Origin of the sequence: Duganella sp. CF517, from assembly GCF_900110275.1 — a bacterium.
Lineage (GTDB): Bacteria > Pseudomonadota > Gammaproteobacteria > Burkholderiales > Burkholderiaceae_D > Rugamonas.
Genome location: NZ_FODC01000001.1, coordinates 458,503 through 516,173, shown reverse-complemented (window position 1 = coordinate 516,173; position 57,671 = coordinate 458,503). Strand labels below are relative to the sequence as shown.

Below are 57,671 nucleotides of genomic sequence, written 5' to 3'. Positions count from 1 at the left end.
GCGCGGACTGGGCGCCGCGACGGCGGCGGCGCTGGCGGACCTGGGCGCGGATGTCGCGATCAGCTATGTGTCCTCGGCCGGCAAGGCGGAGGCCGTGGTCGAGCAGCTCAAGGCCAAGGGCGTGCGCGCCATCGCCATCCAGAGCGACCAGGCCGACATGGCCGCCGCCAAGCCGCTGGTCGACCAGGTGGTGGCGCAGTTCGGCAAGCTCGACATCCTCGTCAACAACGCCGCGATCGCGGTACAGGGCAAGACGGTCGACGACCCCGAGCTCGACACGGTCAACCTCGACCGCCAGTGGCAGATCAACGTCATGGGCGCGGTGGCCACCACGCGCGCGGCGGCGCCGGTGCTGTCGAACGGCGGGCGCATCATCTTCATCGGCTCGCTGCTGGGCACCCGCGTGCCGTTCGCCGGCGCCGCCGACTACTCGGGCACCAAGGCGGCGATCGCCGGCTATGCGCGCGGCGTGGCGCGCGACCTGGGCGGGCGCGATATCACCGTCAATGTGGTGCAGCCGGGCGTGATGCCGACCGACATGTCGGCCGAGGTGCTGGGCGACGGCGTCCCGGAGGCGCTGATGAACCTGCACCCGATCCGCCGCATCGCCACCTTGGAAGAGGTCTCGGCGCTGGTCTGCTTCCTGGCGGGGCCGAACGGCGGCTACATGACCGGCGGCGTGCACGACGTGGCCGGCGGCCTGGGCGTCTGATCGATGCGCACTTTTACCCACAATACACAAGGACATGACATGAGCGGACAATTTGGAGCGCAGTCGACGGCGGACGAGGTGCTGGCCGGGGTGGATTTGACAGGCAAGCGGTTCCTGATCACCGGCGTGTCGTCCGGGATCGGTCTGGAGACGGCGCGCGCGCTGCTGGCGCGGGGCGCCGGCGTCGTCGGCGCGGTGCGCGACATCGACAAGGCGGAGCCGGCCACCGCGCCGCTGCGCGAGGCGGCGTCGCGCGCAGGCGGCAGCGTGGAGTTGATCGCGCTCGACCTCGCTTCGCTGCGCAGCGTGCGGGCCGCTGCGGACCAATTGCTGGCGGCGGGCAAGCGGTTCGACGCGATCATTGCCAACGCCGGCGTGATGGCGACGCCGTTCGGCCATACGGAAGACGGTGCCGAAACCCAGTTCGGCACCAATTATCTGGGCCACTTCGCGTTGATCGAGCGGATCGAACCGCTTATTGTCGACGATGGGCGCCTGGTGGTATTGTCGTCCCAGGCGCACCGGGTGGCCGACGTCGATCTGGACGATCCGAATTTCGAGCACCAGTCCTACCAGCCGTTCGTCGCCTATGGCCGGTCGAAGACGGCCACTTCGCTGTTGGCCGTGGAATTCGACCGGCGGCACCGCGCACGCGGCGTGCGCGCGACCTCGGTAATGCCGGGGAACAGTCTGACCGATCTGCCGCGCAATTTCAGCCAGCAAGAGTTGCAGGGGCTGTTCGCCACCGTGGGCAAGGCGCGCGCCGACGCCGGCTTGCCGCCGTCCGAACTGAAGGATATTTCGCAGGCCGCCGCGACGTCGGTGTGGGCGGCGGTGGTCGCCGACAAGGACGAGATCGGTGGACGCTATGTGGAGGATTGCGCCGTCGCGCCGGTCAACGACACGCCGAACCCGTTCGCCGATGGCGTCAGGTCGTATGCGTTGGATGCCGACAGCGCCGCGCGGCTATGGGCGAAGAGCGAGGCATTGATCGGCGTGGCGTCGGCCTGAGATAGCGCCACAGCAACGACGGTCGCTTAGGCGCTCAGGCGCTGAGCGCCTTCAGCCGGTCCAGCTCCGCCAGGAAGCGCTCGGCGGCCAGCGGCGGCGCCCACGGTTCCCACGCGGTGCCGCCGTAGACCGCGTGCAGCGGGTCGTCGTCGAGCGGCGGCACGGTGATCTTCAGCGTGTGCAGCACCTCCCCGGCCGACCAGCCGACCACATGGACCGCCTCGCTGGCGGCGGCCTGCCGGTCCGCCAGCTTGTGGGCGGCGTGTTCCTTGTCGGTCCAGTGCGGCAGGCCGTAGCGCAGGAACACGGCGTTTTCCAGCCGCACCGTCAGCGCGCGGAAACCCTCCCCGAGAAACGGCTTGAGCGGCGATACGCAGTCGAAGCCCAGCAGGCCTTCCTCGGCGTCGTGCAGCAGCTCGCGCAGCGCCGCCAGTGGAGCGAGCTCGACGCCAACGGCCTTGCAGGCGGCGGCCCGCAAGTGCATGACGGTGAGCGAGTGCTGCGCCACCGACAGCGGGCGCGGCCACGCCGAGTGGCCGCCCCAGCGGTAGGTGCGCGCCAGCCCCAGCGCCAGGTCGGAATCGTCCCAGTCGAACGGCGTGGGGTCGAGCAGATCGAGCCGCCGCTCCGACGGCATGCGCACCCAGGCGCGGTTCGGTTGATTCCGGTGATCGTCGCGGCCCATCAAGCTTCCTTTTTTGTGGCGTAGACGCCATCGTACACCCTGCAAGGCGAATTAATTTTAGGCAACATGATCGCGTTTGTCATACACTAAAAGGCTGTTCATCTTTTGATATTGATCAAGCTATGGCAACGCGTCCTCCATATATCTATCAGGGTGGTTCGGTGATGATGCATTCACCGCTGCAATTGAAAAACGCCGAGATGTATGGCTACTTCGTGCGCGGCGACCTGGCCAAGCTGCAGGCCACGCTCGACGGCACGCTCAACCAGGTGGCCGGCCGGCGCATGCGTTTCAAGGCCATCTCGCCGTACGTGCTGCTGACGTTCACGCGCGTCAACCACGCCGATTCGGCGGTGGCGGTCGACCAGAACAAGGGCTGGATCACCGAGATCGACATCGTCACCTGGATCATGGTGGGAGCGATGGACGAGGAGGGCGAGCTGGCCCACATTTACTACTATCCGGCGCACATCTTCGTCGACGACGCCATGGCGCTGATCAACGGCCGTGAGCTGTTCGGCTATCCGAAATACCTGTGCGAGTACGAGATTCCCGCCGCCGATGCCGAGCCGCTGCGCTGCGCCGTCGCGGCGAAAGGCTTCCATCCGTTCTCGCCCGAGACCAAAATCGCCATGCACCCGCTGCTGGAGGTGAACGCCACCCAAAAAACCGGCATCGACACCCCGGTCCACAGCCTGTTCGATCTGATCGAGGAGGCCATCAAGCTGTTTTTGTCGATCCCCGATTTCTTCAACCTCGACGCCGCCGGCTGGGACGACATCATCTCGCTGCTGCGCAATCCGCGCATCGATCAGATCTTCCTCAAGCAGTTCCCGGACAGCGCGGGGCTCAAGGCGGTGTACCAGGCGATCCTCGCCGCGCCTGCCACCATCGAGAAGATCCACGGCGGCGGCCTGCTCGGCTATGAATACGAATGCGTGCTGCACGCCTTCGACAGCTTCCCGCTGCACGAGACGCTCGGCCTGCGACTGGGACCGCAGCAGGCGATCCTGCCGTACCGGCTGAATTTCGACTTCACCGCGCAGCCGGGCGAGGAGTTGATCGACAACTCCAGCGTGGCGCCGAAGAAGATCGCGGTGCTCGGCGGCGGCGTCGGCTCGATGACGGCGGCCTACTATCTGAGCGACCAGCCGGGGTGGCAAAACAACTACGACATCACGGTCTATCAACAGGGCTGGCGGCTGGGCGGCAAGGGCGCCAGCGGCCGCAACGCGGAATACGGCCAGCGCATCGAGGAGCATGGCCTGCATATCTGGTTCGGCTTCTACACCAACGCCTTCAAGATGATCAAGGATGCCTACACCAGCCTCGATCGGCCCCCGGGCGCGCCGCTGGCGACGTGGCGCGACGCCTTCAAGCAGCACGATTACGTGGCCCTGTCGGAGCAGGTCGGCGACCGCTGGCACAACTGGTCGATCGTATTCCCGTCGCTGCCCGGGGAGCCGGGCGAGGGCGACCAGGAAATCTCGATGTGGCAGCTGGCGGTGGCGATGATGGGCTGGATCGAACAATGGATCAACTGTATCGACGAGCTGACGGCGACCTTGGACGTGGACGAGCAGCCGCACCACGGCGGCATGCTGCCGGACTGGCTGCACCGCCTAGCCGAGGGCGTGGCCAACACGGTCGACGAACTGGCCGACGATTTGACACTGGCGGCCAGCGCGCTGACCGGGATGGTGGCGAACATGTCGGCCGATACCGGCGTGCATACGGAGCTCGAACACCACGCGCTGGCCGGCGTGCTGGGTGGCGTGCGGGGCCGGCTGCGCGCGCGCTATCGCGGCCTGCTCGACCGCGCCCATGCCGATGGCGACATCCTCGACGACGTCCGCCGGCTGTTCATCTGCCTCGACCTGGGCATCACGGTGATGAAGGGCGTGTTCGACGACGGTGTGCTCAAACACGGCTTCGATGCCATCAACGATATCGATTTCCGCGACTGGCTGCGCAAGCATGGCGGCGACGAGGAGCTGTGCGTGAACTCGGCGCCGGTGCGCGGCTTCTACGATCTGGTGTTCGCCTACGAGGGCGGCGACTTCACCAAACCGAACGCGGAGGCGGGAACCTTGCTGCGCTCGATGGCGCGCATCGGCCTTTGCTACAAGGGCGGCATCATGTTCAAGATGCAGGCGGGGATGGGCGATACCGTGTTCACGCCGCTGTACGAGGCGCTTCTCAAGCGCGGCGTCAAGTTCAAGTTCTTCCACAAGGTCGAGGAGCTGATGCCGGACGGGCGCGAGATCGGCGCCATCCGCATGACGCGGCAGGTCGATCTGGCCGGCGGCGACTATCACCCGCTGGTCGACGTCAAGGACCTGGCGTGCTGGCCGAGCCAGCCCAATTACGACCAGATCGACCCGGAGCAGGCGGCGCTGCTGCGCGGGAACGGGATCAATCTGGAGTCGTATTGGAGCGACTGGCCGCGCGTGTATCAGGAACGCTTCGACAAGCCGCTACCGGTGCTGACGCTCAAGCGCGGCGTCGATTTCGACCAGGTGGTGTTCGGCATTTCGGTCGGATCGTTGCCGGCCCTGTGCCCGCAACTGCTGGCGAAAAGCCCGGCGCTGCTGGCCACCTCCGAGCACGTGAAGACGGTGGCGACGCAAGCCTACCAGGTCTGGCTGGACAAGGACCTGACGCAGATGGGATGGGCCATCCAGCCCAACGGCCAGCAACCGGTGCTGAGCGGCTTCGCCGAGCCGTACGACACGTGGGCGCCGATGGACCAGCTGCTGGCGCGCGAGGACTGGCCGGCCGGCCAGGAACCGCGCAACACGTCCTACTTCTGCAGCGCGCTGACGGTCGACAGCTATCCGCCCGCCACCGATACCGGCTTCCCCATGCGCATGGCGGAGGTGGCGAAGAAGGGCGCGGTCAATCAGCTTGGCCAGCAGATCGCGTCGTTGTGGTCGGCGGCCGGGCCTTCGGGGGCGTTTCCGTGGCAGTGGCTGACCGATGCGAGCGGGGGCAGCGGGGCGCGGCGCTTCAACGCGCAATACTGGCGCGCGAACGTCGATCCGTCCGAGCGTTACGTGATGTCGGTGGTGGGCAGCACCAAATACCGTCTGCAGACCGACCAATCGGGTTTCGACAACCTGTTCCTGACCGGCGACTGGATCAAGACCGGCTTGAACGCCGGTTGCGTCGAGGCGGCGGTGATGGCCGGCATGCAGACGTCGCGCGCGATGAGCGGCCATCCGGCGATGATCGACGGCGAGACGGATTTCATCTGACCGGTGTTGGAATCGGCGCCGGCGTGCGTCTCAATAAAAGTGTATGCCGGGCCTGAGCACAAGCTGGAAGATCAGCAGCAGGCCCAAGACCGCGAGCAGCGGGCGTGAGATCGAATCGACCGCCACGCCGTTGCCGGTTCCCTGCGCGCCGACATACCACGCGCCAGCTTGTATCCATGCGAGTCCGACCGCCGCCACCAGCGCCGGCACCAGCAGCACTTCTATCCATTCGCGCGGGACGCGAAACAGGACGATTATCGGCAGCGCCAGCATCGCCGGCAGCGTCGCGCTTCTGAACACGAAGCGCTTGCGGTCCACGGCATCACCAATCTGTTCCTGGTTTCCCACCCTGGTTAGCAACAGCCTGCCGATCCAAAACGCCGCCAGGGGGATCGCCGCCAGCGCGAGCAGCGCTGCGATGGTCTTGTCGGCGGCTCCGAGTTTGAAATATCCCATGGCCATGCCGATATCGCTTTGGTCGCTGAGCGCTCCGATAACGACTTGCGGAAGCGCCATGAACACACCGGTGTAGGCCATCCAGAACAGAAGCAGGCGGCTGGCGGTGGATTTGCCCGCGCCACGTCCCAACCACATCGCGCAAACGATGCCGGCCAGCAGCGTGGCAAGCGCGCCGGTCCCTTGAAACAAGGCCGCAAGCGCGTTGTCGCCGTCCCACCGATGATTGTTGTGGAACAGCGTGGGCCGCAGTCCCGGAGTAAAGGCCTTGGGCAGCACCAACGCCAGTTCCTGGATGAAGAACGTGAGGTTAAATGCCAGCACGAACAGCAGCGCCGATGCGAGGATCGATTTCCATTCCCAGGCGCTGGCCCGGCCGGAATGCGGCGACGTGCGGCGCGCCTTGAGCCATCCAGTCACGCCCAGCGCCGCCGGGCCCGCGACGACGATTGCTAACGCTGCGATACCGACAAGGCTTTCAGTTGTCATGACCGGTCCTGTGGAGGGAAGCGGGATTACGCCAGGTGTTTGTAGAAGAAGGTGGTGGCGCAGTAGGCGCCATCCGGCATCAATGCATATTTTGGCACAGTGCCGGCGCTGTGCCAGCCGGCGCGCTGGTACAGCCGTTCGGCGTCGCCGCCGGTGACGGTGTCGAGCACCAGCACGTTTTTGCCGGCATCGCGCGCGGCCTGGTCGACGGCCTTCATCAACAAGCCGGCGACGCCGCGCCGGCGCGCGTCCCGGTGCACCAGCATCTTGGCGACGTCGGCCCGGTGCGGCTGGTTGTCCGGCTGCGCCGTGATCAACTGCACCGTGCCGGCGACGCGCCCGGCGGTCGTCTCGGCCAGCAGCAGCACGCGCTCGCCGCGCGTGACCGCCGCCAGCACCCCGCGCCAAAATGCCAGCGCCTTCTCGCGCGGCAGCGGCAGCATGAAGCTGACCGAGGCGCCGCCTTCGACGCAATCGATCAGCACATCGGCCAGCGCGTGCGATAGCGCTGCGCCGCGCTCGCGCGCTTCATCGGCGTCGACGCGGCGCACGGTGATTGCATCGGACATCAGTTTCTCCTCGTGGCGGGTTGCGACGTCAGCGCGACCAGGTAGCGCGCGCGTTCAGCGGTGGGGTTGAAGTAAACGATGTGGCGTTCCAGCCGCATGACGAGCGTGTCGCCCGCGTGCAGGCGCCATTGCTGTTCGCCGACGCCGATATCCATCGTGCCTCCGATGATCCAGATTTGCTGGTGGATGTCGGCGCCATGCGGCGTGCTGTCGTAGGCGACGCGCTGCCCCGGCGGGAAAATCACGTCGACCAGCTGGATCGGGGAGGGGGCGGGGGGAGAGAGGCTGCGCCGGGTGTAGCCGGAGGCCGGATCGGTCCATACCGGCTGCTGGTCGACGCGTGCCACCGGCGATGGTTGTTGCGCCGGGGCGGACTTGTCCTCGAACAGGCTGGCGAGCGCCACGCCCAGCGCGCTGGCCAGTTTATCGAGGACGGCGGCGGTGGGGCTGCTCTCGCCGCGTTCGATCGACGAGATGGTCGAGCGGCTGACGGTGCTGCGCGCGGCCAGCGCGTCTAGCGACAGGCTGTGCGCATCGCGCAATTCCCGCACGCGGCGGGCGATCAATAAGTTGATATCCATGGATTTCCATTTTACAGGAAATCCATGTCCAGTAAACTGGAATCCATATCGTCGCCGGAATCGGCGGCTGGGGGTTACGGACTAGCGGTTGGTGTCGGTGCTGTTGTCGCCGCGGGCGCCGGCGGCGCGGTCACGGTGCGTGGTCTCGGCCGAGGCGGCCGCCGCATCCTGTTTGCTGTCCTGGTAACTCCGGCTCAGGTTGCCCTGGCGGACACTCTGCTCGGAACGTGCCGGCGCGCGGCCATGTTGCTCGTTCACGTGCGGCGTGTCGTTGCCAGGATGCCCGACGGCATGGTTGCCACTCTCCGACATGCCGTCCCGCTCGGGATCGTAACCGTCGTGAGGCATGTTGGCGCCGGGTTTGAAACCTTTTTCGCTGGGTTTGTTAGGTTGGCTCATGATGCTTCTCCTTTGAAAGGGGAGGCACCATTGTCCTTCCCCGAGTTCACATCGTAAGCTCCCCGGACTGTTCGGTGAGTAGGCGCACATCCCGCAGAAATGTAGGAGTGGACGGAGGGAAACTTTCGATATGCCACCGGGTGCGCGGGCGGGGCAAGCAAACGGCGCGAAAAGCTTATGTCGGCTACCATGAACCGGATGGCGCGCCCGGCGCGGCGACCGTTGGACACCGTATGACACCGTATGAAACGGTATGACATCCAAGCAGCACGGAACGGACGGCCGCGCAAGCGGTCTATATTTATCTACTTTGAAAGGATCTACCATGGGCATACTGAGCAACATCTTCCACAAGATTTTCCCCGGTTCCAAACCCGATGCGGCGCAGCCGGCTACGGCGCCAGCGCCAGCTCCAGCCGCCGCCGCTGCCCCTGCCGCGCCAGCCGCCGCGCCACAGCCGGCCGCCGCTAAGCCGGTGACGCCGCTGGTCGACGTCGAAGCGATCCTGACCACGATGCAGCAGCAGAATTCGCAGCCGCTGAACTGGCGCACCTCCATCGTCGACCTGCTCAAGCTGCTCAACCTGGACAGCAGCCTGGCGTCGCGCAAGGAGCTGGCCGACGAGCTGCACTACACCGGCGACAAAAACGATTCGGCGTCGATGAATATCTGGCTGCACAAGCAGGTGATGATCAAGCTGTCGGAAAACGGCGGCAAGGTGCCGGCCGAGTTGAAGGATTAAACGTTGCGGCAATGAAATCGCGCCTACGCGCTGCTGACGTCCGGCGCCCTGGCGTTGTCGACGGCGGTGCGCAGGTCGCTGCACGCCTTGTGCAGCGCCGCCTCGACGTCCGGCAACATGTCGGCCACCTCGAGCAGTTGGCCGGCGGTGGCCGCCGATTCCATTTCGCTGCACAGCGTGTGCAGGTGCGTCGAACTCAGATAGCCGGCGCTGCCCTTGAGGGCGTGGATGGCCGCCGCCGCCGCGCCGCTGTTGCCGGCGATGACGGCCGCGCGCGCCGTTTCCATGCGCCGTGGCGCTTCCTCCAGGAACGCTTGCGTGATGCGCTGCATATGCTTGTGCGACATGCCGGCCAGCGGCAGGATCTGCACCGCCGCCGGGTTCTCCAGCGGCCCGCCTTCCGGTCCCACCCCGAATTGCTGATCCAGCGCATCGGTGCGCGCCGCTGTCAGCCGCGCCGCGTCGGTGGCGCGCAGCGGCCGTCCCAGGCTCAGGTGCAGGGCGATGATTTTCTCGATCTGGTCGTACAGCAGGCGCTCATCGACCGGCTTGCTGAGGAAACCGTCCATGCCGACCGCGAGGTAGCGCGCGCGGTCGTGGTCGCTGGCGTTGGCCGTCAGCGCGATGATGGGGATGCACGGATCGAGCACGCGGTAGTCTTCGCTGCCGCCGCTGCGGATCAGGCGCGCGGCCTGTTCGCCGTCCATCATCGGCATGCGGCCGTCCATCAACACCAGGTCGTAGGCGGCGGTGCTGAGCGCGTGCAGCGCCTGTAGACCGTTCTCGACGATGCGGATGTCGTGGCCCATGTTCTCGAGCAAGGTGCTGACGATGATCTGGTTGGTGCGCACGTCCTCGGCGCACAGCACGCGCAGGCGGTAGGCGTGGTGCTCCTTGCGCGGCAGGCTGAACGGATCGATCGCCGGTTCCCTGCCCAACGCCAGCGGCAACGTCACGCTGAAGGTCGAGCCGACGCCGACCCGGCTTTCGGCGCCGATCGAGCCGCCCATCAGCTCCACCAATTCCTTGCAGATGGCCAGGCCGAGGCCGGTGCCGCCGTAGCGGCGCGTGGTCGAGTGGTCGGCCTGCTCGAACTTTTGGAACAGGCGCGGCAAGGTGTCGGCCGGGATGCCGGGGCCGGTGTCGGTGACGTCGAAGCAGACGGTGGCGTGGCCTTCGGCGGTCAGCATGGCCGAGGCGTCCAGCCGCACTTCGCCACGGTCGGTGAACTTGATGGCGTTGCCCAGCAAATTGAGCAGGATCTGCCGCAGCCGGGTCGGATCGCCGCTGACGTAGCGCGGCAGGTCGAGCGCCAGGTCGCTGCGCAGCAGCAGGCTCTTGGCGTCGGCCTGGCCCTGCAGGATGCCGATGGCGTCGTCGATCAGCGCGATCAGGTCGAAATCGACCGTCTCGATCGACAGCCGGCCGGCGTCGATCTTGGAAAAGTCGAGGATGTCGTTGAGGATGGCCAGCAGCGATTCGCTGTTTTGCAGGCCGATGCGCAGGTATTCCTCGGTCCGTCCGCGCACCGACTGGTCGCGCATGGCGAACTTGATCATGCCGATCACGCCGGCCAGCGGGGTGCGGATGTCGTGGCTCATCGCCGACAGGAAGTCGATGCGGTGGCGGCTGACCACCTCGGCGTGTTCCTTGGCCTCGGTCAACTGCGCGGTGCGCTCCTGCACGCGCTGTTCCAGCGTGTTGCGCAGCAGCCGGATCTGGTCGGCCAGCGCGAAGGCCAGCAGCACGCCGTCGAGCGTGCCGCCCAGCAAGGTGAACAACTGGGCGTTGGTGACCATCGCCGGGATCAGGCCGACGTTGGCCGGCAGGATCAGCAGGCCCGGCACCATCAGCGCGACGAAGCCGAGCACGAAGAAGCGCGCCGGCTGGTAGCCGCGGCGCCACACCACGATGCCGCTGGTGAGCGCCATCGTCATCCAGATCGTGATGACGATGGTGGCGATGGTGTGGGCGTAGCTGAGCGCCAGGAAGCAGCTGGGCAACGTGAGCAGCGGCAGCACGAGGTTGACGCGGCTCAGTTTATACAGGCGCGGCGCGTATTGCTTCAGGCGCAGGAAGGTGGTGTAGAACAGCGTGCTGAGCACCGGCAGCAGGAAGAACGGCACGTAATGCCAGTGCAGGTTGTGCCAGTTGAACAGGTCGGCCGACAGGTGGAACGTCATGCCCCAGGCGATCGCGTAGCACAGCACGTACAGCGAGTAATACAGCGAGGAGCGGTCGCGCGTGATCGAGTAGATGAAGAAGTTGAACACGGTCAGCGCCAGCAGGGCGCCGATCGAACCGATGATCAGCACGTTTTCGCGCGCGACCAGCTGCTGGTAGGCCGTGCGCGGCAGCACCGAGAACACCGGCGTGCGCGCGTAGTACGGGCTGGAGAAGCGGATCAGCACGTGGTAGCGCTGGCCCGGGTGCAGGTCGATGTCCTTGCCGTAGTGCAACAGATAGGAGTGCGGCTGGCGGTAGCCGGTCAACATCTGGCGCACGCTGCCGTCCTCGCCGTAGAGTTGGATGTCGACCATGTCGATCAGCGTGTCGTTGGGGTCGATGACCCAGGCCGACTGGCGGCTGTCGTTGCGCAGCTCGGCCACCAGCCAGTAGCCGCCGCCGAGCAGGTCGACCTGGCCGGCCGGCTTGAGGCCGGCCACCAGCGACGCCAGTCCGGCCGCCGTGGCCGGGTAGGGCTGGCCTTCGTCCACATAAAGTTTGCCGGCTTTGGCGAGGTCGACGCCGCTGCCTTCGGTGGCGGCGCTTAACGTGATGGGCGCCGGCGCTTCGGTGGCTGCGGCGGCGGCCCGCGTCGGGTGCCACAGGCAGAACAAGCTCAGCAGTACGAGCAACGCGTAGCGCCCGGCGTGGCGGGCCGGTGCGGTGAACGCGTGGTACGTCTTGCTTGCTTTGCTCATTAATGTTCCGAGGGGCGCTGAAGGATAGTTTTTTGCTCATTTTAAACGAGAACATGTCTGTCCCAGACAAAATTTGCCCGTAGCCGCAGGCAACTTTGTTGGCAATATTGCAGCGGAGATATCGAGGGGTTATGATCGTGCTTTTGCATTGGGACAATCCGCGTGTTAATTACTCCAGAACAATTCTTTGGCTTTCTCAGCGCCGCGCTGTTGATCACCGTCTCGCCGGGGCCGGACAATTTGATGGTGCTCAGCGTCGGCATGTCGCGCGGGCGCCGGCGGGGCATGGTTTTCGGGCTCGGCTGCGCGCTGGGCTGCCTGAGTCATACGCTGCTGGCGGCGCTGGGTGTCAGCGCGCTGATCAAGGCCTCGCCGCTGGCCTTCGGCGCGCTCAAGCTGGTGGGCGGCGCCTATCTGATCTGGCTCGGCATCGGCGCCCTGCGCAGCCGTGGCGGCGCGCGCGTGCCGGGCGCCGGCGGCGCCTCGCCCGATGAAAGCCTGGGCAAGCTGTTTGCCAAGGGTTTGTTCGCCAACGCCATCAATCCGAAGGTGGTGCTGTTTTTCCTGTCGTTCCTGCCGCAGTTCGTGGCGCCCGAGCGCGGCGACGCCAGCTGGCAGACCGCGCAACTGGGACTGCTGTTCACGGCCCAGGGCGTGCTGGTGTTTGGCTTGCTCGGTTATTTCTCAGGCACGGTGGGCGCGTGGATCAACCGTCATCCCGGCGCCGGCATGTGGATGGACCGCGTCGCGGGCGCGATTTTCGTCGGCCTCGGACTGCGGCTGATCGTCGCCCGCTGAAAAAGTTTGTTCATCGCGGGCGGTTGTCATCATGGCGTCATGCGGCGTTGACATACTGGCCTTGCTCTTTCAAGTCTCTCCCGATTTGAAACCTTCGGCCCGCGCTCCTTGCCGCGGGCCTTTTTTTTATTTCGCCACCAGCGAAAAGCGCAGCTCCATTTTGTCCTGTACCGCCATGGCGCCGCCCATCACGGAAAACGGTACCAGGCCGAAATCGGTCTGGTTCAAATCGACCGTGCCGCCGACCGTCATCACGCCGTTGTCGTCGCGCAGATCGACCGGAATGGCGTAGTTGCGCGTGACGCCGTGCAGCGTGATCGCCACGCGCAGCGGTTCGCCGGCCGCGCCACGCTCGGCGCGCACCGAGACCACCGGAAAGCGCTCGGCGTCGAGCACCTTGGTCAGCATATTGGTCCGGGTGCCGTCGATGGCGTCGGCCGACGGCTGCTTTTCCAGGCCGGCGACGCGCCGCAGTTCCGGTTCGTCCACCGTCAGTTGATCGAGGCGGAACTGGAAGTCGGCGCGGTTGAGCGCCGGCGCGACAGTGCCGCTGACCGTGCGGCTGGCGATCACGTGATCGTGCCCCAGCCGCGCCAGCAAGCCGCCGCGCCGCACGGTGACGGCGATCAGCGATGCGGCGCTGTCGATCCGCAGCACGTGTTCCGCGCTCGGGGCCGGCGCGGGTGCCGCCGCCGTTGTCGCGGGCGGGGGAGGCGGCGCTGCGGCGCCGGACGCGTCGCCGGGCGCGCGCGGCGGCGAGCAGGCCGCCAGCGTGGCCATCAGCGCGGCGCCGGCCAGGGCGCGCAGCGCGCTGGTCGACGGCGTGTTTGTTTTGCGAGGTGTGTGCGTGTGCGTCATTTGGGCGTCATATTGTAAGATTATTATGCGTTCGCTGGTCCCAGCGTGCTCCAGTTGGTCGCCGTACCCAAGCAGGTGCGGGATATCACAAAGCATGACTCAGCAGGCTCGCCGGTGGCCTGAAACACCGGCACCATCCTACCTAAGTTTCCCTTTCCGGTCGCGACTTAATGAAGTCCTAAGCCTGGCTTTGCCGATAGCTGGCAAAGTACCACCCATAGCGCGCGGTTAAGCCGAGCGCCCGGTTGCCGGACCCCTACAGCCCGGCACAGATTTCGTTCAGGCGGCACGATCGCCGCCGGACACCGTCCATCCCCACGCTCTCGAGCGTTTTACGACCAGTTTCATCTCACGATGACGCTGGTTTTTTTTGCGCCGCCGTCTCCCGATCGGGTTGTGTTTATTTTATCGTGACGGCGGCACCGCTTTTCGAATCGGGCTATTATCTCTTCACATAAACTACAACCAAAGGCAGAGACAATGATCGACCTGTACACCGCCGCCACGCCGAACGGCCACAAAATCTCCATCGCGCTCGAAGAGCTGGAACTGACCTACACGCTGCACGCGCTGGAGCTGTCGGCCAACGAGCAAAAGCAGCCGTGGTTCCTGGCGATTAATCCGAACGGCCGCATCCCGGCCATCATCGACCGGTCGGAAGACAATTTCGCGGTGTTCGAATCGGGCGCCATCCTGATCTACCTGGCCGAGAAGACCGGCGAGTTGATGCCCGCCGATTTCAAGGGCCGCTCCAAGGTGCTGCAATGGCTGATGTTCCAGATGGGCGGCGTCGGCCCGATGATGGGGCAGGCCAACGTCTTCTACCGCTACTTCCCGGAGAAGATCCAGCCGGCGATCGACCGCTATCAGGGCGAGAGCAAGCGCCTGTTCCGCGTGCTCGATGGCCATCTGGCCGATAACGAATACCTGGCCGGCGATTATTCGATCGCCGACATCGCCAATTTCGCGTGGGTCAATATTCACAACTGGACCGGCATTCCGGTCGACGATTTGCCCCACCTGCAGCGCTGGCTGGCGGCGATCCGCGAGCGGCCCGCCGTCAAGCGCGGCCTGATACTGCCGCCGCGCGTCGAGCGCACCACGCCGGAGGAGCTGGAGCAGATCGCGGTCGAGGCGCGCAAGATGCTGGAGACCGGCCAGTCGCGCACCGGGGGCGTGTGAGATGAAGTTCTACACGTCGAGCCGCACGCCCAACCCACGCCGGGTCGCCATGTTCATGGCCGAGAAAGGACTGGAGGACATCGAGCAGGTGCAGATCGACCTGTCCTCCGGCCAGAACCGCAGCGCCGAATTCCTCGAAAAGAATCCGTTCGGCCGCGTGCCGGTGCTGGAGCTGGACGACGGCCGCTTGCTGAGCGAGACGCGCGCCATTTGCAGCTGGCTGGAAGGCTACGCGCCGGAGCCGAATCTGATGGGTGAGGGCTATGACGAGCGCGCCTTCATCGAGATGACCGACCGCCGGGTGGAGCTGCATCTGTTCTTCGGCATCGCCAATTGCGTGCGGCATACGCATCCGGGACTGGCGGTGCTGGAGCAGCCGCAGTTTGCCGATTTCGGCGCCTCGCAGGGGGAGAAGATGCGCGAGACGGCGCGCTGGCTGGATCGAATCCTCTCCAGCCAGCCGTTCGTCGCCGGCCAGCGCTTCACGATCGCCGACATCACGGCATTCTGCGCGCTGGAGTTCGCGCGCGGGTTGATGAAGTTCCGTCCGTCCGCCGAAGGGATGCCGCACTTGCAGGCGTGGCGCGACCGCATCGCCGAGCGCCCCAGCGCGTCGACCAGGTTCTAAGCCACCCGCTTGTACCAGGGCTGGCGCGGGAACACCTGCTTGTACTGGCGTGCCAGCGGTTCGTCGTCGTCGAACGGGCGGTCCAGCACCAGCAAGCCCGATTGCGCCAGGCTGTCGTCGAACAGCCGCAGCACGCGCTCCCGCAGCGGCGCGCCGAAGTCCGGCAGCGCGCGGTCGGCCACGATCATCTGGAATTCGTTGAACGAGGCGTCCGTCACCAGGTTGTACTGGGCCCAGGTAATGCGGCTGCGAAGGTGCGGCAGCGGCACGGCGCGCGTGCCTTCCGCGTTCACTTCGAAATAGTCGATCAGGCGGCCGACGCCGCCGCTCTTTATATAGTTACCCTGCAGTTCACTCAGGCGCGCCATCGGCAGGCTCGCTTGCAGCGCCTCGGCCAGCAGCGCGTCGCTGGCGACGGTGGCGTAGATCTCCGTGCGCGGACCCAGCTGCTCCTGCTCCAGCAGGATGGCCAAGGTCCACGCCTGCTGGGCGCCGGCGCAATCGGCCAGCCAGACGCGCGGCAGCGCGGCGCCGTGCAGGCACACGCCCAGCGACATGCGCAGCAGCGCCGTTTCCGAGGCGTTGTCGAACATCAGCGCCGGCTCGACGTAGAGCGCTTTGACCAGCGCGTCGTAGGCGGCCGGCTCGTGCAGCACCTTCGCTTGCAGCGCCGAGATGGTCGGGGAGGAAAGCTCCGTCATGAGCCGCCGCACCTTGCGGCGCACCAGGTCGCGCCGATAGCCACGGTAGTCGTAGCCATGGCATTGGAACAGCGCTTCCAGGAGCAGCTCCAGTTCCAGCTCCTCGATCGAGGACGGGGAGTGGCGCCGCGCCGATGGCATCATGTCGCCCATCAGTGCAGCCACACCCGCATCAGCGACAGCAACTGCGCCACGTCCACCGGCTTGGTGATGTAGTCGGACGCGCCGGCGGCGATACATTTGTCGCGGTCGCCCTTCATCGCCTTGGCCGTCAACGTGATGATCGGCAGCGATTTGAACTTGGGGATGCGCCGGATCGCGCGCATGGTGTCGTAGCCGTCCATCTCCGGCATCATGATGTCCATCAGGACGATCTCGATGGTCGGATCTTTTTCGAGCACCTCGATACCGTCGCGGCCATTTTCGGCGAACGACACCTGCATCTGCTGGCGCTCCAGCAGCGACGACAGCGCGAAGATGTTGCGCAAGTCATCGTCGACGATCAGCACCTTGCGTCCGGCCAGGCCGCCATCGGCGGCGTGGATTTCCTCGAGCATGCGGCGTTGCGCCTCCGGCAGGCTGGCCTGGGAGCGGTGCAGGAACAGCGCCGTCTCGTCGAGCAGGCGTTCCGGCGAGCGCGCATCCTTGATGACGATGGTCTTGGCGTAGCGTTTGAGCTTGGCCACTTCCTTGCGGTTCAAGTCCTTGGCGGTGTTGATGACGATCGGCAGGTCGCGCAGCGATTCGTCCTTGCCGATGATGTCGAGCAGGTCGAAGCCCGAGATGTCGGGCAGGGTCAAATCGAGCACCATGCAGTCGAAGCGCTGTTCGCGCAGCGCCTCCAGCGCCGCCTTGCCGGTGTCGACGGCGACGATGTGCAGGTCGGCGTCGCCGATCAGCGCGACGATGGAGTCGCGCTGCGCCGGTTCGTCGTCGACCACCAGCAGGCTGCGTTTGCCGCCCAACAGGAATTTCTGGATCCGCGCGAATTCCTCCTGCAGCGCCGCCTTGCTGACCGGTTTGTTCAGGTAGGAGATCGCGCCCAGGCGCAGCGCGCGCTCGCGTTCGCGCAGGCTCGACATCACGTGCACCGGAATGTGGCGCGTGCTGGGGTCGCGTTTGAGGCGGTCGAGCACCGTGAAGCCGTCGATGTCCGGCAGGTCGAGGTCGAGCAGGATCGCCGACGGCAGGTAGTCGCGCGCCAGGCTCAGGGCGGAATCGCCCTGCATCGTGACGACGCCCTTGAAGTTCTTCTCGCGCGCGAAGCCCAGCACGATCTTGGCGAAGCGCTCGTCGTCCTCGATGATCAGCACCGACGGGTCGCCCGGCGCCACCAGGCCGCGGTCGTCGCTGGTGCCGTACTCGCTGATATCGGCATCGAGCTCGCTGGCCGCCGCCGCGGCGCCATCGTGCTCGGTCATCGACAGTTCGCTGTAATGCGGCGCGGAGTAGACGATGTTGGGCGCCGGCGCCACCGGCATCGGCAGGCGCACTTGCGGCTGGCGGCCCATGTCGTAGTTGATGAAGCCCGCGCGGTTGTAGGGCAGGAACAGCGTGAACGTCGAGCCGTTGCCGACCACCGATTCGACCCGGATTTCGCCGCCCAGCAGACGCGCCAGCTCGCGCGAGATCGACAGGCCCAGGCCCGTGCCGCCGTACTTGCGGGCGGTCGAGCCGTCGGCCTGCTGGAACGCCTCGAAGATCAGTTGCAGCTTGTCGGCGGCGATGCCGACGCCGGTGTCGCTGACGGCGAAGGCCAGCACCGCGTCGGCGTGGATCAGGTTCGGGTGGTCGTTGGAGAAGCCGCTGTTGACCAGGCTGATGACCAGCGAGACCTGGCCGTGCGTGGTGAACTTGAACGCGTTCGACAGCAGGTTTTTCAACACCTGCTGCAGGCGCGTGGTGTCGGTCATCATGGCAGTCGGCAGGTTTTCGCGCAGGTCGACCGAGAAGCCCAGGTGCTTGGCTTCGGCCATGTGGCGGAAGGTGCGGTCGACGTAGTTGCGCAGGTTCTGGAAGCGGTATTCGGAGACGTCCAGGGTGACCGTGCCCGATTCAATCTTCGACAGGTCCAGAATGTCGTTAATCAGCGTTAGCAGGTCGGAGCCGGAGCCGTGGATGGTCTTGGCGAATTCCACCTGCTTGCCTGAGAGGTTGCCGTCCGGGTTGTCGCCCAGCTGCTGCGCCAGGATCAGCAGCGAATTCAATGGCGTGCGCAGCTCGTGCGACATATTGGCCAGGAACTCGGATTTGTACTTGGACGACAGCGCCAGCTGGGTGGCCTTTTCCTCCAGCGCCAGCTTGGCCTGTTCCACTTCGCGGTTCTTGCGTTCCACCTCGATGTTCTGTTCCGACAGCAGGCGCGCTTTTTCGGCCAGTTCCTGGTTGGTCTGTTGCAGTTCCTGCGCCAGCGATTGCGATTGCGTCAGCAGCGATTCGGTGCGGCTGTTCGCCTCTATGGTGTTGAGCACCACGCCGATCGATTCCATCAGCTGGTCGAGGAAGGACAGGTGGGTTTCGGTGAAGCGGTCCAGCGAGGCGATCTCGATCACCGCCTTGACCTGCTGCTCGAACAGGATCGGCAGCACGACGATGTTGGTCGGCGGCGCCGCGCCCAGGCCCGACGAGACGACGATGTAATCGCGCGGCACGTCGGTCAGCCAGATGCGCACCTTCTCCAGCGCGCACTGGCCCACCAGGCCTTCGCCCGGCAGGAAGGAGGTCGGCAGCTTGCGGCTGGAGCGGTAGCCGTAGCTGGCGATCATGCGCAGGCGGGCGTCCGATTCCTGCGAGTCCATCATGTAGAACACGCCGTGGTGGGCGGACACCAGCGGCGCCAGCTCCGACAGAATCAGCTTGGTCACGGCCTGCAGGTCGCGCTGGCCCTGCAACAGGCGGGTGAAGCGCGCCAGGTTGGTCTTGAGCCAATCCTGCTGCGCGTTCTTGAGCGTGGTGTCCTTCAGGTTGCGGATCATCTCGTTGATGTTGTCCTTCAGGTAGGACACCTCGCCGCGCGCCTCCACCTGGATCGAGCGCGACAAGTCGCCGCGCGTCACCGCCGTCGCCACCTCGGCGATCGCGCGCACCTGGTTGGTCAGGTTCGCCGCCAGCTGGTTGACGTTCTCGGTCAAGTCCTTCCAGGTGCCGGCCACGCCGGACACGTTGGCCTGGCCGCCCAACTTGCCCTCGGTGCCGACCTCGCGCGCCACCCGCGTCACTTCCGACGCGAACGACGACAACTGGTCGACCATGACGTTGATGGTGTCCTTCAGCTCCAGGATTTCACCTTTCACGTCCACCGTGATCTTTTTCGACAGGTCGCCGCGCGCCACGGCGGTGGTCACCGCCGCGATGTTACGCACCTGGCCCGTCAGGTTCGACGCCATGAAGTTGACGTTGTCGGTCAAGTCCTTCCAGGTGCCGCCGACACCGGGCACGTACGCCTGGCCGCCCAGCTTACCCTCGGTGCCGACCTCGCGCGCCACCCGCGTCACCTCCGACGCGAACGACGACAATTGGTCGACCATCACGTTGATGGTGTTCTTCAGTTCCAGGATCTCGCCCTTGACGTCCACCGTGATCTTTTTCGACAGGTCGCCGTTGGCCACGGCGGTGGTCACGTCGGCGATGTTGCGCACCTGGCCCGTCAGGTTACCCGCCATCGAATTCACGCCGTCGGTCAAGTCCTTCCACGTGCCGGCGACGCCGGGCACGTTGGCCTGGCCGCCCAGCTTACCCTCGGTGCCGACCTCGCGCGCCACCCGGGTCACCTCCGAGGCGAAGGAGTTCAATTGGTCGACCATCACGTTGATGGTGTTTTTCAGTTCCAGGATCTCGCCCTTGACGTCCACCGTGATCTTTTTCGACAAGTCGCCGTTGGCCACGGCGGTGGTCACGTCGGCGATGTTGCGCACCTGGCCCGTCAAGTTACCCGCCATCGAGTTGACCGAGTCGGTCAAGTCCTTCCAGGTGCCGGCCACGCCCTTCACCTGCGCCTGGCCGCCCAGCTTGCCCTCGGTGCCGACCTCGCGCGCCACCCGCGTGACCTCCGACGCGAAGGAGGACAATTGGTCCACCATCACGTTGATGGTGTTTTTCAGTTCGAGAATCTCGCCCTTGACGTCCACCGTGATCTTTTTCGATAGGTCGCCGTTGGCCACCGCCGTCGTCACCGCCGCGATGTTACGCACCTGGCCCGTCAGGTTGGACGCCATGAAGTTGACGTTGTCGGTCAAGTCCTTCCAGGTGCCGCCGACACCGGGCACGTAGGCCTGGCCGCCCAGCTTACCCTCGGTGCCGACCTCGCGCGCCACCCGCGTCACCTCCGAGGCGAAGGAGCGCAACTGGTCCACCATGACGTTGATGGTGTCCTTCAGTTGCAGGATCTCGCCGCGCACGTCGACCGTGATCTTCTTGGACAAGTCGCCGTTGGCCACGGCGGTGGTCACCTCGGCGATGTTACGCACCTGCGAGGTCAGGTTGCCCGCCATCGAGTTGACCGAGTCGGTCAAGTCCTTCCAGGTGCCGGCCACGCCTTTGACCTGCGCCTGGCCGCCCAGCTTACCCTCGGTGCCGACCTCGCGCGCCACGCGCGTGACCTCGGACGAGAACGACGACAGCTGTTCCACCATCGTGTTGGCGGTGGTGGCCGCGCGCAGGTACTGGCCCTTGAGCGGATGGCCGTCGACCTCCAGCGCCATGGTCTGCGACAGGTCGCCCTTGGCGACGGCGCCGATGACGCGCGCCATTTCCGTGGTCGGGCGCACCAGATCGTCGATCAGCGCGTTGACCGCGCTGATGATGGTGGCCCAGCCGCCGGCCATGTTGGGCACTTGCGCGCGCTGGGTCAGGCGGCCTTCGCGGCCGACCACGCGGCTCACGTCCGTGACGACGTGGACCATCTTTTCCTTGGTCTCGATAATTTCGTTGAGCGTGTCGGCTATTTTGCCGGACATGCCGGTCCAGTCGGAGGGCATGCGGGCGGAGAAGTCGCCTTTTTTCAGGGCCATCAGCGTCGCCAGCAGGATCTTCAGATCCAGCTGTTCGCCCAGGTCGGTCATATTGTTCATCGGCTTAATCCTCGTTGTTCAGGAGGGAGTTGGTGGTGGTTGAGAGGGTTGACAGGGGTGGAAGCGGAAAAGGCGCGCCCGGCGCCACGTGCCGCAGCACGTCGCCGGCCGCCTGTGGCGACGCAAAGAGCTCGCCCTGGCAATTGTCGCAGCGCAGCTTGCGCAGTACTTCGAGTTGCCGGCGCTGGTCCACGCCCAGCGCCACGACGCGCATGGACAGGGCGCGTGCGAGGTGGATCACGGCGGCGACGATGTCGGTGCCGCCCTGGTCGTTGCCGATGGCGTGGATGAACACCGGGTCGATCTTGAGCACGTCGAGCTGCCAGCGCTTGCAGGCGGCCAGCGACGAGCGCGCGCTGCCGAAATCGTCCAGCGCGCCGCGCACGCCGGCCGCCTGCAGCTGCGCCAGCACTTGTTCGAGCGGCCCGGCGGCGCCTTGCAGCAGCTTTTCATTGAGTTCGACGCCGATGCTGCCCGGCGCCAGGCCGTGCATGCGTATCGCCGGCAGCAGCACCTGCAGCAATTCGCCGTGCAGCTGCGGCGTGGCCAGGTTGATCCAGATGCACAGCGGCCCGGCGGTCCGGCCATCGTCGCCGGCCACCGCGCGCTGCCACAGCGCCGACTGCGAACAAGCCTGGGCGATGACCCAGACATCGACCCGGTCCAGCAGCACGCGGTCCTGCACGTGCGGCAGGAACTCCGCCGCCTCCAGCACGCCGCGGTCGGGATGGTGCCAGTACAGCCGCGCCTCGGCGGCGACGGTGCGGCCGCTGCGGATCTCGATCTGCGGCTGGTAGCGCAGTTCCAGCTCGCCGCCGCCCATCGCCTGGCGCAGTTCCGCCGTCCACTGCGTGCGTTCGCGCTCGCGCACATTCAGTCCCTCGTGGAAGAACTGCACCGGCGCCGCCGGATGCTGCTTGGCGTGGTACATCGCGGTATCGGCGTGCTTCATCAGCAGCTGGGCGTTGGCGCCGTCCTGCGGGTACAGCGCGATGCCGATGCTGGCCGCCGTTTTCAGGCGGTGGCCGCCGATCTCGAAGGGCAGGGCGCACGCCATCTCGATTTTGCGCGCCACGCGGGCGGCATTGGCCGAGGCGGCGCGCCCTTCGATCAGCACGACGAATTCGTCGCCGCCCAGGCGCGCGACGATGTCGGCCACGCGCACCGCCGCCGACAAGCGCGCCGACACCTGGCGCAGCAGCTCGTCGCCGGCTTCATGGCCGTAGTTGTCGTTGATTTGCTTGAATTTGTCGAGGTCGAGGAACAGCAGGGCGAAGCCGATGCCGTTGCGGTCGGAGACGGCGACGGCGTGTTCCAGGTGCTGGATCAGCGCGCGGCGGTTGACCAGGTTGGTCAGCACGTCGCGCGTGGACAGGTCGTGCGCGCGCTGTTCCGCCACCTTGCGCTCCTTGATCTCCAGTTCCAGCTCGCCGTTGATGCGCTGCAGATCCTGCATGCGCTGGACGCGCAAGTCCTGGTTCAGGCGCACCAGTTCCTCGGTCTTGCTTTGCAACTGCATGTTTTTCACGGCCATGTCGACGAACACCGCGACCTTGGCCTGCAGGATCTGCGGGATCACCGGCGTGAACAGGTAGTCGGCGGCGCCGGCCTGGTAGGCGCGCAGCCGGTTCATCTCGTCGGCGTAGTGGGCGGTGATGAAGATGATCGGCACCCCGGCCGAGCGCGGATGCGAGTGGATCGCCTCGGCCGTCTCGAAACCGTCCATGCCCGGCATGCTGACGTCGAGCAAAATAACGGCGAATTCGTGCAGCAGCACCTGGCGCAGCGCCTCCTTGCCCGATCCTGCGGTGATCAGCTCGTGTATCTGCTGTTCCACCGCATTCGTGAGCAAGCTTTCCAGCGCATACAAACTTGCCGGATCATCGTTGACGAGAAGAACTTTTGGGATCTGCACGGCGGGCTGTATGTTTGTCTGGTTACGGTCCGGTGGATTCAATCTGGAAGGGAAAAGATACTCCTGTGTGTATGGGAGTCAAGCAATATTGTGCAGTGCCGCAACATGACCGTTCCAATTATTGTAACAATTTGACAAGGTAGTTGGCAACGATTTCACCCGGCTCGTAGGTTACAGGAAATAGATGTTTCCGCGCGCACGGTTAGACCGCGTTCAGTCCTTTGTTTACGCGCTACAACAACACACGCGTCATCGCCGCGTCTGGTGAATCCAGATCGGCGCGCTCCAGAGCATTTTTCCGTCGTTTTGGGTCACCCGCGCATAGTAAAAATGCGCGCCGGCGGTGGGGGTGAGCACGGTGCTGGCCTTGCGGCTGAGCAGCTTCACCTCGCCGTTGCGTCCGGGGACGCCGGCAAATACATTGATGGCGGCCGGCCGCTGGCCGCGCCGGCCGGCATAACGCACTTGCAGCGTCAGCCTGCCGCGGTTGTCGAACCGTTCGCCCATCATGCGGCCGTTGGCCGTCAAGACCAGCTCGGCATTCTTGTCCATGGTGGCGTACACGCGGCGGGCCGTGAGCGCGGCGACGAACGTGTCGGCGGTGAGCGCGTCGCCGCGCTCGATCAGTACGCCCGTGCGGTTCGATGACGACGCGCCCCAGTTGGCGCAGTGGTTGTCCTGGTTGCTGCTGAAGGCGACGTGGTAGCCGGCTTCGAGCAGCTTGTTGCAGCCGGCTTCATAGGTGCTGTGCCGCGGCTCGGATTCGTCGTCGCGGTTGGAGAAGGCATTGCTGTTCAGTACCTCGCACAGCACCATGGCGGCGTCGCCGTCCGGCGTCCAGGCCAGCGGCTTGCCGTCGATGGCGAACTGGTCGCCCCTCGGGTGGTTGAATTGTCCCAGCCAGCCGCGCTGGCGCATCAGCGCGTACAGCGTGGCGTAATCGTTCCTGGGTGTGGCGGTGTCGGCCAGCAGATCGCCGGCGGCGTTGCGCTCCCAGCCGAGCAGCTCGCCGCCATTGAGGATGTTGAGATGGCCGCCGTGGTCGATCACGCCCCATTCCTGGCCGTACATGGCGAGAAATCCGGGATGCGCCAGGTTCCATGTGTTGGCGGCGTGGATGCCGCTCTGGTAGAGCGCCTTGACGGTTGCCGGGTCGGCGCCGGCGTTGGTGCCGCCGGAACCGTCGAACATGTGGTTGTGTTCGGACGTCATCAGGAAATCCAGGCCGTGCCGCCGGGCGAAATCGTAGGCCTCGGTCGGGCCGAGCGCCGCGCTCTGCGGCGCCTGCGAACCGCTGCACCGGCCCAGCGCGCCGCCGCCGTCGCTGTGGTTGGTTTGGCTGTGCAGGTTGCCGAGGTGGACGGTGTACAGCGTGGCGCGCGAACCGGCCGGCGCCGGGGCGGCGGACAACGCCGGCGCACGGGCGATCGATGGCGCGGGGCGGGGCAGGCCGACCGCCACACTCCAAGTTTGTTCTACATCAATGTCGTGGTCGGGCGTGTTGCCGATACTCATTTCGATGCCGGCGCGCAAACGCAGCCGGTAGATGCCGGCCGGCACGCCGGCTGTCCGCCCGTCTGTGCGCCAGCGGATCGCCACGCGGACCGGCGCGGCGGCGAGCGCTTGCCGGCCTTTCCACTGCTTGAGTACGTGTCCGTCGTCACGCAATAATTCCAGTCGCCAACGTACTTGTTGCGTTTGCTCACTATCGGGGTAGCTGAAATGCAGTGTAATGGTCCGGATGCCTTTGCTGTCGGCATGAAATGGGGTGTGTAATGCGGCGTCGAATTCGCGGTGGTCCGATTCCACGGCCTTGCCGTCGCTTGGCACGGCGGCGCCGGCGCAGCAGACAGCCGTCAGGACAGTTGCAGATACAACAGATGTGGCGGACATGACGCGCTCCTTGATGAGGCCATCGTACAAGCTCATCAATTAGAGCGCCCGTTACGGCATAAGGTTCCGTTAAATCTCACCAAATCTATCAAATTCTTTAGCTGGTTACTCGACGGCATTAATAGTATGCTGCTGTGATGCAAAAGTTTTTATGATTTGTTGTCTATCCCGAAAGAAGTGAGTGATGGCGCATGCTTAAATCGGCTAACAGCAGAAAGACCGCGGTCCGGTCGCGCGCGCTCTTCTGGGCAGCGGGCTGGGCCCTGGCGATGACGGTGGGCGCGACCTTGTACGGGGTCGCCTCCAGCATCGTCGAGGCCGACGCCGGCCAGCGTTTCGAGAACCTGGCCCGCAGCACGCAGTACGCGATTTCGGCGCGCATCAAGGCGTATTCCGACTTGACGCGCGGGCTCGTCGCGCTGTTCCAGACCAGCGACAACCTGAGCCGCCAGCAGTTCCACCAATACGTGTCGGGACTCGATTTGCCGCGCCAGTTTCCGGCCATCGCGATGCTCAGCTGGGCGCCGGTGGTCACCGACGCCGAGCGCGACGCCTTCGTCGCCGCCGTGCGCGCGGACCGCAGCCTGTCGCCGCGCGGCTATCCCGATTTCGATATCCGGCCGGCCGGGCGCCGCGCGCACTACGCGCCGCTGACCTATGTCGAACCGAACGACCTGATCGACGAAAAGCTGGGCCTCGACCTGGCCACCAGCGCGGTCGTCGACAAACTGAACGCGGCCGCGCGCGACAGCGGCCAGGTCAGCGCCTCCGGCCAGCCGTTCCTGATCGAGCAGCCGCGGCGGCAGGTGGCGCTGGGCTTGCGCTTGCCGGTGTATCGCCGCAACATGCCGCTGGCCGACGTCAGCGAGCGCCGCGCCGCCTATCTGGGGTCGGTGGGGCTGGGATTCAGCGTGGCCAAGCTGGTGCAGGGCGCCATCGACGAGATGACGGTGCGCCAGGTGCATCTGACCTTGTACGCCGATGGCAGCAGCGATGTCGAGCAGCGCCGCCTGGTCATCGACAAGCAGGACCGCCTGCTGTTCACCGACACCGGCGCGGCGACGGTGACGCCGCTGTCGGCGGCCGAGCGCCGCGACTACCTGGAGTCGGTGCTGCCGATCGATTTCAACGGCAGCCTGTGGAAGGCCCACTTCCAGGTGAAGAAGTCGCAGCTGCTGACCGGCTTCGATGTCTACTTCCCGTGGCTGGCGGGGTTGACCGGCTTCGCCGGCACCTTGCTGCTGTATAGTTATCTGGCGGTGCTGTATTCGTCGCGCCGGCGCGCCGTCAAGCACCGCGTGCTGCTCGACACGGTGCTCAACAACGTCGACGCCCACGTCTACATGAAGGACCAGAACCGCCGCTTCATCTACGTCAACGCCCGCATGGCCCACAGCCTGGGCATGCCGGTGCAGGACATCGTCGGCAAACTCGATAGCGAGTTGATGCCGGCCGCCGCCGCCGACGCCGCGTGGGCGCTGGAGCAGCCCGTGTTCCAGGAAAACGTCAAGCGCTCCGGCGAAACCCAGTTCGTCGGCGCCGACGGCGAGGTGCAGTATCACTGGACCGTCAGGGCGCCGGTGGAGATCGGCCGCTCGGTGACGGCGGTGATCGGCATGTCGACCGACGTCACCGAACTGCACCAGCTCAAGGAGAAGGCCGATACCGCCAACCAGGCCAAGAGCGATTTCCTGTCGAATATGAGCCATGAGATCCGCACGCCGATGAACAGCATCATCGGCATGGCCCACCTGGCGCTGAAATCGGTCACGCATCCGAAGCAGCGCGACTATTTGCTGAAGATTTATCACTCGGGCCAGCACCTGCTGGGCATCATCAACGACATCCTGGACTTCTCCAAGATCGAAGCGGGCAAGATGGATCTGGAGATGCTCGACTTTACGCTCGACGCGCTGCTGGCCAACATCACCAGCCAGCTTGGCGAGAGCGCGCGCGCCAAGGGGCTGGAACTGGTGTACGAGCTCAGTCCGGGCCTGGCGCGCCAATTGCGGGGCGATCCGCTGCGGCTCGAGCAGGTCCTGCTCAACTTCACCAGCAACGCGATCAAATTCTCCGAGAACGGCAAGGTGTTTGTGCGCGCGCGCCAGCTGGAGGACAGCGACTGCCATATCCTGGTGCGCTTCGAGGTGGCCGACCGCGGCATCGGCATGACCAGCGGGCAGATGTCGCAGCTGTTCCAGTCGTTCCACCAGGCCGACACCTCGACCACGCGGCGCTACGGCGGCACCGGCCTGGGACTGGTGATCAGCAAGCAGCTGGCGGAGCTGATGGGCGGCGGCGTCGGCGTCGACAGCCATCCGGGCGAGGGCAGCACCTTCTGGTTCACCGCCCGTCTCGCCAAGGGCACGCAACTGCTGCAGCCGAACGTGGAAGCGGTGCAGCCCGAGGTGCTCGACAGCATACGCGGCGCCTCGATCCTGCTGGTCGAGGACAATATCTTCAGCCAGCAGGTCGGCCAGGAATTGCTGGAGGACGCCGGCGCCACCGTCTGCGTGGCCAACAACGGCAAGGAGGCGATCGACCTGCTGCTCAAGGAGCGCTTCGATTGCGTGCTGATGGACGTGCAGATGCCGGTGATGGACGGCTACGAAACCACGCGCCTGATCCGCGCCCATCCCAAGCTGTCGGCCACCTTGATCATCGCGATGACGGCCAACGCCGGGCGCGGCGACCAGGAGCGCTGCCTGGAGGCGGGCATGGACGAATTCGTGACCAAGCCGATCGCGCCCAAGCTGCTGTTTAATATGCTGTCGAAGTGGATGAGCCAGCGCGCCAGGGGCGCGTCGCGCGTGGCGCGGCCGGTGTCGCCGCCGCCGCCGTCGTATTTCACGATGGCCGACGGCACCGCGTCGGCGGCGATCGAGGCGTCCAACGCGATCGGCGCGCTGTCGCCTCCGCAGCCGCCGGTGCGCACGATGTCCGAGGCGGACGTGGAAATACGCGCGCACGGCATCGCGCAAAGCGGTTTGCAAACGCTGTCGCACGTGACGCTGCCGGCATCGCCGGCGGAGCCGCAGCCGATGCCGGTGGAAGGCGAATTGTTCGACCTGGCCGCGCTGGCGCAGACCTTCGGCGGCAAGCCGGACAAGATGCGTAAATACGCGCTGCTGTTTGTCGACTCGGCGCGCGACGGCATGCGCGAAGTCGACGCCGCGCTGGCCCGGGACGACCTGGTGGCGCTGTCGGAACTGGGCCACCGCATCAAATCGTCGGCGCGCGCGGTGGGCGCTATGCAGTTCGGCAACCTGTGCCTGGCGCTGGAACGGGTGCGCACCGACGCCGATGCGGCCAACGCACGGCGGCTGGTGGCGCAGATGCACGCCATGCTGGTGGTGCTGGACCGGCACATCGCACAGGAGTTGCTGGCCTACGCGCCGGGCTAGATGAGCGATAATAGGGTTTTCACTGCGGTTTTTTACTGCGCGGTTTTAACTGCGCGGTTCAATCGCGGTTCGTCCCTATAAAGAGTCTTATGCAACCCAGCATCACCCCCGGCTTGTTGATTTTGCACGGCAATCAAATGGAGCAGCTGCGCGCGGCCGTGTTCCAGTGGCTGCGCAATCATCCGCTCGGGGCGCTGGAATCGGATATTTTCCTGGTGCAGTCGAACGGCGTGGCCGAGTGGCTCAAGATCGCGCTGGCCGAGGAAATGGGCGTGTGCGCGGCCACCCGCGTGGCGCTGCCGGCGCGCTTTCTCTGGGAAACCTACCGCGGCATGTTGGGCCGCGAGCGGGTGCCGGTCCGCTCCGCCTTCGACAAGGGGCCGCTGACCTGGCGCCTGATGCGCCTGCTGCCCACCTTGCTGGCCGATCCGATTTTCGCCCCATTGCGCCACTTCCTCGCCGACGGCGAGGCGGAGCGGCGCCTGCAGTTGGCCGAGCGGCTGGCCGACTTGTTCGACCAGTACCAGGTGTACCGCGCCGACTGGCTCGACGACTGGGCGCATGGCCGCGACCAGCTGCGCAACGCCCGCGACGAAGCGGTGCCGCTGCCGGACGATCAACGCTGGCAGGGCCAGTTGTGGCGCGCGGTGATCGCCGACGTCGATCCCGAGGAGCGCGACCTGGGGCGGGCGACGGTGCACACCGAATTCGTGCGCGCCAGCTCCGCCGGCGAGGCGCCGCTCGGACGCCTGCCGCGCCGCATCGTCATCTTCGGCGTCTCGGCGCTGCCGTATCAAAGCCTGCAGGCGCTCGCCTCGCTGGCGCGCTACGCGCAAGTGGTGCTGGCCGTGCCCAATCCGTGCCAGTTTTATTGGGGCGACATCATCGAGGGACGCGACCTGCTGCGCTCCGCGCACCGCCGACAGCAATTGCGCAACGGCCAGGACCTGGGCTTGATTCCGCTCGAGGAACTGCACGCGCACAGCCATCCGCTGCTGGCCAGCTGGGGGCGGCAGGGACGCGACTTCGTGCGCATGCTCGACGAATTCGACGAAGCCTCGGCCAGCGCGGCGGCCATCGCCAGCGAGTCGGGCGACGACGACCACGTGGCGCCGCTGCGCATCGATTTGTTCAGCGAGGGCGATGGCGGCACGCTGTTATCGCAGGTGCAGGCGGCCGTGCGCGATCTGCTGCCGCTGTCCGAGCACCCGCACGTGCCGCCGCCGGACGACGACCGTTCGATCGAATTCCACATCACCCACAGCGTGCAGCGCGAGGTGGAGGTGCTGCACGACCAGCTGCTGAAGATGTTCGCCGGCGCCGAAGCGAAAGATGGCGGGCCGCCTTTGCGCCCGCGCGACGTGGTGGTGATGGTGCCGGACATCGACACCTTCTCGGCGGCGATCCACGCGGTCTTCGCGCAGCACCGCCGCAGCGACGCGCGCTACATTCCGTTCGAGATCGGCGACGTCAACGACCGCAGCGTCAACCCGCTGCTGGTGGCGCTGGAGTGGCTGTTGCGATTGCCGCAGCAGCGCTGCCGCCAAAGCGAGATCCGCGATCTGCTGGACGTGCCGGCGCTGGCCTCGCGCTTCGGCCTGGGCGAGGACGACTTGCCGACCCTCGGACTGTGGATCGAAGGCGCCGGCGTGCGCTGGGGCCTGGACCAGGAACACCGCAGCGGACTGGGACTGGGCCCGGCGGGCGAGCAGAATGCCTGGATCTTCGGCGTGCGCCGCATGCTGCTCGGCTATGCGAGCGGCGGCGGGGGCGACGCCGGCGCCAGCTTCGCCGGCATCGAACCGTTTTCGGAAGTCGGCGGCCTCGATGCGGCGCTGGCCGGCTCGCTGGCGCAACTGGTCGAGGCGCTGTTGCATTGGCGCGCGGTGCTGGCGCAGGCGCGTTCGCCGGCCGACTGGGGCGTGCAGGCGCGCGCCTTGCTGGCGTCTTTCTTCAGCGCCGGCGAGGAGGGCGACCGCCTGACCTTGGCGCAGCTCGACGATGCCCTCAACAACTGGCTGGAAACCTGCGAAGGCGCGCAGTTCGACGAAGCGGTGCCGCTGGCGGTGCTGCGCGAGGCCTGGCTGGGATTGATGGACGAGCCGACGCTGAACCACCAATTCGTCTCCGGCGGCGTGACCTTCTGCACCCTGATGCCGATGCGCGCCGTGCCGTTCCGCGTGGTGTGCCTGCTCGGCATGAACGACGGCGACTTCCCGCGCCGGGCGCCGAAGGCCGATTTCGATCTGCTGGCGCAGCCGGGCATGGCGCGTCCCGGCGACCGCTCGCGCCGCGACGACGACCGTTACCTGATGCTGGAGGCGCTGCTGGCGGCGCGCGACAAGCTGTACATCAGCTGGGTGGGTCGCAATGTACGCGACAACAGCGAGCAGCCGGCGTCGGTGCTGGTGTCGCAGCTGCGCGATTACCTGGTCAACGGCTGGCAGCTGGACCTGCACGCGCGCACCACCGAGCACGCGCTGCAGCCGTTCAGCCGCCGGTATTTCGAGGCCGGCGGCTTGCTGACCTATGCGCGCGAATGGCGCGAGGCGCACAAGGCGGGGCAGGATGGCGAAGATGGCGAAGCACCGGCTTCGTCCGAGCTGCCGCCGTTCGACATCGACGACAAATTCAGCTTGAAACTCATTAGCCTGAATAATTTCGTGCGCCAGCCGGTGCGCTTCTTCTTCCGCCAGCGGCTGGGCGTGATGTTCGGTGAATCGGCGCTGGTGGGCGAGGACGAGGAACCGTTCTCGCTGAACGCGCTGGAACGCTATCTGCTCGAGGATACGATGCTCGACGACGGCGCCGACGCGGAGCAGATCGAGGAAGTCTACGACAAGCTGACCGAGCGCGCGGAGCGGCTGGCGCGCGAAGGCGTGCTGCCGATCGGGTTGATCGGCCAGCAGTATCAGCGCCAGCTGGTGGAGGCGCTGGTGCCGGTGCGCTGCGCCTGGCTCACCTTGCGCGAGCACTATCCGCAACCGGCCGCCAAGGTGGCATTGAGCCTGGTTCTGGCCGGCGTGCGCGTGGACGACTGGATCGACCAGCTGCGCAGCAACGGCCTGGAGACGGTGTGGCTGACGCAGATGTCGTCCAAGGTGACGGACAAGCAGGGCAAGCCGCGCGGCGACAAATTGATCGCCATGTGGCTGCGGCAGCTGGCCGCCGCCGCCGCCGGCATGCCCGTCACCGGCTACCTGGTGGCGCGCGACGCCATCGTGACGATGAAGGCGCTGCCGCGCGACGAGGCGCTGGAGGCGCTGCGCGAGCTGGTTTGCCTGTGGCGCGACGGCATGAACCGTCCGTTGCCGACCGCCTGCAAAACCGCGCTGGCGCTGGCGCAGGGCGGCGATCCGCGCGCGGTCTACGATGGCGGCTTTGAAATCTCCGGCGAGAACGAGGAGCTGTGCCTTGCCCGCCTGTGGCCGGACTTCGCGGCGCTGAGCGCGCAGCCGGATTTCGCCGACGTCTCCGACGCCTTGTACGGGCCGTTGGCGAACTGGCTGGAACACCACATCACGATCGAGGCCATCGAGGCGGGGAGCCAGCCATGAGCGACGACGCGCGTCAACAAACTAATCAACTCGCTCCGCTGACGTTCCCGCTGCACGGATCGCGCCTGATCGAGGCCAGCGCCGGCACCGGCAAGACCTGGACCATCGCCGCGCTGTATGTGCGGCTGGTGCTGGGCCACGGCGGCGAGAACGGCTACCGCCGGCCGCTGCTGCCGGCCGATATCCTGGTGATGACCTTCACCCGCGCCGCCACGCGCGAGCTGTCGAACCGCGTGCGCGAGCGGCTGGTGGAGGCGGCGGCCTACGTGCGCCGCTTCGAGGACATGGACGACGGCGACACCCGCGACGATTACCTGGACGCGATCCTGGAATCGTACCCGAGCCACGCCGAGCGTCAACGGGCCGCGCACCGGCTGATGCTGGCGGCGGAGACGATGGACGAAGCGGCCATTTTCACCATCGACGCCTGGTGCCAGCGCATGCTGCGCGAGCACGCCTTCGACAGCGGCAGCCTGTTCGACGAGGAGCTGGTCAGCGACGAGCAGGCGCTGTTCGAGGACGCCGCGCACGACTACTGGCGGCAGCAGGTCTATCCGCTCAACGCGGTGTCGCTGGAGGCGTTGCTGTCTTGCTGGAGCGATGTCGGCGTGATGAAAAAGTCGATCCGCGAACTGGTCAAGCGCGCCGACATCATCGGCGATGTCGACGCGACGCAGTCGCTGGGGGCGTTGATCGGCGCGGTGCAGCGCGAGCAACTGGCGCAACTGGCCGGCCTGAAGGCCGGGTGGCACGAACGCGCCAACCGCATGGAACAGTGGATCGCCCAGCACCGCGAGATGTCGCCGAAGTGCTTCAACGGTAACAAGATGCGGCCCGATTCGCTGGCCGGCTGGTTCAACGGTCTGCGCGCCTGGGCGCTGGACCCGGGCGCCGTGCTGCCCGAGATTACCGACACGGCCTGGAAGCGGCTGACGCCGTGGGGTATCGAGGACGCCTTTTCCAAAGGCTTCAGCGCCGCCATCCCGGAGGACTTCGACGCCACCGGGGTGCTAAAGCAGGCCCTCGACGAGCTTGAGCCGATGGCGCACGCGCTGTACCGCCACGCCGCCGCCTCGGTCGCCAATCGTATGAACGAGCTGAAAAAGCGCAACCGTCAATTCGGCTTCGCCGACATGCTGGATCGTCTGAACGCCGCGCTCCAGGGCGAGAACGCCGACGCGCTGCGCAAGCGCATCACCGAGCAGTATCCGGTGGCGATGGTCGACGAGTTCCAGGACACGGCGCCGAACCAGTACCAGATCTTCAACCTGCTGTACCGGGTGGCGGACAACGACCCGGAGACGGGGCTGTTCCTGATCGGCGATCCGAAACAGTCGATCTACGGCTTCCGTGGCGCCGACATCCACAGCTATCTGTCGGCGCGCAAGGCCACCACCGGTCGTCATTATCAGCTGGGCACCAACTACCGCTCCACCAAGCCGGTCGTGGAAGCGGTCAACCATCTGTTCATGATCGCCGAGGGCGAGGCGGCGCAGGGCGGTTTTGGACGGGGCGCGTTCCGCTTCCGCGACCCGGGCACGCGTGTCAACCCGCTGCCGTTCGAGGCGGTCGGCGCCAAGGGCCGCAAGGAACGCATGGTCGGCGCGGACGGCGACGTGCCGGCGCTGGTGGTGGCGTGCAGCGCCGCGCAAGACCTGAAAGCCGACAGCTACCGCGAGTTCTTCGCCCATCACTGCGCCGAGGACATCGTCGCCAAGCTGAACGACGAACGCTCCGGCTTCGACGGCCCGGATGGATTCGAGCGCCTGAAGCCGGCCGATATCGCGGTGCTGGTGCGCGACCGCAAGGAGGCGGCGGCGATACGGCGCGCGTTACAGCGGCGCCAGATCGCCAGCGTCTACCTGTCCGACAAGGATTCGGTGACCGACAGCGGGGAGGCGGCCGACGTGCTGCGCTGGCTGTCGGCGGTCGCGAATCCGCTCGACGGCGCGCTGGCGCGGGCCGCCTACGCCACCCGCACGGCCGGACTGGAACTGGCGCACCTGGCGCTGATGACATCGGACGAACTGGCATGGGAGGAGCGCGTCGAGCAGCTCAAAGCGCTGCACATCATCTGGCAGCGCCAGGGTGTGCTGGCGATGCTGCGCCGCTTCATCCACGAGCTGCAACTGCCGGCTGCCCTGCTGCGGCAACCGGGCGGCGAGCGGCGCTTGACCAATCTGCTGCATCTGGCCGAGCTGCTGCAATCGGCCAGCCGCCAGCTCGATGGCGAACAGGCGCTGATACGCTGGCTCGCCGAACAGATCGAAGGCGGCGAGGGCGCCGGCGACGAGCGCGTGCTGCGCCTGGAAAGCGACGCCGAACTGGTGAAGGTCGTCACGGTGCACAAATCGAAAGGCCTGGAGTACCCGCTGGTGTATCTGCCGTTCGCGGTCACGGCGCGCAAGGTGGAGCGGCGCAACCGCAGCTTCTTCGAGTTCAGCGACGATGACGGCGTGCGCCGGATCGACATGGCGCTCACCGAAACGGCGATGGAACTGGTCGAGCGCGCGCGCCTGCAAGAGGATTTGCGCCTGTTGTACGTGGCGCTGACGCGAGCGCGCCACTTCCTGTGGTTGGGCGTGACGGCGCTGGCCGGCCGCAAGGCGGGCGACAACACCCTGCACGAATCGGCGCTCGGCTACCTGCTCACCGGCGGCGAGGCGCTGCCGTCCGATCTGGTGACGGAGCGCTGGGAGCATACGTGCAAGGGCTGCGCGGCGATCAACATCGTCACCCTGGACATGGCGCCGCAGCCGGCGACACGGTTGAGCAGGATCGAACAGCGCCCGCCGTTGCTCGAACCGCTGCACTACACCGGCCGTTTCGAGCGCGATTGGTCGGTCGGCAGTTTCAGCTCGCTGGCGCGGCGCACCGGCCCGACCGGCATGATCGGCTCTTCCGACAACGCGGGCGCGGCGCCGGTGCCGCGCGACGGTTCGCAGGCCACCTTGCTCGAAGACGGCGACGCGCCGGGCATCGTGCTGCCGGTGCGGGTCGAGGACGCGCCGTGGCATCGCTTCCCGCGCGGTTCCGTGCCGGGTAACTTCCTGCACGAGCAGTTGGAGTGGATGGGCGACGAGGGTTTCGCCATCGTCGAACAGGAGAATTTCGAGGCGCGGCTGACGCGCCGGGTCGAGCGCGCGGGCTGGGGCAACCGGCTAGGCGACACGCTGGCCTGGCTGCGCGAGATCGCCACCACCGAGCTGCCGTATGTGAACGCGGCGTTGAGCCGCATCGAAGCGCCGCTGCCGGAGATGGAGTTCTGGTTCCCGAGCGAGCGGCTCGACACCGGCGAGCTCGATCAACTGTGCGTTGCGCATTTGCTGGACGGCGCGGCGCGGCCGTCGCTGCCGGAGCGGCAGTTGCACGGCATGCTCAAAGGTTTCGCCGACCTGGTGTTCGAGCACGAGGGAAAATTCTGGGTACTCGATTACAAGTCGAACGCGCTGGGCGCGGGCGACGCCGCCTACCACGAGCCGGCGCTGGTTGCGGCGATCGCCGAGCATCGCTACGACATCCAGGGCGCCATCTACATGTTGGCGCTGCACCGGCTGTTGCAAAGCCGCCTGGGCGAACGCTACGATCCGGCCGAGCATCTGGGGGGCGCCGTGTTCCTGTTCTTGCGAGGCATTGCCAACACGCAGACGCGCGGTTGTTATTGGATGGCGCCGGACCCGGCGCTGCTGGACGGACTGGACCGGTTGCTCGGCTACTCCGGTGCGGCGCGGATGGATGACGGGGCACAAGATGACTATTGAAACACGGCCGGCATCCGAAACGTCGGCGCCGCTGTTCGCGCAGATCGACGCGCTGACCGAAAGCGGGCACCTGCGCCGCCTGAGCGGGGCGTTTGCGCGCTTCATTGCCTCCGTTGGCAGCAGTTCGCCGCAGTTGATGGTGGCTTGCGTGCTGTTGTCGGAACTGGAAGGGCGCGGCCACAGTTGTTTGATGCTGGACGAATTGTCTGCCGACCCCGCCGCCTTGCTGGGCTGGACCGGCGACGAGTGGCGCGAACTGCGCGACACGGTGGGCGTCTGGCCGAAAACCCCCGCCGCCTGGCGAACTCTGCTTGCCGGTTGCGACCAGGTTTGGCCCGTTGGCGACCTCGATTTCCAGCAGCCGCTGGTGCTCGATGGCGAACGGCTGTATCTGCGCCGTTATTGGCGTGACGAAACGCTGGTCGCCAAAGCGGTGCGCAGCCGCGCGCTCGGCGGCGTCATCGCCATCGACGCCGACGACCAAGTGGCCGGCGTGCGCCGCTGGCTAGACATCCTGTTCCCCCATGCGGCGCGCGGCGGCGGCGTCGACTGGCAAAAGGTCGCGTGCGCGGTCGCCATGCGAGGCAAGCTCGGCATCATCACCGGTGGTCCCGGCACCGGCAAGACCTATACGGTCGCCCGCTTGCTGGCCCTGCTGTTCGCAACCAGCGGCGGCCGCCATTCCGATCTGCGCGTGGCGCTGGCCGCGCCGACCGGCAAGGCGGCGGCCCGGCTCAAGCAATCGATCGACGTCGCGCTGGCCGGCCTGGACCAGCGGGTGCGTGACGTGATGCCGGAGCGGGAGCTGGGCGCGGCGCGGACCTTGCACAGTTTGCTGGGCGCCCGGCCCGATACGCGCGCGTTCCAGCATCACGCCGGCAATCAACTCGATGTCGACGTGCTTATTGTTGATGAGGCGTCAATGATTCACCTGGAGATGATGTCGGCGCTGCTGGCCGCGCTGCCACCGACCGCCACCTTGATAATGCTGGGTGATAAGGACCAGCTCGCTTCTGTGGAGGCCGGCGCGGTATTGGGCGACCTGTGCCACAACGCCGAAGCCGGCGACTACGGCGCGGAAACGTTGACCTACGTGCTAGAAAGCACAGGTCAGCGATTGCCGGCGAGCTTTGCCGGGAACGGCGGTCCGATCGCCCAGCAAACGGTGATGCTGCGCGAAAGCCGTCGTTTTGGCGGTCCGATCGGCGCGTTGGCGCTGGCCGTCAACGCCGGCGACGCCGCCGCCGCGGTCGAAGTGCTGCGCGCGAGCGACGAGGAAAAGGTCGCCTGGATCGACCCGGCGCAAGTTGCGGACTTGCTGCAGATCGCTTTGGCGGGTCGACAGGGCGCAGCCGGTGGTTATCGGGATTACCTCAACATGATCGCGGCAGGGGCGCCGGAAGGCGAGGAGGTCATACGACTTGCTTGGGTGAAATCTGTACTGAATAGCTTCGAAACCTTCCGGATCTTGTGCGCGCTGCGCGAGGGCGAGTGGGGCGTGACCGGCTTGAACGATGTCGTCGAAAAAAGATTGCAGTCGGCCGGTTTGCTGAAAAGAACCGGCGAATGGTACGTCGGGCGGCCGGTGATGGTCACCCGCAACGACTACGGCACCGGCGTTTTCAATGGCGACATCGGCCTGACGTTGCCGGACCCGGCGCGTCCGGGCGCGCTGCGCGTGTACTTTTCGGAAGGCGAGAACGTCCGCAGCGTGCTCGCCACAAGGCTGCGCAACGTCGAAACGGCGTTCGCCATGACGGTGCACAAATCACAAGGTTCCGAGTTCAAGCACACGGTGCTGGCGCTGCCGAAAGACAGCGGCGGCATGCTTGCGCGCGAGCTGATCTACACCGGCATCACCCGCGCCCGCGACTACTTTACGTTACTGACTCCGAACGGCCAAGTGCTGCTGGACGCGATCGCCCAGCGCACCCAGCGCGCTAGCGGCCTGCGCAACCTCCTCGATAATTAAACGACCGCACCGAACAGCCGAACGCCGTTCGATGCTCGAACCAAGCTAAAAATTAGCACGAAAACACCAATATCCAGCATGGAAAGGACGCGCAACCGCAGATCCACGTGGGGCGGATCACTCCAAACGCCGTGGTTGCGAATTTACAGACGAAAAAAAACCGGAGGCAAGTCCGGTTTTTTAGCGTGCTGTTACAACAACAAAATCACATGGCCCGACGATTCCGTTTGTTAGCCTTGATAACTTTCTTCTTGGTTTTTGCCGCAGCCTTCAATACTTTTGGTTTCTCGATCGGACCCGAAATAAAGCGGCGGATATTGAACGCATCCATCAACCGCGCCGAATTTGCTTTCGCATTCAACAACACCAGCGTGTTGTTCTTTCCACCAGATTTAAAGCGCATGATCAGGCAGCGACCAGCCTCTTCGGTGTAACCGGTTTTGGACAAACCGACGTCCCAACCCTTGGCGCCGACCAGGCGGTTGGTGTTGTGATACTCCACCTGGCGACCCTTGATCTTGATGATGTCCTTGGTGTCGGTCGTGATGCGGGCGATCTCCGGATAGGCCGACGCGGCCTTTGCCATTTTGACCAGATCGGTCGCGGTCGAGCGGTTGTGCGGCGACAAACCGGTTGGTTCCTCGATCACGGTCTGGGTCAGGCCCAGCGCGCGGATCTTGGCGTTGACCGCCGCCTTGAACGCGGCGGGGCCACCCGGATAGGTGCGGGCCAGCGATGCGGCGGCGCGGTTGTCTGACGACATCAGCGCCAATTGCAGCACATCGCCACGCGGGATTTCCGCGCCGACCGGCACGCGCGAGGTGCTGTGCTTGAGCATATCGACGTCGGCCTGGTCGATGCTGATGGGCGCCGCCATGTCCGGTTTGGAGTCGAGCACCACCATCGCGGTCATCAGCTTGGTCAGCGACGCGATCGGTACTTGAACAGTGGAGTTTTTTTCGAGGAGGACCTTGCCGGTGTCGTCTTCGACAACCAGCACGGACTGTGAGCCGAGCGGCACTGCGAGCGCGGCCGCAGTGAACGTACTCAGCAATACAGCAACAATTTTCTTGAGCATGTTAGGTATTCTTGGGAGTGAGGAGTGAAACGGGCGCCAGAAGAAGGCGCAACGCAAAACTAAGACTAGCTATGCGGCAATACGAAGGATAGACGATAACATTAAAGTGGTTTCTCGTCTATTGTATGTAACCTACGGATTCTATTATTTTGTATCAGCCAGAAATAAAGCCCCGAGGCGGGGGAGCGCTCGGGGCTTTTCGGCTTTCAGGCCGCGGCGGCGGCCGGTACTGCGGGGTGCTGCCGTTGCTTGACCTCTCAGCTGCTGATCTTGGCGATCGACACCTCGGTGGATTTCACCAGGGCGATGACTTCGCTGCCCACTTTCAGGTCCAGGTCATGGATCGAGCGCGACGTGATCACCGAGGTGACGATGCCGTGCTGGGTTTCCACATCGACTTCCGAAACCACCGGTCCGAAGATGATTTCCTTGATCTTGCCGCGGAACTGGTTACGTACATTAATTTCAGAAATGGCCATCGTGCATCCTTAGTCTGGTTGGGCAGCTAACTACTGCGGCTGATTACTACCCATCCAGATTAAGGGCATTCGCGGCCTTTGCAAACGAATCGATCCGTATAACCTTATTTGTTCTGGTAGATCTTGTCGAATTCGCCGCCGTCGTCAAAATGCTTCTTCTGCGCCGCTTTCCAGCCGCCGAAGACGTCATCCACCGTGAACATGGTGATTTGGCGGAAATTGGCGCTGTACTTCTTGAACGCCTTTTCCGAGCGCGGGCGGAAGTAATGCTTGGCGATGATGTCCTGCGCTTCCTCGGTGTAGAGGAAGTTCAGGTAGCCGGTGGCCTGCTTGCGCAGGCCGCGACGGTCGACCACCTTGTCGACCACCGCCACCGGCGACTCGGCCAGGATCGAGATCGACGGGTAGACCACCTCGAAGTTGTCGCCGAATTCGGCGCGCACCAGATTCACCTCGTTTTCGAAGGTCACCAGCACGTCGCCGATGTTGCGCTGGGTGAAGGTGGTGGTGGCGCCGCGGCCGCCGGCGTCCAGCACCGGCACGTTCTTGAATATCTTGGTGACCAGATCGCGCGCCTGCGCCTCGGTGCCGCCTTTTTTCACCACCGAGCCCCAGGCCGCCAGATACGTGTAGCGGCCGTTGCCGGCGGTTTTGGGATTCGGGATGACCACCTTGACACCCGGCTTGGCCAGGTCGGCCCAGTCCTTGATCTGCTTCGGATTGCCCTTGCGGACGAGGTATACCATCGTCGAGTAGAACGGCGCGGCGTTGTTGGGGAACTTCTTGGCCCAATCCTGCACCACCAGGCCGCGATCGGCCAGCAAATCGATGTCATTCGCCTGGTTCATGCTGACAACGGCCGCTTCCATGCCGTCGGCGACGGAGCGGGCCTGCTTGGACGAGCCGCCGTGCGACTGGTTGACGTTGACGGTTTCGCCGGTGGTCTTCTTCCAGTCGGCAACGAATACCGGGTTGATCTCCTTGAACAGTTCGCGCGCGACGTCGTACGAGGCGTTCAGCAGCACGGTTTCGGCGGCGCTGGCTTGCAGCGGCAGGCCCATGAACAGCGCCGATGCGGCCAGCAACGAGGTGACGACGAGGCGGCGAGCAGGATTTTTGTTGGTCATAATGAGCTTTCGTAATAACAGGCGACCATGGTGTAAAATTTCGCCCGGAAAAGATACGAATTTTTCGTAATATGCTTAGACCGTTTGGATCGCGCCAAGTTTTCGTTAAAAACCGTATAACGATTTTTGAAAACATTCGTGGGCAAAAGCAGGGCCAGCAACTAGGCTGTCATAGGGAAAACCGGCGCCGCGACACTCCACCCGGGTGCTTCCGCAACGGCTTTGACAGCTTGGTGTATAGTCGTATCAGGCACTGAGAAGCGCGACTTCATTTTGCTATCGGGAATATTTGTGAGCGTACATGAGTCTTGAAATTCGGAGTCTGGAAGTCCGCATCGCTGTTTCGACAGACGCGGACGCGGCGTGCAATGTCTTGCGCCGCTCTATCACGGAGTGCTGTGAGCTCGACCATAAAAACGATCCGGCGATCCTGGATGCGTGGTTGGGCAACAAAACGCCGCAGATGGTGGCGAACTGGTTCAGTTCGCCCACCAATTTTTCGCTGGTCGCGGTCAGCGAAGGCGTCGTGGTCGGCGTCGCTTTGCTGACCGGGGCGGGAAAGTTGGCGTTGTGCTATTTATTGCCCGAGGCGCGCGGGCACGGCATCGGCAAGGCCCTGCTGGCGCGGGTGGAGGAGCAGGCTGGCAGCTGGGGCGTCAAGGCGCTGCAACTGCACAGCACGGCCACCGGCCAGGCGTTTTTCGCTCGGCACGGCTATGTGGACGCGGGCAAGGTGCGCTCGCCGTATGGCGTGGAAACGGTGTTCTTCTGGAAGCAGCTCGACGAGGCCGGCGTCCCCGATGCGGCCAAGCGCAAGCGTTTCTGTAACTGTAATTCAGCTTGATGCCAGCCGGCCGTGGCCGGCGTTGCTTCAACAGCAGACGGCCAATTGCCATTCCTCGCGCCGGGCCGGCGCCGCGCCCACTTCCTCCCCCCCGACGAACAGCTTGAGCTCGCCCGGCGCCAGCCTGGTCCACGCTTCGTTCGACGTCAGCGGTTGCGTGGCGATGACGGCGATGCGGTCGTCAAGATGGTTGTGCTTGCTGAAATCGATGCTCAGGTCGCAATCGATCAGCTTGGCGACCGAGAACGGATACTCCCTGACGACGAAATGCAAATCCGTACTGCAATGGGCGAACAGCAGCTCGCCGTTCGACAGGATGAAGTTGAAGGTGCCGTAGTCGGCGATCTCGCCGGCCAGCGTTTCCAGCGTTCGATACAGCAGGTGGCGCGGCGGCGCCTGCTCGAACCGCAGCGCCAGGCCCGACAGCAGGTGGCAGAACGCCCGCTCGCTGTCGGTGTCGCCCCACGGCGCGTACAGGCTGGGATTCGGGTTGAACAGTTTTAAATCGCCGTTGTGGGCGAACGACCAGGTCCGGCCCCATAGTTCGCGCGTAAACGGGTGGCTGTTTTCCAGCGAGATGCGGCCCTGCGTGGCCTTGCGGATATGCGCGACGACGTTTTTCGCCTTGATCGGGTTTTGCTTGAACTGCGCCGCCAGCGGCGAGTCGATCGACGGCAGGAAGTCGGTGTAGAGGCGGCAACCGCTGCCGGTGTGCAGCGCGATGCCCCAGCCATCCCGGTGTTCGCCGGTGCGGCCGCCCCGTTCGGCGAAGCCCGCGAACGAAAAATCGACGGCGGCAGGCTTGCTGCTGTTCATAGCGAGTAGTTGGCACATGGGGCGGGCGATCCGGACTTGGTTGACGATGTCCCACAATAGCCGCGCCCCCGTGTGAGCGGAAGGAATGTTTTGGCATATCCATAGCTGAAAGCATTCGTTCTGCTTTTTCCGGCGCCCGCATACGCTGTCGACATTGCCTGTATCCGTCGAGGAACCCATGTCATTTCCCGTTCTGCAAAAATACCTGGCGCGTCTATCCGACGCGACCGGCGCCGCCACCAGCATCTGGCTCGATCACGAGGGCAAGGCGCAGGGGCGGTTTTTCAATTGCACCATGAGCAGCGCCTTCCAGCCGGTCCGTCAGCTAGAGACCGGCGCCATCCATGCCTACGAGGGGCTGGCGCGCAGCGTGTCGGCGCAGGACATGGGGCTGTCGCTGTGGAAACTGCTCGACCACGCGGCCAGCGACGACGAGTCTATCGAGCTCGACCGCCTGTGCCGCATGCTGCACGCGATCAATTTCTTCCGCCAGGCCGATAGCGCGCCCAACGCCGACGCCGATCTGTACCTGAACGTGCACGACCGCCTGCTCAGCGCCGTCAGCAGCAACCATGGCCACGCGTTCCGCCGCATTCTCGACGCGCTGGAGTTGCCGTTGTCGCGCATCGTGCTGCAGCTGCCGGCGGCGACGCCGCAGCAGGGCTGGCTGTTGAATTATGTGTCCGACAACTACCGGCGCAACGGTTTCCGCTTCGCCGTCAACGTCGCCAGCGCCCCGGACGGGTTGCAGGTGTTGGACCGGCTGCGTCCGGACGTGTTCAAGCTCGACGCGCGCGAGCTGCATGACACCGAGAATGTGCTGGCCTTGCTGCGGCGCTCGGCCGAGGCCAACGTCTCGGTGCTGTTCAAGCGGGTGGAAACGCCGCAGACGCTGACGGTGCTGCGGCAGTTGGGCGATGCCGCCGGCGTGCCGCTGCTGGCGCAGGGCTATTTGCTCGACGAGCCGCGCGCGGCCTTGCTGCAGCCGGAACCGGTGGCCGCCGCCGCGTAATCCACCGCCGTTGCGGTCCATCGCCATACCGCCAGGCTTTTCGATACGTCTATCGCGTGTCGCCCTGGTCCCCGACTCATATTAAATATCGATGCCGCCGCGCGCCTGATAGCGAGTTTGCATTTGCGGTTTTGCGCGTGGCTGCTTAAATATAGCCTCGCGGATTTAATCGATAAAGGAGTCATCATGAAACGGCTGAACGCAAGCAAGCTGGTAATCGGGGCGGCGGGATGGGCGATGGCGATGGCGGCGGCGGTGCAGGCTCGGCAGCAGAGCGAGCCCGAGCAGCAGTCGGTCCCGGTTCCCTACAAGGCAAGCCAGGCGGGCGCGCAAGTGCGCATCGAGCTGCCGCAGCGCTACCGCAAGATGTGGCCGCAGGACTACGACGACTACCGGCGCGGCTATACGCTGTCCAACGGCCAGACCCTGGCGATCGCGCCGCGCGGCATGCACATGTATGCCCGCATCGATGACGGCCAGTGGCATCAACTCGTCGCGGCCGCGCCGAATGCCTTCGTCGCGCTGGACCGCCAGCTGCAGATGGAGATCAACCTGCTGGGCGACGACCAGGTCAGCGGTTGGGTGGCGATGGTCGTGCCACAGCGGACGTTGGCGAACGGCCTGGTCGTGCCGGAAAGGACGGTGCGGTTGGCGGTACGTTAGCCGGGGGCGTCTCGCGGGCCTGCCGTGTTTTTCATTTCCCCCTGCTTACGCTATAGTATCCCTATCGAGTTTTACGGAATAGCTATGGCATCGCGCAGAGAGTTTTTACAGCAGGGCTTGGGGTTGACGGCGGCGGGGTTGTTATCCGTGCCGTTGATAGGATGTGCGTCGGACAGCGCGGCGCGTAAAACCAGCGCCGGCGCGGCCGCCAAGCCGCCCGCCGCGCGTGTGGCGGCGCCGGCCGTCGTCACGCAGCCGCGGACGGCGGCCAGCATGCCGTCGGCGTCGACCCAATCGGCCCCGTCCGGCCTCGGCGCGGGCAGCGGCGAGATCGAGCCGCCGCCGGACATCTTCGACGCCCAGCTGCTCGACATGGAATTCTGGCTCAAGCCGCGCACCATCGAGGTGTTCCGTCCGGCCAGCAACGAGCGCGCCAAGCTGCTGTACTGGCGCGACGGCGAGATCATCGAGTCCGCCTACCAGGATTTGTGCCACCTGCTGCGCGATGTCAACGGCAAGGAAACCGCCCGCATCGATCCCAAACTGTTCGAAACGTTGTGGGGCACCCAGGCGTTCGTGCAGCGCTACGGCATCGATACGCCGCTGGAGATCCTGTCGGGCTACCGCACATCTTCGTCCAACAACAAGCTGCGCGAAGCCGGCGTGCCGGCCGCGCGCCAGTCGCTGCACATCGAAGGCCGCGCCGCCGACATCCGCATCGCCAACCTGAACGCCGAAGTGCTCGGCGGCCTGGTCAAGAGCTTCCGCCAGGGCGGCGTCGGCTTCTATTACCGCGCCGGCCCGCGCGGCGGCTGGATCCACGCGGATACCGGCCTGAAGCGCACCTGGAAGGGCTGACCGGCAAGTCGTCGAGGTACCGGCCGAAGTCCGACCCATGCTCCCTGCGGACCGTGCCGTATAGATACTTGAATTTCATCGTCGATGCCTGCTATCGGGTAAACTGGCGGCTTGGCCAGTCAACGGGATGAGTATGCAAGATAAGAATGAGCCGCCGCGTTTCAAGCCGGTGCCGTGGCAGGGGCTCGAGAGCCCGGCCGACGTCGAACTGTGGATCGAGGAGCATAACCTCAGCCTGCAGCAACATATCGGCAAGAATGAAACCGGTTACGGCGTCTGCTTCACGCTGGCCGAGGGCGGCGAGATCTACATGCAGACCACCCAGGACGGCGCGTTGATCCTCGATGTGACGCCGGAAGCGCAATGGGTGGCGCCGCTGATCATGGCGGCGGCGCGCCTCGGCGAGGCGCCGCCGGGCTCGATGTGGGTGCTGCCGGACGATAAACTGGTACAGTTGATGATCGGGCTGAGCGGGCTGATCGCCACCTCGATGCTGGTCGTCGGCCACAATTTCGGCCTGCGTCGCCGTATGGGCGCCTGGTAGCGCCTGCCATTATGAGGAAAACCATGCAGACACCCGAGTGCAGTTTTGTTACCCCCGTCCAGCCTGCGCGGCGCCCGGCGCTGCGTCGCGCGGCGCTGGCGGTGATGGCCGCGGCCGCGCTGGCGGCGGCATGGGCGCCGGCCACGGCGTCGGCGGCCGATTTGCTGGCCACCGTCAAGGCGCGCGGCACGTTGAAGGTGGCGCTGGAGGGAACCTATCCGCCGTTCAATTACAAGGACCAGAAGACCGGGCAGCTGGCCGGCTACGACGTCGATGTCGCGCGCCTGCTGGCGGCCAGGCTGGGCTTGAAGGTGGAGTTCGTCAGCAGCGAATGGGCCAGCATCCTGGCCGGGCTGTCGGCCAATAAATACGACGTCATCATTTCGCAGGTGGGCATCAATCCCAAGCGCGAGCAGGCGTTCGACTTTTCCACCCCGTATATCTACTCGATGCCGCAGCTGATCGTGCGCAAGGACGAGAAGGCCGTCTACGCGTCGCTGGCCGATCTGAAGGGCAAGAAGCTCGGCGTCGGGCAGGGCAGCGTCTACGAGCAGCAGGCCAGGGCGGTGCCCGGCATCGACGTGCGCAGCTACGCGGCCGCGCCCGACACGATGTCGGACCTGGCCAGCGGCCGGCTCGACGCCGCCCTCAACGACAGCCTGATGTCGGCCTATCTGCTGAAAATCTCCAAGTTGCCGATCAAGGCCGGGGCCCGGGTCGGCGCGGTCGAGCGCATGGGCATTCCCTTCCACAAGGGCAATCCGGAATTCAAGGCCGCGCTCGACAAGGCGCTGGCCGCCGTCGCCGCCGACGGCAGCCTGACGGCGATCTCGATCAAATGGTTCGGCACTGACGTCAGCAAGGCGCCCTGAGCATGGACTGGCAGGGGCTGCTGGATTTGCGGGCGCTGCTGACCGAGGCGGCGCCCGTCATGCTGCGCGGCGCCGGCTACACGGTGGTGTTCGCGCTGGCGTCGATGCTGGGCGGACTGCTGATCGGCTTCCCGGTGGCGGTGATGCGCATCCTGCCTTACCGCGTGCTGCGCTGGCCGGCCGCCGTCTACGTCAGCCTGATGCGCGGCACGCCGCTGCTGGTGCAGATGTTCGTCATCTATTACGGCCTGCCCAGCGTCGGCATCGAATTCACGCCGGTGACGGCCGGCATCCTGGCGCTGAGTCTGAATTCGGGCGCGTTCCTCTCCGAGAGCCTGCGCGGCGCCATCGGCGCCGTCAGCACCGGGCAGTGGGCGGCCAGCTACAGCCTCGGGCTCGGCTACTGGAGCACGTTGCGCCACGTGGTCTTGCCGCAGGCGCTGAGGATCGCCGTGCCGGCAATGAGCAACACCTTGATCAGCCTGATCAAGGACACCTCGCTGGTCTCGGTCATCACCATGACCGAGTTGATGCTCTCGACCAAGGAAGTGATCGCCACGACATTCCGGCCGCTGCCGCTGTACCTGGCCGCCGCGCTGATCTACTGGGCGCTGAGCCTGTTGTTTGAGGCGTTGCAACGACGCGCGGAACAACGTTTGAACCGTGCACATCGCTAACTTCCCGTGTTTTCTCGACATCGCCATCCGTAAATGCTAGTCTAACCCCATACCCCCAGCGGGGTCAGTGCCGACATTCGGACACGAGCTCCGCCGATGTCCGCATGGCGACACCGACGCTCCGGGCCGGGTTCGCCATTGATGCACGAGTCCGTGTCCGAATGTCGGCACTGACCCCGGGGGTGGGGTTACGCAAAGGGAGGGTATGGAGAAGCAAACGTCCAGTACCGAGGCGCCCGGCCGCAGGCAGCCGATCACCGAGGAGCGGCTCGACGGGCTGGCCGGCCTGGCCGTCGTCGCCGAGGCGGCGGCCCTGGCGCCGTACGAGGCCATGATGGCGACCATCGGCGAGGCCGCCGTGCCGGCCGCCGACGCCGCCGAGACCGGCAAGGCCGTCGCCGAAACGTCCTATTTCAACGATATCTATCTGCTGGCGCCGGTCGGCTACTTCGTGCTCGGCTTCGACACCGCCATCCTGCAGATGAACGTGGTCGGCGCCGATCTGCTGGGTTTGTCGCGCGGCAAGCCCGACCCCACATCGTTCCGCCAGTTCGTCGCGCCGCGCTTCCACGAGGACTTCGACAGCTTCGTGCGGCACGCCCTCAACAGCGCGCAGCCGGAGCAGTGCGACCTGCAGATGGTGCGCGGGCGTAACCAGCAGGGCTTCCCGGTCACCCTGCGCGCCAGCGCCGACGCCAGCGGCCAGGCGCTGCGGGTGATGGTCGAGCTGGCCGAGGGCAAGACCGCCGCGCTCGAACGCAGCGAGGAGCGCTTCCGCCGCATCGTCCATTGCGCCGAGGAGGGCATCTGGGAAATCGACGCCAGCGCCCGCACCAGCTTCGTCAACCCGAAGATGGCGCAGATGCTCGGCTACACCATCGAGGAGATGCTCGACCAGCCGCTGGTGGCGTTCATGGACGACGAGGGCCGCGCCATCCTCGAGCGCAACATCGCGCGGCGCCAGCGCGGCGTGGCCGAGCGCCACGAGTTCAAGTTCGTGCGCAAGGACCGCGCCGAGCTGTGGGTGACGCTGGCGACCAATCCCATCTTCGACGGCGACGGCGGCTACCTGGGCGCGCTGGCGCTGGTGAGCGACATCACGGCCACCCGCGCCTCGACCGAACTGATCTGGCAGCAGGCCAACTTCGACAGCCTGACCTCCCTGCCCAACCGCCATATGTTCCAGGACCGGCTGGAGCAGGAGGTCAAGAAGGCGCGCCGCGAGGGCGTGCTGCTGGGGCTGCTGTTCATCGACCTCGACGGCTTCAAGCTGGTCAACGACACGCTCGGCCACGACCAGGGCGACGTCCTGCTGGTCGAGGCCGCGCGGCGCATCGGCGCCTGCGTGCGCACCTCCGACACGGTGGCGCGCCTGGGCGGCGACGAGTTCACCGTCATCCTCACCGGGCTCGAGCAGATCAGCGCCATCGAGCGCATCACGCAGACCATCCTGGCCCGGCTGCACCGGCCCTTCACCTTGGGCGTGGCCCATCCGTCGGTGTCGGCCAGCATCGGCATCTCGGTGTTCCCGGCCGACGCCAATTCCCCCGAGGCCTTGCTGCGCAACGCCGACCAGGCCATGTACGCGGCCAAGCAGGGCGGGCGCAACCGCTACAGCTATTTCACGCCGGAACTGCAACAGGCGGCGCAGGCGCGCCAGCAGGTCACCATCGACTTGCGCTCGGCGCTGTCGGGCCAGCAGTTCGAGCTGCACTACCAGCCCATCGTCAACCTGCGCAGCGGCCAGATCGAGCGGGCCGAGGCGCTGCTGCGCTGGCGCCATCCGCGCCGCGGCCTGCTGGCGCCCGCCGAGTTCCTGCCGTTCGCCGAATCGGGCGGGCTGATGATGGAGATCGGCGACTGGGTGTTCCGCCAGGCGGCCAGGCAGGCCCGGCATTGGCAAGACGAGCTCGGCTCGGGCTTCCAGGTGGGCATCAACCAGTCGACCGCGCAGTTCCGCGGCGACACGACGCTGTATGCGGGCTGGCTCGACTATGCGACCGGGCTGGGCCTGTCGCCGCGCAGCCTGATCATCGAGATCACCGAGGGCGTGCTGCTCGACGGCGCCGCCCAGGTCGGCGACCGCCTGCGCGAGTTGCGCGAGATGGGGTTGCAGGTGGCGCTGGACAACTTCGGCACCGGCTATTCGTCGCTGGCCCACCTCAAGCATTTCGGCATCGACCTGCTCAAGCTCGACCACAGCTTCATCCAGCACCTGGCCAACGACAGCGGCGACCTGGCGATGTGCGAGGCGTTGATCCTGATGGCCCACAAGCTGGGGCTGCGGGTGGTGGCCGAGGGCGTCGAGACGGTGGCGCAGAGCAATTTGCTGGACTTGGCCGGCTGCGACTTCGCGCAGGGCTATGTGTACGCGCAGCCGATGCCGGCCGAGGCGTTCAGCGCGCTGGCGCGCGCCGGCCTGCCGAGGGTGCGGTAGCCGTTTAGCGCAGGCTCAGCAGCGACACCACGCGCTCGCGGCTGATGCCGGCCAGCGCCGACGTGATCGACAGCAGCGACTGGTAGCCGGGCTGCTTGGCGTCCTTGACGAAATTCTGCGCGACCTGCGCCATGCCGTCGGTGGTGCCGGACGGCACGGTGTTCCTGACCCGCGCGGCGGCCTGGTTGAGCGCCGTCTGCACCGAGACGATCGAGCGTTCCACCTGCGCCAGCGCCTGCAACACTTGTTGCAAGGTGGTGCGGATCGCTTCGACGTCGCCGGTCTGCCAGTTGTCCGGGTCGACCACCGGCGCCTGCGCCTCGGCCTTGACGCGGTTCAGCTGGCCGGTGGGGAAGCGCTGGCCGCCGCCCTGCACGGCGATGGTGTCGCGCAGATTGCCCCATTGCGATTCGGCGACGGTGAATTCCAGCTGGCCGTCCTCGCCCAAGGTGGCGCGCACGCCGCTCGGCGCCAGCGCCGTGTCGAAGCGCTGGGCGATCTGCTGGTCGGTCAGGCCCGGCTCGAGCACCACCGAACTGAGGTTTTGTCCGCCCAGCGAGATGGCCAGCACTTCGCGCCCGCCCGGGCGCAGGTTGGCCAGGTTCATGCCGCGCACGTTGAAGCGCGTGGTGGTGGCCTGGTTGCTGAAATTGAGCTGCGAGTCCAGCGTGCCGCCGGACGCCTGCGAGCGGTTGCGCCAGCTGTTGCTGAACTGGCGCACGTGCGCCTCCAGGGTGCCGTCGGCGCGCTGGCGGCTGGCCAGGCGGGCGCTCAGGTCGGCCTTCAGGCTGCGCAGCTGGGCCGCGCTCTGTTCGAGGAAGTCGAGCGCCTGCTGGGCGCCGGAGATCTCGCCCTGCAACGGCTGGTCCATATTGGTCAGGCCGCGGCGCAGCGGCGCCGCCGACGTCGGCGTCGGGTTGACCGGGGTGGCCGTGGCCGCGTTCTCGCCGTTCAGCCCGAGCGCGGTGCCGTCCACCGCGCTGGCATTGCCGGCGCCGCCGGGAACAATGACGGTGGGGGTGGGTTGGGGCGAGATTTGCATACGCTAGTGGTGAGTGAGGGGGACGCGGTTACAGGACGTTGAACAACGACAGGTTGCTCACCTTGGAATACGCCTTGTACGACGCTTCCAGCGACAAATTATACCCGGCCAGCTCGGTCAGGGCGCCGGCGTAGTCGAGTTGTCCCAGCTCCAGGATGGCGGTCTTGTTCGACAGGCTGACGTTGGCGTGGTTGCCGTCGAGCGTGCGCATCACGTTCTGGGCGCCGCCCAGCTGGGCGATCTTGCCGGCCACCAGGTCGAGCGTGGCGGTGGCGGTGTCCATATTGTCCGTCAGCGCGGCGCGCACCGTGGCGCTGCCGACCACCAGCGCCGGATCGGACAGGGCCTCGATCGTGGTGCTCAGCTTGGTCAGCAGGTTCTGCAGGCCGTCGACGTCGACGTTGACGGTTTGCGTGATGCCGTTGCCGATGACGGTCTTTTGCTGCCCCAGGTTGCCCATGTAGCCATAGGTGACGGGCGCGCCGGGGGCGGAGGTGACCTGGATCGGCTGGGTGTTCGTTTCGGTGCCGGAAAAGATGTAGCGGCCTTCCTGATCCTTCTGGTTGGCCGTGTACAGCAGGCTGTCGCGCAGCGAGGTCAGCGAGGTGACCGTCGCCTTCAGGTCGGCCGGCGAGTTGCTGCCGTCGGACGCCTGCACCAGCAGGTCGTTGAGCGAGGTGATGTCGCGCGTCATGCTGCTCAGGTATTCTTCGTTGCTGGTCAGGCGGATCCGGGTGGCGGCGATGTTCTGGCGATACTGGTCGACGATCGCTTCCTCGCGCGTCAGGCGCGAGATGCGCACCGCGCCGATCGGATCGTCCGACGGCAGCATGATGCGGTCGCCCGAGGCCAATTGCTCGGTGAGCTTGGAAACCCAGCTTTGGTTGTCCTGCAGGCCACGGTTCATGGTGGCCTGGAATTGACTGGAGGCGATACGCATGACGTTTCCTTAATTAAACATTTGCAAGGTGGCGTCGAACAGGTTGTTCGCCACGGAAATGACCTTCATATTGGCCTGGTACATGTTCTGGAACTCGATCAGGTTGATCGCTTCCTCGTCGCGGTTGACCGCGCTGGTGGACTTCCAGTCATCCTCGGACTGCTGGCGGATGGTGGTGGCGGTCTTGAGCAGCGCCTGGTTTTGCTGGCTGGCGACGGCCAGCTTGCCCACCACCTGGGTATCGGCGTCGTTGAGCAGCACATCGCCCAGGCCGGGCAGGTTCAGGATCGGCTTGCCCTTGATATCGACCAGCAATTGCAGGTTGTCGCTGTTGCCGGGGGTGCCGTCGCTGGAGAACGCCAGGTCCGCCGCCGTGAACGTCGGATCGATGCCCAGCAGGCCGGTGGCGCTGGCCGGGTTGTAGACGAACAAGTCCTTGCCGTTGACGCCGGGGGCGGTCAGGCCCGCGTTGAGCTGGGTGTTGACCATCGCCGACATCTGCTTGGCGATCTCCTTGATCGACGTCTGCAACGGCGCCAGGGTGTTTTGCAGGAAATCGCCGAGGCCGCCCAACTGGCCGCCGACCTTGGCGTCGTCGAGTTTGAACGTGGTCTCGGCGAACTTCAGGTTCAGGATTTGCGTGCCGGACAGCGTGTCGAAGCTGAGCGCGGCCGCCATGTCGGTGATGACCAGCGGCTGGCCGGTCTTGAGCGAGACGCTGACGCTGCCGTCCGGATTGTTGAGCACTTCCACCGACACCTGCGCCGACAGGCCGTCGATCAGTTGCTCGCGCTGGTCGATCAGGCCCGAGGTGCTGGTGCCGGCGGAGCCGACCTGGATGATCTGCTTGTTGAGCGCGGCGATGCCGGCCAGCGATTCGTTGATCGACGGCAGCATCGTGCTGCGCTGCTGGTTGACCGACACGCCCTGGGTGGCGGTCAGGTTGTAGATGCTGTTGATTTGCTGAGACATCGAGTCGGCCATCGTGATGACCTGCTGGCGCAGCGGCGTCGAGGTCGGATCGACGGCGGCGGCGTTGAGCGCCTTGAAGAAGTTGTCGACCCCGTAGCTGATGCTGGAGGTCTTATCGGCCATCACTTTTTCCAGCTGCGTCAGGTAGGGCTGGACTTGCGAACGCTGGCCGAGGTCGGAGTTGGCGCGCCACATCTGCTGCGACTTGTAGGAATCGCTGAAACGCAGCAGCGCGCCGACCTGCACGCCGTTGCCGGGGCTGTTGACGCCGGGATCGGTGGCGATCGACTGCAACAGCACGCCCTGGCGGGTGTAGCCCTTGGTCTGCAGGTTGGCGATGTTCTGGCTGACAGTGTTGATGGCGGCTTGGGCGGCCACGGCGCCGGACAGTGCGTTGTAAGAGATGCTCATGGTGCGGGGTCTTTCCTGGTGAAGGCCGAAGGAGCGGTCGCTGACGGCGCTAACGCTGGCACGAGCGCTCCGTTATCAGTACAAGGCGACAGCTAACCGGCCAGGATTAAGCGAAGCACGCATAAAATTTCCATCCGGGAATTTTTCCCGGGTCAGGCCGTCGGCGCGGCGCTGTCCGGCGCCGCCGGGAGCGCCGTGGCGGCCGCCGTTTTCGGCGCCGGGGCGGCAGCCACCGGGGCCGCCGCCGGCAGCAGCTGGCGCAGGATGACGTCGGCCACGCCGAAGGCGCGGCGGCCGGCCATCTGGTCGGCCACCAGGTTGTCGGCCATGTCCAGCATGTCCTGGTTGACCTTGTTCTTGAAGACGCTGTCCTCGGCCGACAGCTCGCGCGTGCCCGAGCGCATCTGGTGCAGCATGTGGCTGATGAAGAAACTCTCGAACTTGACGGCCGCCTCGGTCACCTTGGCGCGGTAGGACGGATCGACCGTGTCGCCCGGCTGGGCCGCCACCGGCGCCACGTGCACGTCGCTGAGCTTGTCGGCGACGCCGAGCCGCAGCTTGCTCGGATCGAAGGGGGCTTGGATGCTCATGGTCGCGCTTTCAATGACGGTTAAATAACGACCAGTTCGCCTTCGATGGCGCCGGCGTGGTCGAGCGCCTGCAGGATCGCCATGATGTCGTCGGGCGAGGCGCCGAGGCTGTTGATGACGTCGATGATGCCTTGCAGCTTGGCGCCGGCCGGCCAGTTGAACATCTGGCCCGAACCCTGGTCGACGCTGACCTGCGATTGCGGCGTGGCCACGGTGTTGCCGGCGGCCAGGGCGTTCGGCTGGCTGACCTTGGTGCTCTCGGAGATCACCACCTTGAGCGAGCCGTGGGTGACGGCGGCGGCGCGCACGCGCAGGCCCTCGGCGATGACCACGGTGCCGGTGCGCGAATTGAACACCACCTTGGGCGAATCGTCGCCGACGTCGATCGACAGCGCCTCGAGCCTGGCCATGAAGGCGATGCGCTGGGTCGGGTTGGCCGGGGCGACGACGTCGACGCTGGTGGCGTCGCTGGCGGTGGCGATGTCGCCGAAGCGCTTGTTGATCGAATCGACAATGTTAATGGCGGTCTGGAAGTGCGGGTGGCGCAGCGACAGGCGCACGCTCGGCTTGGTGGCGAAGTCGGTGGCGATCTCGCGCTCGATCGCCGCGCCGCTCGGGATGCGGCCGGAGGTCGGGGTGTTGACCGTGACCGACGAGCCGCTCTTGCCCTGGGCGCTGAAGCCGCCGACCACCACGTTGCCCTGGGCCAGCGCGTAGACTTCGTTGTCGGCCGCGCGCAGCGGGGTCAGCAGCAGGGCGCCGCCGCGCAGGCTTTTGGCGTCGCCCATCGACGACACCACGACGTCGATGTTCTGGCCCTTGCGGTAGCCGGGCGGGAACACCGCCGACACCATCACGGTGGCGACGTTTTTCGACTTGGCGTCGGTGCCGTCGGGCACCTTGACGCCGAACTGCTTGAGCATGTTGATGACCGACTGGCTGGCGAACTTGACCTGGGTCGAGTCGCCGCTGCCGTTCAGGCCCACCACCAGGCCGTAGCCGACCAGCGGATTGTCGCGCATGCCCTCGACGGCGACCAGGTTGCGCAGCACTTGCGCGGCGTGGGCCGGCACCGTCGCGGTCAGCGTCAGGCACAGCGCCAAAGGCAGGGCGAGAAGGCGGTGCAGCGTGCGGAAGTTCATGATGTTCATCCAGTAATTAAAACGGCCGCCTTAGAAGGGCATGTACGGGCCGGTGAAGAAGCGCGACAGCCAGCCGGCCGATTGCGTCTCGGCCAGCGTGCCCTGCGCCGAATAGGCGATGCGGGCGTTGGCGATGCGCAGCGACGACACCTGGTTGTTGGCGTCGATGTCGGCCGCGCGCAGGAAGCCGCGCAGGCGCACGAATTCCTCGCCCTGGTTCAGGGTCAGCGTTTTTTCGCCGGCCACGCGCAGCAGGCCGTTCGGCAGCACTTCCTGCACGATCACGGTGATGGCGCCGGTCAACGCGTTTTGCTGGGTGCTGGTGGCGTCGCCGGCGAAGTTGCTCGACGAGCCCAGGCCGATCGACGCCTTGGGGAACACCTTGCCCAGCAGGCTGGGGGCGTTGATGTTGTTGTCCGAATCCTTGGAATAGCTGGTGCCGGCCTTCTTGCTGGCCTGCGTGGTTTCCTGCAGGCTGACGGTGACGACGTCGCCGACGCGGAAGGCGCGGCTGTCGGAGGTCAGCGACAGGCCGACGTCGGGGCTGTAGACGCCGCCCGAGCTGCCCTTCGGACCCATCACGCGCGAGACCGTCGGCGCCTCGTCCGACGGGCCGGGGCGCACCGGCGGCGGTTGGATCGCGGCACACCCGGCCAGCAGCGAGGCCGCGACCACCAGTGCCAGGGTGTGCAATGCGGCGTTCATCAGCGGGCCGCCTGCGCCAGGTATTGCAGCATGTTGTCGGCGGCCGACAGCACCTTGGTGTTCATTTCGTAGGTGCGCTGGGCGGCGATCATGTCGACCATTTCCTCGACCACTTGCACGTTCGAGCCTTCCAGCGTGCCTTGCTTGAGCTTGCCCCACTGGGCGGTGCCCGGCGCGCCTTCGGTCGGGGTGCCGCTCGAGGCGGTTTCGGCGAACAGGTTCTCGCCCAGCGCCATCAGGCCGGTCGGGTTGATGAAGCTGGTCAGGGTCAACTGGCCCAGCTGGCTCGGGGTGGCGGTGCCGGCGATGGTGGCCGAGACGGTGCCGTCCTCGCCGATGGTCAGCGCGGTGGCGGTGGGCGGCACGGTGATCTGCGGGATCAGCGGCAGGCCGTGGGCGTTGACCAGGATGCCGTTGGCGTCGACCTGCAACTGGCCGGCGCGGGTGTAGGCGGTTTCGCCGTTGGGCTGGCGCACGGCCATGAAGCCGTTGCCCATGACGGCGACGTCGAGGTCGCGGCCGGTCGTTTGCAGGCTGCCGTTGGTGAACACTTTTTGCGTGCCGACCATGTGCACGCCGTTACCGAGCTGCACGCCCGACGGCGCCAGCGTGTTGTTGTCGGCCACTTGCGCGCCCGGCTGCTGTTCGATCGAGTAGAACAAGTCCTCGAACACCACGCGGTCGCGCTTGAAGCCGACGGTGTTGGCGTTGGCGAGGTTGTTGGCGATGGCTTGCAGCTTCTGGTCTTGCGCTTGCACGCCGGTCTTGCTGATCCACATTGCTGGATTCATGAATTGCTCCTGTAAAGGGTACTGGGATCAGCTTAGCCGCTGATCAGGCGGTTACCGGACTCGGCCATCGAATCGCTGGCCTTGAATAATTTCATTTGGATCTCGAACGTGCGGTTCAGGCTCATCGTGGCGACCATTTCCTCCACCGCCGAGACATTGCTGCCCTCGAGGTGGCCGGCGCGGATCACCACGGTCGCGTCGGTGGCCAGCGGCACGCCGTCGCGGGTGATCAGCAGGCCCGCTTCGTTCTTGGTCAGCTCGGACCCCTCGGCCTTGACCAGGCGCAGCTTGTCGACCGTTTGCATGGTCGTCGTGCCCGGATTCTGGATCGAGATGGTGCCGTCGGCGCCGATGTCGATCTTGCTGTATTCGGGCAGCGTGATCGGACCGCCTTCGCCCAGCACCACGTTGCCGTTGATGCGCAAGGTGCCGTTCTCGTCGAGCGCCATGTTGCCGGCGCGGGTGTAGGCCTCGCCGGTCGGGCCGTCGACGGCCAGGAAGCCGGCGCCGGAGACGGCCACGTCGAGCTCGCGGCCGGTGGCCTTGAGCGTGCCCTGGCGGGTCGACACCGAGTTCGCCTGCAGCTGCGACATGTGGCGGTCGTCGTAGCCGTAGCCCTGGACGGTTTGCGCCGTCGCCAATTCCATATTGGCGCGGAAGCCGCCCGTGTCGATGTTGGCCAGGTTGTTGGCCCGCACCTGTTGTCCGCGCAGGGCCCGTTCGGCCCCGCTCACCGCTGTGTAAAGCAACGCGTCCATGGCTCAGTCGTTCCTTAGATCGCTTGCATCAGCGATTGCAGCATCGTGCTCTCGGTCTGGATGACCTTCGAGTTGGCTTGATAGTTGCGCTGCGACGTCATCAAGCCGACCAGTTCGGACGTGATGTCGACGTTGGACTGCTCCAGCGACGAGGTGTTGATGTTGCCGCCCATGCCCACGCCGGGCGCGTTGACCAGCGGCGTGCCGGAATCGACCGACTCGATCCAGCTGGTGCCGTCGATGGCCTGCAGCGAGCCCTCGTCGGGGAAGGTGGCGATCGCCAGGCGGCCGACGGCCTGCTTCTGGCCGTTGTTGTAGCTGGCGATGACGGAACCGTCGGTGCCCAGCGCGATGCCGGTGAAGGTGCCGGCCGCGTAGCCGTCGGCGGCGTTGGCCGAGGTGGTGGCCTCGCCGGCGAAGCCGGTGGTGCCGGCGTAGTCGATGTCGATCGAATTGTATTTGCCGCCGTTCTGCGCGGTGAGGGTCGACAGATTGAGCGCGATCTTGCCGGTGGCCGGCGTGGTCAGCTGGCCGGTGGTGGTGTCGAACGCCAATGCGCCGCTACCGACTTCCGTACCGTCGAGCACATAATGGACATCAACGCCGCTGGGGCTGGCGTTGCGGGCGAAATACTGGGTCAGCGTGTGCTTGCCGCCCAGCGAGTCGTAGAGCACGGAGGCCTTCGACATGTTGAAGGTCGCCGGGTCGGCGGGGGCGGCGGGGGTGACGCCGGGCGCCGCCGGCCAAGTGCCGGTCGGGGCGGTCCAGTCGGCCGACATGTTGCCGACGTAGTCGACGTTTTTCGACGCCACGGCCGGGATCGACCCGGTCGGGATCGGCACGTCGCCCAGCGCGCCGAGCGTGGTGCTGCCTTGCTTGATCGGGTAGCCCTGCACCTTGCGGCCGGTGGCGTCGACCAGGTAGCCGTCCTTGGAGGCGTCGAAGATGCCGACGCGGGTGTATTCGGTCTGGCCGGTGTTCTGGTCCTTGGTGACGAAGAAGCCGCGGCCGTTGATCGAGGCGTCGAGCGCGCGGCCGGTGTTGAGCACGCCGCCCTGTTTGCTGATGCTTTGCGTGGTCGAACCGATCATGACGCCGGTCTGGACGTCGCCCGAGACCAGCGACGAGAAGTTGGCGCGCGACGACTTGTAGCCGTAGGTGCCGGCGTTGGCGATGTTCTGGCTGGTGCTGTTCAGCGATTCGTTGATGGCCTGGATGCCAGACAATGCGATATCGAAACTCATGATGGAGTCCTTCCTAAGTAAAGATTATTGAATGGCAGAGGCGGATTTGCCGTTGAAGGCGGTGATCGAGGTCGGCGCGATTTCGCCGATGTTGCTGACGTTGAGC

At 65.7% G+C, this 57,671-nt stretch carries 44 protein-coding genes (2 of these 44 only partly in view); 19 read left to right on the top strand and 25 right to left on the bottom strand.

The window, feature by feature from the left end; translation table 11 throughout:
- On the top strand, positions 1 to 712 hold the 3' portion of the coding sequence (locus tag BMX85_RS02095; RefSeq protein ID WP_090314027.1) for an SDR family NAD(P)-dependent oxidoreductase. It extends 47 nt beyond the left edge of the window; only the last 712 of its 759 coding nucleotides appear in the window; its start codon lies beyond the left edge, outside the window; the stop codon is at positions 710 to 712.
- A gap of 39 nt (positions 713 to 751) precedes the next feature.
- Positions 752 to 1,723: an SDR family NAD(P)-dependent oxidoreductase gene (locus tag BMX85_RS02090; RefSeq protein WP_090314026.1), complete on the top strand. Its 972-nt coding sequence runs from the start codon at positions 752 to 754 to the stop codon at positions 1,721 to 1,723.
- A gap of 34 nt (positions 1,724 to 1,757) precedes the next feature.
- Here the strand turns inward: BMX85_RS02090 and BMX85_RS02085 are convergent, their stop codons facing one another.
- Positions 1,758 to 2,408 (bottom strand): phosphohydrolase, encoded by a 651-nt coding sequence (locus BMX85_RS02085; RefSeq protein ID WP_229210248.1) that lies wholly within the window; start codon positions 2,406 to 2,408, stop codon positions 1,758 to 1,760.
- A gap of 164 nt (positions 2,409 to 2,572) precedes the next feature.
- Here BMX85_RS02085 and BMX85_RS02080 point away from each other — a divergent pair, with 164 nt between their 5' ends.
- A complete protein-coding gene (locus BMX85_RS02080) occupies positions 2,573 to 5,665 on the top strand; it encodes an NAD(P)-binding protein (protein WP_229210247.1) in 3,093 nt (1,030 codons plus the stop codon).
- 30 nt (positions 5,666 to 5,695) lie between these two features.
- Here the strand turns inward: BMX85_RS02080 and BMX85_RS02075 are convergent, their stop codons facing one another.
- The 4 genes from BMX85_RS02075 to BMX85_RS02060 form a co-directional block, all read right to left on the bottom strand.
- Positions 5,696 to 6,610: a hypothetical protein gene (locus BMX85_RS02075; protein ID WP_090314024.1), complete on the bottom strand. Its 915-nt coding sequence runs from the start codon at positions 6,608 to 6,610 to the stop codon at positions 5,696 to 5,698.
- Positions 6,611 to 6,636: 26 nt separating this feature from the next.
- Positions 6,637 to 7,179, bottom strand: coding sequence for a GNAT family N-acetyltransferase (locus tag BMX85_RS02070; RefSeq protein ID WP_090314023.1), 543 nt, complete (start codon positions 7,177 to 7,179; stop codon positions 6,637 to 6,639).
- The gene (locus BMX85_RS02065) at positions 7,179 to 7,760 is read right to left on the bottom strand and encodes a helix-turn-helix domain-containing protein (RefSeq protein WP_090314022.1); all 582 of its coding nucleotides are present in this window, start codon (positions 7,758 to 7,760) and stop codon (positions 7,179 to 7,181) included. The genes BMX85_RS02070 and BMX85_RS02065 overlap by 1 nt, the downstream gene beginning before the upstream one ends.
- Positions 7,761 to 7,841: 81 nt before the next feature.
- Positions 7,842 to 8,159 (bottom strand): hypothetical protein, encoded by a 318-nt coding sequence (locus tag BMX85_RS02060; RefSeq protein ID WP_090314021.1) that lies wholly within the window; start codon positions 8,157 to 8,159, stop codon positions 7,842 to 7,844.
- Between the two features lie 325 nt (positions 8,160 to 8,484).
- Here BMX85_RS02060 and BMX85_RS02055 point away from each other — a divergent pair, with 325 nt between their 5' ends.
- Positions 8,485 to 8,901 carry a DUF3597 domain-containing protein gene (locus BMX85_RS02055; RefSeq protein WP_090314020.1) on the top strand — a complete coding sequence of 139 codons (417 nt, stop codon included), beginning with the start codon at positions 8,485 to 8,487 and terminating at the stop codon, positions 8,899 to 8,901.
- Positions 8,902 to 8,924: 23 nt separating this feature from the next.
- Here BMX85_RS02055 and BMX85_RS02050 read toward each other — a convergent pair whose 3' ends face one another.
- Positions 8,925 to 11,825 (bottom strand): hybrid sensor histidine kinase/response regulator, encoded by a 2,901-nt coding sequence (locus tag BMX85_RS02050; protein ID WP_090314019.1) that lies wholly within the window; start codon positions 11,823 to 11,825, stop codon positions 8,925 to 8,927.
- A 162-nt stretch (positions 11,826 to 11,987) separates the two neighbouring features.
- Between BMX85_RS02050 and BMX85_RS02045 the strand changes: the two genes are divergently transcribed.
- Positions 11,988 to 12,623 (top strand): LysE family translocator, encoded by a 636-nt coding sequence (locus tag BMX85_RS02045; RefSeq protein ID WP_090314018.1) that lies wholly within the window; start codon positions 11,988 to 11,990, stop codon positions 12,621 to 12,623.
- 126 nt (positions 12,624 to 12,749) lie between these two features.
- Here the strand turns inward: BMX85_RS02045 and BMX85_RS02040 are convergent, their stop codons facing one another.
- On the bottom strand, positions 12,750 to 13,481 hold the full coding sequence (locus tag BMX85_RS02040) for a YceI family protein (protein ID WP_229210246.1): 732 nt from the start codon (positions 13,479 to 13,481) through the stop codon (positions 12,750 to 12,752).
- A 480-nt stretch (positions 13,482 to 13,961) separates the two neighbouring features.
- Here BMX85_RS02040 and BMX85_RS02035 point away from each other — a divergent pair, with 480 nt between their 5' ends.
- Positions 13,962 to 14,663, top strand: coding sequence for a glutathione S-transferase family protein (locus tag BMX85_RS02035; RefSeq protein ID WP_090314017.1), 702 nt, complete (start codon positions 13,962 to 13,964; stop codon positions 14,661 to 14,663).
- Position 14,664: 1 nt separating this feature from the next.
- Complete coding sequence (locus BMX85_RS02030; RefSeq protein ID WP_090314016.1) at positions 14,665 to 15,291, top strand: glutathione S-transferase family protein; 627 nt, start codon at positions 14,665 to 14,667, stop codon at positions 15,289 to 15,291.
- On the opposite strand, the gene BMX85_RS02025 is transcribed toward BMX85_RS02030, so the two are convergent.
- The 4 genes from BMX85_RS02025 to BMX85_RS02010 all read right to left on the bottom strand — a co-directional run bounded on the left by BMX85_RS02025 (position 15,288) and on the right by BMX85_RS02010 (position 24,644).
- On the bottom strand, positions 15,288 to 16,157 hold the full coding sequence (locus BMX85_RS02025) for a CheR family methyltransferase (protein WP_229210245.1): 870 nt from the start codon (positions 16,155 to 16,157) through the stop codon (positions 15,288 to 15,290). The two genes, BMX85_RS02030 and BMX85_RS02025, sit on opposite strands and share 4 nt — an antisense overlap.
- A complete protein-coding gene (locus tag BMX85_RS02020) occupies positions 16,145 to 21,061 on the bottom strand; it encodes a hybrid sensor histidine kinase/response regulator (RefSeq protein WP_090314014.1) in 4,917 nt (1,638 codons plus the stop codon). The genes BMX85_RS02025 and BMX85_RS02020 overlap by 13 nt, the downstream gene beginning before the upstream one ends.
- A 4-nt stretch (positions 21,062 to 21,065) precedes the next feature.
- Positions 21,066 to 22,976, bottom strand: coding sequence for a putative bifunctional diguanylate cyclase/phosphodiesterase (locus BMX85_RS02015; RefSeq protein ID WP_090314013.1), 1,911 nt, complete (start codon positions 22,974 to 22,976; stop codon positions 21,066 to 21,068).
- A gap of 249 nt (positions 22,977 to 23,225) precedes the next feature.
- Positions 23,226 to 24,644, bottom strand: coding sequence for a CehA/McbA family metallohydrolase (locus tag BMX85_RS02010; RefSeq protein WP_229210244.1), 1,419 nt, complete (start codon positions 24,642 to 24,644; stop codon positions 23,226 to 23,228).
- 494 nt (positions 24,645 to 25,138) lie between these two features.
- Between BMX85_RS02010 and BMX85_RS02005 the strand changes: the two genes are divergently transcribed.
- The 4 genes from BMX85_RS02005 (at position 25,139) to recD (ending at position 37,563) form a co-directional block, all read left to right on the top strand.
- On the top strand, positions 25,139 to 28,273 hold the full coding sequence (locus tag BMX85_RS02005; RefSeq protein WP_229210243.1) for a CHASE domain-containing protein: 3,135 nt from the start codon (positions 25,139 to 25,141) through the stop codon (positions 28,271 to 28,273).
- An 89-nt stretch (positions 28,274 to 28,362) separates the two neighbouring features.
- Entirely contained in the window at positions 28,363 to 31,830 is a 3,468-nt protein-coding gene (gene recC, locus BMX85_RS02000; protein ID WP_090314011.1) for an exodeoxyribonuclease V subunit gamma, read from the top strand.
- Positions 31,827 to 35,591: an exodeoxyribonuclease V subunit beta gene (gene recB / locus BMX85_RS01995; RefSeq protein WP_090314010.1), complete on the top strand. Its 3,765-nt coding sequence runs from the start codon at positions 31,827 to 31,829 to the stop codon at positions 35,589 to 35,591. Before recC ends, recB begins: the two co-directional genes overlap by 4 nt.
- Positions 35,581 to 37,563: an exodeoxyribonuclease V subunit alpha gene (gene recD / locus BMX85_RS01990; protein ID WP_090314009.1), complete on the top strand. Its 1,983-nt coding sequence runs from the start codon at positions 35,581 to 35,583 to the stop codon at positions 37,561 to 37,563. Before recB ends, recD begins: the two co-directional genes overlap by 11 nt.
- Before the next feature lie 205 nt (positions 37,564 to 37,768).
- Here the strand turns inward: recD and BMX85_RS01985 are convergent, their stop codons facing one another.
- The 3 genes from BMX85_RS01985 to BMX85_RS01975 all read right to left on the bottom strand — a co-directional run bounded on the left by BMX85_RS01985 (position 37,769) and on the right by BMX85_RS01975 (position 40,247).
- Entirely contained in the window at positions 37,769 to 38,641 is an 873-nt protein-coding gene (locus BMX85_RS01985; protein ID WP_090314008.1) for a serine hydrolase, read from the bottom strand.
- A gap of 257 nt (positions 38,642 to 38,898) precedes the next feature.
- Complete coding sequence (locus BMX85_RS01980) at positions 38,899 to 39,120, bottom strand: TOBE domain-containing protein (protein WP_019919846.1); 222 nt, start codon at positions 39,118 to 39,120, stop codon at positions 38,899 to 38,901.
- Between the two features lie 104 nt (positions 39,121 to 39,224).
- Positions 39,225 to 40,247, bottom strand: coding sequence for a sulfate ABC transporter substrate-binding protein (locus BMX85_RS01975; protein ID WP_090314007.1), 1,023 nt, complete (start codon positions 40,245 to 40,247; stop codon positions 39,225 to 39,227).
- 301 nt (positions 40,248 to 40,548) lie between these two features.
- Here BMX85_RS01975 and BMX85_RS01970 point away from each other — a divergent pair, with 301 nt between their 5' ends.
- On the top strand, positions 40,549 to 41,091 hold the full coding sequence (locus BMX85_RS01970) for a GNAT family N-acetyltransferase (protein WP_090314006.1): 543 nt from the start codon (positions 40,549 to 40,551) through the stop codon (positions 41,089 to 41,091).
- 27 nt (positions 41,092 to 41,118) lie between these two features.
- Here BMX85_RS01970 and BMX85_RS01965 read toward each other — a convergent pair whose 3' ends face one another.
- Entirely contained in the window at positions 41,119 to 41,925 is an 807-nt protein-coding gene (locus BMX85_RS01965) for a class II glutamine amidotransferase (protein ID WP_090315144.1), read from the bottom strand.
- Between the two features lie 160 nt (positions 41,926 to 42,085).
- On the opposite strand from BMX85_RS01965, the gene BMX85_RS01960 reads away from it, so the two are divergent.
- The 7 genes from BMX85_RS01960 (at position 42,086) to BMX85_RS01930 (ending at position 48,970) form a co-directional block, all read left to right on the top strand.
- Positions 42,086 to 42,919 (top strand): EAL domain-containing protein, encoded by an 834-nt coding sequence (locus tag BMX85_RS01960; RefSeq protein WP_090314005.1) that lies wholly within the window; start codon positions 42,086 to 42,088, stop codon positions 42,917 to 42,919.
- Positions 42,920 to 43,105: 186 nt separating this feature from the next.
- Positions 43,106 to 43,582: a hypothetical protein gene (locus tag BMX85_RS01955; protein WP_090314004.1), complete on the top strand. Its 477-nt coding sequence runs from the start codon at positions 43,106 to 43,108 to the stop codon at positions 43,580 to 43,582.
- Between the two features lie 84 nt (positions 43,583 to 43,666).
- Positions 43,667 to 44,440 carry a YcbK family protein gene (locus BMX85_RS01950; protein WP_229210241.1) on the top strand — a complete coding sequence of 258 codons (774 nt, stop codon included), beginning with the start codon at positions 43,667 to 43,669 and terminating at the stop codon, positions 44,438 to 44,440.
- Positions 44,441 to 44,573: 133 nt separating this feature from the next.
- Positions 44,574 to 44,984: a hypothetical protein gene (locus tag BMX85_RS01945; protein WP_090314003.1), complete on the top strand. Its 411-nt coding sequence runs from the start codon at positions 44,574 to 44,576 to the stop codon at positions 44,982 to 44,984.
- A 104-nt stretch (positions 44,985 to 45,088) separates the two neighbouring features.
- Positions 45,089 to 45,856 (top strand): transporter substrate-binding domain-containing protein, encoded by a 768-nt coding sequence (locus tag BMX85_RS01940; RefSeq protein WP_177196668.1) that lies wholly within the window; start codon positions 45,089 to 45,091, stop codon positions 45,854 to 45,856.
- A 2-nt stretch (positions 45,857 to 45,858) separates the two neighbouring features.
- The gene (locus tag BMX85_RS01935) at positions 45,859 to 46,533 is read left to right on the top strand and encodes an amino acid ABC transporter permease (RefSeq protein ID WP_090314001.1); all 675 of its coding nucleotides are present in this window, start codon (positions 45,859 to 45,861) and stop codon (positions 46,531 to 46,533) included.
- A 205-nt stretch (positions 46,534 to 46,738) separates the two neighbouring features.
- Positions 46,739 to 48,970, top strand: coding sequence for a putative bifunctional diguanylate cyclase/phosphodiesterase (locus BMX85_RS01930; RefSeq protein WP_090314000.1), 2,232 nt, complete (start codon positions 46,739 to 46,741; stop codon positions 48,968 to 48,970).
- A 4-nt stretch (positions 48,971 to 48,974) separates the two neighbouring features.
- Here the strand turns inward: BMX85_RS01930 and BMX85_RS01925 are convergent, their stop codons facing one another.
- From BMX85_RS01925 to BMX85_RS01880, 10 genes are all read right to left on the bottom strand, one after another.
- Entirely contained in the window at positions 48,975 to 50,012 is a 1,038-nt protein-coding gene (locus tag BMX85_RS01925; RefSeq protein ID WP_090313999.1) for a hypothetical protein, read from the bottom strand.
- A 28-nt stretch (positions 50,013 to 50,040) separates the two neighbouring features.
- Positions 50,041 to 50,952 carry a flagellar hook-associated protein FlgL gene (gene flgL / locus BMX85_RS01920; protein WP_090313998.1) on the bottom strand — a complete coding sequence of 304 codons (912 nt, stop codon included), beginning with the start codon at positions 50,950 to 50,952 and terminating at the stop codon, positions 50,041 to 50,043.
- Between the two features lie 9 nt (positions 50,953 to 50,961).
- Positions 50,962 to 52,335, bottom strand: a complete 1,374-nt coding sequence (gene flgK / locus BMX85_RS01915) for a flagellar hook-associated protein FlgK (protein WP_090313997.1) — start codon at positions 52,333 to 52,335, stop codon at positions 50,962 to 50,964.
- Positions 52,336 to 52,487: 152 nt separating this feature from the next.
- On the bottom strand, positions 52,488 to 52,925 hold the full coding sequence (locus tag BMX85_RS01910) for a rod-binding protein (RefSeq protein ID WP_090313996.1): 438 nt from the start codon (positions 52,923 to 52,925) through the stop codon (positions 52,488 to 52,490).
- A 20-nt stretch (positions 52,926 to 52,945) separates the two neighbouring features.
- On the bottom strand, positions 52,946 to 54,067 hold the full coding sequence (locus BMX85_RS01905; RefSeq protein WP_090315140.1) for a flagellar basal body P-ring protein FlgI: 1,122 nt from the start codon (positions 54,065 to 54,067) through the stop codon (positions 52,946 to 52,948).
- A gap of 30 nt (positions 54,068 to 54,097) precedes the next feature.
- Positions 54,098 to 54,772, bottom strand: a complete 675-nt coding sequence (flgH, locus tag BMX85_RS01900) for a flagellar basal body L-ring protein FlgH (protein WP_090313995.1) — start codon at positions 54,770 to 54,772, stop codon at positions 54,098 to 54,100.
- A complete protein-coding gene (gene flgG, locus BMX85_RS01895; RefSeq protein ID WP_177196627.1) occupies positions 54,772 to 55,563 on the bottom strand; it encodes a flagellar basal-body rod protein FlgG in 792 nt (263 codons plus the stop codon). The genes flgH and flgG overlap by 1 nt, the downstream gene beginning before the upstream one ends.
- Before the next feature lie 32 nt (positions 55,564 to 55,595).
- Positions 55,596 to 56,321, bottom strand: coding sequence for a flagellar basal body rod protein FlgF (locus BMX85_RS01890; protein WP_090313993.1), 726 nt, complete (start codon positions 56,319 to 56,321; stop codon positions 55,596 to 55,598).
- 14 nt (positions 56,322 to 56,335) lie between these two features.
- On the bottom strand, positions 56,336 to 57,565 hold the full coding sequence (locus tag BMX85_RS01885) for a flagellar hook protein FlgE (RefSeq protein WP_090313992.1): 1,230 nt from the start codon (positions 57,563 to 57,565) through the stop codon (positions 56,336 to 56,338).
- A gap of 24 nt (positions 57,566 to 57,589) precedes the next feature.
- Positions 57,590 to 57,671, bottom strand: the end of a protein-coding gene (locus tag BMX85_RS01880; protein WP_090313991.1) for a flagellar hook capping FlgD N-terminal domain-containing protein. It continues 590 nt past the right edge of the window; 82 of the gene's 672 nt are visible here — the last part of the coding sequence; the start codon falls outside the window, past its right edge; it ends in the stop codon at positions 57,590 to 57,592.

What these genes read in the sequence shown, in the direction of transcription:
- BMX85_RS01940 (WP_177196668.1), top strand. Translation starts at nt 45,089, where the DNA reads ATGGCCGCGGCCGCGCTGGCGGCGGCATGGGCGCCGGCCACGGCGTCG.
- BMX85_RS02090 (WP_090314026.1), top strand. Translation starts at nt 752, where the DNA reads ATGAGCGGACAATTTGGAGCGCAGTCGACGGCGGACGAGGTGCTGGCC.
- BMX85_RS02075 (WP_090314024.1), bottom strand. Translation starts at nt 6,610, where the DNA reads ATGACAACTGAAAGCCTTGTCGGTATCGCAGCGTTAGCAATCGTCGTC.
- BMX85_RS01905 (WP_090315140.1), bottom strand. Translation starts at nt 54,067, where the DNA reads ATGAACTTCCGCACGCTGCACCGCCTTCTCGCCCTGCCTTTGGCGCTG.
- BMX85_RS01960 (WP_090314005.1), top strand. Translation starts at nt 42,086, where the DNA reads ATGTCATTTCCCGTTCTGCAAAAATACCTGGCGCGTCTATCCGACGCG.
- BMX85_RS01885 (WP_090313992.1), bottom strand. Translation starts at nt 57,565, where the DNA reads ATGAGTTTCGATATCGCATTGTCTGGCATCCAGGCCATCAACGAATCG.
- BMX85_RS01975 (WP_090314007.1), bottom strand. Translation starts at nt 40,247, where the DNA reads ATGACCAACAAAAATCCTGCTCGCCGCCTCGTCGTCACCTCGTTGCTG.
- BMX85_RS02070 (WP_090314023.1), bottom strand. Translation starts at nt 7,179, where the DNA reads ATGTCCGATGCAATCACCGTGCGCCGCGTCGACGCCGATGAAGCGCGC.
- BMX85_RS02065 (WP_090314022.1), bottom strand. Translation starts at nt 7,760, where the DNA reads ATGGATATCAACTTATTGATCGCCCGCCGCGTGCGGGAATTGCGCGAT.
- BMX85_RS02060 (WP_090314021.1), bottom strand. Translation starts at nt 8,159, where the DNA reads ATGAGCCAACCTAACAAACCCAGCGAAAAAGGTTTCAAACCCGGCGCC.
- BMX85_RS02040 (WP_229210246.1), bottom strand. Translation starts at nt 13,481, where the DNA reads ATGACGCACACGCACACACCTCGCAAAACAAACACGCCGTCGACCAGC.
- BMX85_RS02055 (WP_090314020.1), top strand. Translation starts at nt 8,485, where the DNA reads ATGGGCATACTGAGCAACATCTTCCACAAGATTTTCCCCGGTTCCAAA.
- BMX85_RS02085 (WP_229210248.1), bottom strand. Translation starts at nt 2,408, where the DNA reads ATGGGCCGCGACGATCACCGGAATCAACCGAACCGCGCCTGGGTGCGC.
- flgL (WP_090313998.1), bottom strand. Translation starts at nt 50,952, where the DNA reads ATGCGTATCGCCTCCAGTCAATTCCAGGCCACCATGAACCGTGGCCTG.
- BMX85_RS02030 (WP_090314016.1), top strand. Translation starts at nt 14,665, where the DNA reads ATGAAGTTCTACACGTCGAGCCGCACGCCCAACCCACGCCGGGTCGCC.
- BMX85_RS02080 (WP_229210247.1), top strand. Translation starts at nt 2,573, where the DNA reads ATGATGCATTCACCGCTGCAATTGAAAAACGCCGAGATGTATGGCTAC.
- BMX85_RS01950 (WP_229210241.1), top strand. Translation starts at nt 43,667, where the DNA reads ATGGCATCGCGCAGAGAGTTTTTACAGCAGGGCTTGGGGTTGACGGCG.
- flgK (WP_090313997.1), bottom strand. Translation starts at nt 52,335, where the DNA reads ATGAGCATCTCTTACAACGCACTGTCCGGCGCCGTGGCCGCCCAAGCC.
- BMX85_RS02050 (WP_090314019.1), bottom strand. Translation starts at nt 11,825, where the DNA reads ATGAGCAAAGCAAGCAAGACGTACCACGCGTTCACCGCACCGGCCCGC.
- BMX85_RS02005 (WP_229210243.1), top strand. Translation starts at nt 25,139, where the DNA reads ATGACGGTGGGCGCGACCTTGTACGGGGTCGCCTCCAGCATCGTCGAG.
- recC (WP_090314011.1), top strand. Translation starts at nt 28,363, where the DNA reads ATGCAACCCAGCATCACCCCCGGCTTGTTGATTTTGCACGGCAATCAA.
- BMX85_RS01965 (WP_090315144.1), bottom strand. Translation starts at nt 41,925, where the DNA reads ATGTGCCAACTACTCGCTATGAACAGCAGCAAGCCTGCCGCCGTCGAT.
- BMX85_RS01910 (WP_090313996.1), bottom strand. Translation starts at nt 52,925, where the DNA reads ATGAGCATCCAAGCCCCCTTCGATCCGAGCAAGCTGCGGCTCGGCGTC.
- BMX85_RS01925 (WP_090313999.1), bottom strand. Translation starts at nt 50,012, where the DNA reads ATGCAAATCTCGCCCCAACCCACCCCCACCGTCATTGTTCCCGGCGGC.
- BMX85_RS01970 (WP_090314006.1), top strand. Translation starts at nt 40,549, where the DNA reads ATGAGTCTTGAAATTCGGAGTCTGGAAGTCCGCATCGCTGTTTCGACA.
- recB (WP_090314010.1), top strand. Translation starts at nt 31,827, where the DNA reads ATGAGCGACGACGCGCGTCAACAAACTAATCAACTCGCTCCGCTGACG.
- BMX85_RS01980 (WP_019919846.1), bottom strand. Translation starts at nt 39,120, where the DNA reads ATGGCCATTTCTGAAATTAATGTACGTAACCAGTTCCGCGGCAAGATC.
- BMX85_RS02035 (WP_090314017.1), top strand. Translation starts at nt 13,962, where the DNA reads ATGATCGACCTGTACACCGCCGCCACGCCGAACGGCCACAAAATCTCC.
- flgG (WP_177196627.1), bottom strand. Translation starts at nt 55,563, where the DNA reads ATGAATCCAGCAATGTGGATCAGCAAGACCGGCGTGCAAGCGCAAGAC.
- flgH (WP_090313995.1), bottom strand. Translation starts at nt 54,772, where the DNA reads ATGAACGCCGCATTGCACACCCTGGCACTGGTGGTCGCGGCCTCGCTG.
- BMX85_RS01955 (WP_090314004.1), top strand. Translation starts at nt 43,106, where the DNA reads ATGAAACGGCTGAACGCAAGCAAGCTGGTAATCGGGGCGGCGGGATGG.
- BMX85_RS01935 (WP_090314001.1), top strand. Translation starts at nt 45,859, where the DNA reads ATGGACTGGCAGGGGCTGCTGGATTTGCGGGCGCTGCTGACCGAGGCG.
- BMX85_RS01890 (WP_090313993.1), bottom strand. Translation starts at nt 56,321, where the DNA reads ATGGACGCGTTGCTTTACACAGCGGTGAGCGGGGCCGAACGGGCCCTG.
- BMX85_RS01930 (WP_090314000.1), top strand. Translation starts at nt 46,739, where the DNA reads ATGGAGAAGCAAACGTCCAGTACCGAGGCGCCCGGCCGCAGGCAGCCG.
- recD (WP_090314009.1), top strand. Translation starts at nt 35,581, where the DNA reads ATGACTATTGAAACACGGCCGGCATCCGAAACGTCGGCGCCGCTGTTC.
- BMX85_RS02020 (WP_090314014.1), bottom strand. Translation starts at nt 21,061, where the DNA reads ATGAACAATATGACCGACCTGGGCGAACAGCTGGATCTGAAGATCCTG.
- BMX85_RS01985 (WP_090314008.1), bottom strand. Translation starts at nt 38,641, where the DNA reads ATGCTCAAGAAAATTGTTGCTGTATTGCTGAGTACGTTCACTGCGGCC.
- BMX85_RS01945 (WP_090314003.1), top strand. Translation starts at nt 44,574, where the DNA reads ATGCAAGATAAGAATGAGCCGCCGCGTTTCAAGCCGGTGCCGTGGCAG.